The organism is Kitasatospora sp. NPDC059747 (genome assembly GCF_042732955.1).
In the GTDB taxonomy this organism is placed as follows: Bacteria; Actinomycetota; Actinomycetes; order Streptomycetales; family Streptomycetaceae; genus Kitasatospora.
Window position 1 is genome coordinate 118,188 of the sequence record NZ_JBHWGV010000003.1, and the last position, 49,342, is coordinate 167,529.

The following is a 49,342-nucleotide window of genomic DNA, read 5'->3' on the forward strand; positions in this document are numbered from 1 at the left end:
CCAGTGCGCGAGCTCGATTTTGGGTGGTGAGCGTGCCCCCCCCCCCCCCCCAATACCCGGGTGGGGTGCGCCCCTACCCCCACCCCAACCCGCAATTCGAGCGGAACCCCCGAGTGGAGCGCGGGGTCCGCGGAGCTACTCGTCGTCGAGCCCGCCGACGTCCTCGCTGCCGTCCGGGGTGCCGCTGATCGCGTACCCCTGCCGGCGCGCCTCGTAGCAGGCGACCGTCGCGGCGGCCGAGACGTTCAGCGAGCCGACCCGGCCCAGCTGCGGCACGAACACGACCTGGTCGCAGATCGCCAGCGCCTCCGGCGTGATCCCGCGGTCCTCGTGGCCGAGGACGAAGGCCACCGCCGGCGTCAGCTCGGCCGCGAACATCGGCACCGCGTCGTCCGCCAGCTCCAGGCCGACCACCTTGAAGCCGTCCGCCTTCGCCGCCGCGACCGCCTCGGCGACGGTCGGGAAGTGCTCGACCTTCAGGTACTTGTCGGTCCCCATCGCGGCCTTCTGCGCGCCGGACGAGCGCACCGACGGGGTGTCCCCGGTCAGGTACAGCTTCTCGGCGCCCATCGCCGCGCCGGTCCGCACGACCGAGCCGACGTTGAACGGGGACTGCAGGTTCTCCAGGATCAGCGCGAGCCGGAACTCGTTGCTGCGCCGCCACGAGCGGTGCAGGCGCTTCAGTTCGGTCCCGCGGAGCTGCTTCACGACGTCGTACCTCGTCCACTCTCGGAGCCCTCGCCCGTCTCCGGGCGGGGCCGCGCTTCCAGAATCCGGAACCCGTTGACCGACGCGATCCGGGAGGTCGGGTAACCCTGCTCGGTCAGCCACTTCTGCAGCGAGTCCGAGCCCAGGTGCTTCTGCACGACCAGGAACGCGGAACCGTCGGGGGTCAGCCGGCCGAGCCAGTGCGTCAGCAGCCGGCGCAGCGCGGCCTTGCCGATCCGGATCGGCGGGTTCGAGTAGATGGTGGCGAACCGGAGGTCCTCCGGGACGTCGTCCGGCAGCGCGGCCTGGACGTTGCCCAGCCCCAGCGCTCCGGCGTTCAGCCGGACCAGCTCCAGCGCGCGCTCGTTGACGTCCACCGCCCAGACCGGGAGGCGCTTGCGCCGGGTCGCCCAGGTGAGCGCGATCGGGCCGTAGCCGCAGCCGACGTCCAGGATCGGGCCGCGCACGCGCGGCTGCGGGGCGTGCTCCAGCAGGATCCGGGTGCCGGGGTCGAGCCGGCCGCGCGAGAACACCCCGGCGTCGGTGGTCAGTTCGAGGGTGAGGTCCGGCAGGGAGACCGTGATCGGCCGGCGCTCGCTGGCGACCTCGGGCGCACCCGTGAAGTAGTGCGAGCCGGACATGTGCTTCCCCGTCGTTCGTGTGGGCCTCGGGGCCACCGGGTGGGTGCGGGTAAGCCCTGGTACGGCACCGATCGTACCCCCGGCGGCCCCGGCCGCGTTCTGTCCGGCCGGGGCGCGGGCCGGGGCGCGGGCGCAGGCGCGGGCCGGGGCCGGTGCCGTGGCCCTAGAGGGTGCCGGGGGTCTTGCGGGTGGTCACGTTGATCCGGTTCCAGGTGTTGATCGTGAAGCAGACCGACATCAGGTGGGCCAGCTCCTCCTCCTCGAAGAGCGCGGCGGCCCGCGCGTACACGGCGTCCGAGACGCCGCCGCCGATCGCGGTGACCTCCTCGGCCAGCGCGAGGGCGGCGCGCTCGCGCTCGGTGTAGACGCCGGCCGGGGCGTCGTGCCACACCGGGAGGAGGTAGATCCGCTCGTCGGTCTCGCCGGCCTTGCGGGCGTCCTTGACGTGCATGTCCAGGCAGTAGGCGCAGCCGTTCAGCTGCGAGGTGCGCAGCTGCACCAGCTCGACCAGGGTCGGGTCCAGGCCCTCGCGGGCGGCGGCGTCCAGGGCGATCATCGCGCGGAACACCTTGGGGACGGTGCGGGCGTAGTCGAGGCGGGCCGGGGCTGCGGTGATCTCGTTCGTCGTCATGACTACGACTCTAGGGATGGAATGCACCACGGGAATGGGTCATTCGATCACTGGATTCGTGGGTCAATCGCGGGTTGCGGGCCGGTCCGGGCAACACGCCGGAACCGGGCCGGCACTTCGCGTCCGGGGGCCCGGCGGCGGATACTGCCAGTACTGCCCAGCACCGCCCGCGCACCGCCACCCGGCGCTCGTGGGAGCCTCCGAACAGCGAGGACGGACGCCATGCCGCAGAACCACGAGGACTACCTCATCGACGAGGCCGTCGAGACCGTCGAACCCGACGACGAGGCGCCCGAGGGCGACGAGTACGACGAGGTCGCCGAACGCCGGGCCCTCGGCGCCGACCCCGCCACCGACCTCGCGGACGCCGCCGAGCAGAGCCGAGTGGTCCAGCTCGACGAGGACGAGTACCGGGAGTAGCGGCCGTGGCACGCCGGCCGCCGTGGGCTCACAGGGCGCGGCGCCGCTGCAGCCAGGCGAACGCCGCCCAGCCCGGCAGGACGGGCAGGATCAGCGTCAGGCACCGGTAGAGCACGACGGCCGCCACCGCGCCGCCCTGCTCCATCGACGCCGCCGACTGCAGCAGGGCCCCCAGGGCCCCGTCCATCACACCCGCCCCGCCCGGGGTCGGCGCCGCGTTGCCGATCGGGCTGCCGATGAGGAACACCACCGCGACCGCCGCGAACGACGGCTCCTGGCCCACCGCACGGGCCGAGCAGTACAGGCAGGCGGTCAGGCACATCGAGACCATCAGCTGCCCGGTCACCCCGACCGCCAGCCGTCCCGGGTTGCGCAGCAGCTCCAGCAGCCGCGGCAGCACCTCCGCCGTCAGCGGCCGCAGCCGCGCCGCCAGCCACCGCCGGGCCGGCGGCACCGCCGACACCGCGGCCAGCAGCACCGCCGCCCCCGCGAGGCCGCCGGCGACGGCGGGCAGCGCGTCCAGCTCCGAGCCGCCGGGCTCCTGGCCGAGCAGGTAGACGAACGCGCCCAGCTGGAGCAGGTGCAGCACCAGCCCGATCAACTGACCGACGCCGACGCTGGACAGCGCCTGCGCGGTCGGGATCCCGGCCTGCTGCAGCAGCCGGGTGTTCAGTGCGACGCCGCCGACGCCGCCCGGCGACACCAGCTTCGCGAAGGACCCGGCCACCTGCGCGAGCACGGCGTTGCGGAAGTCCAGCCGCTCCGGCACGAAGCCGACGAACCCCATCGCCGCGGTGACGTGGCTCGTCGCGGCGGCGAGGACGGCCAGCAGCAGCCAGAGCGGATCGGCGTCGGCCACGGCGGCGATCGGGTTCCGCTCCGCCGAGAACAGCTGCGGGATCAGCAGCCACCCGGCCACCACCCCGCCCGCCACCGCGAGCAGCGTCCGAGGCCGCAACCGCTCCAGCTTCACCGGCCGCACGGCCGCCTGCGGCCGCAACCGCAGGACCTCGGCCCGGATCCCGTCCAGGAGGTCCGGCGCCTTGGCCTCGGCGGCCGGCCCGTCGGCGGGCCCGCTGGAGGCCGGCTGGGCGGTCCCGGGGTGGCTCCCGGCGGCAGCCTCGGTGGAGGAGGCGGCCGTCTGGGAGGTGGTCGGCCCGTCGGTGTCGGGGCGGGTGGTGGTGTGGGGCGTGCCGGTGGCGGCAGGGGGCGCGGCCGCTTGTAGGGCGGCAGGGCCGTCGGCGTCGGGGCGGGCGGTGACCAGGGGGGTGCCGGTGGTGGCTTCCCCGCCGTTGCTGGAGGACGCGGTTGCCTGAGAGGCGGTTGGCCCGTCGGCGTCCGGGCGGGTGGTGACCAGGGGCGTGCCGGTGGTGGCTCCGGGCGTTCCCGTGGCCGCAGGCCGGCGCTTCAGGGAGTGGCGGGTCGTGGGGGCCAGGGCTATCGGCTGGAGCAGGGGGAGGGCGGCGGCGACGGGGTCGGGGCCCAGGGCGGCGATGGCGGTGCGGACGGAGCGGGCCGGGCCGGCGCGCAGCGCGAGGGTGGTGAGGAGCTGGGCGATGTCGCTGCGCAGGACGAGTTCGCTGGCGGCGATGTCGCCGTCCGCGAAGTCGACGAGGTGCACCGCGCCCGCCGGGTCGACCAGGAGGGCGGACGGGGCGAGGGCCCGGTGGGCGATCTCGCGGCGCTGGAGGAGGGCGAGCTGGTGCCAGGCGTCGGTGAGGAGGTCGTCGGTGATCTCGTCGTCGGCGAGTTCGTCGAGGGTGCGGCCGGCGAGGTGCTCGTACGCGATGAGGGCGGTGTCCTGGCCGAGTCCGGCGGTGGCGGCGATGCGGCGGGTGCGGACGCCGGCGGCGACGGCCGCGTACGAGACCAGGGCCTCGTGCTCCAGGCCGGTGCGGGGGGAGCGCAGGGCGCGCGGGTGGGGCGCGGTGCGCAGCCGCAGGCGGCGCCAGGCGCGGTGCAGGGCGGCGGCGGTGACGGCCTGGCGGTCGAGGACCTGGACGTCGAGGTCGGGGCGGCCGTCGGCCTGCCGGACGAGGTGGCGGTAGGGCCCGGCGGGCTGGACGGCGGTGGGCCGCAGGCCGCTCTCGCGCAGGCCGCGGAGGATCTCGGCGGGCCGGGGCCGCGGGTCCGGGGTGCCGACGGCGTAGAGGACGCCGTGGGCGGCGGTCCAGCCGATGAGCAGCCCGAGGAGGAGCGCGGTGGGGGTGGCGTAGCCGGCGGCGAGTCCGGCGAGGCCGGAGAGGGCGAGGACGGTCCAGGGCAGGCGCCGTTCGCGGCTGCCGGAGGCGGTCAGGAAGGCGAGGGCGGGCGCGAGGTACCCGTACACGGGCTCGGTGTGCCCGGTGGGCCCGCCGGGCAGGGCCTTGGTGAGGGAGGCGAGCAGGGAGGCCGGGGCGAGCCCGTCGGCCCACATGCCGACGGCGAGGGTGAGGCCGTACGCGAGGACGGCCGCGAGCAGGCCGTCCGAGACCTGCTGGAGGGCGCGCCGCCGGTCGGGGCCGAGGAGGCGGCGGACGGCGAGGCCGACGGGCAGGAGCAGGACGGCGGCGGTGGTGAGGCCGCCGGCGAGGCCCGCCAGGGGGCGGGGCACCAGTTCGGTGGCCCCGGAGATGTCGGCGGCCAGGCCGCTGGTGGTGGCGCGGGCGTAGTCGGCGAGCAGGAGCGTGAGGGCGGTTCCGAGGAGGCCGGTGAGCAGCCGGACGAGGGCGACCGGCTGCCGTATTCGGCCGGTGTCGAGCACCCGGGCAGGGACGCCCCCGCCCGCCCCGGACGCGGGAGCGCGCTCCGCCTGCCGGGGCCGTTGCCCCGGCAGGTGCCCGGGCGCAGCGCCCGTCCCGGCACCGTCGGCCCCCGCGCCGCCGGTGCCGCCGTCCGTTCTCCCCGTCACGATTGCCACGGGGGGCATGCTCCCATGCCCCCCTGAGGGCGCGCCGTGAGCCGAGAGGCCAGCAGCGGCCCCTCACGCCTGCCGGGTGGGCAGCGCGACGACGTGGCGCAGGTTGACGTGCCGGGGGCGGGTGACGGTGTAGGCGATGAGGTCGGCGATGTCGTCCGCGCCCAGGGCCGGGATCGCCTCGAACATGCCGCCGAGCTGCTCGCGCAGGGCCGGGTTGTCGATGTGCCCGCCGAGTTCGGTGTCGGTGAGGCCGGGCTCGACGGCGCTGACCCGGACGTCGCGGGGGCCGAGCTCGGTGCGAAGCGCCGCGGACAGCTGGGTGAGGCCGGCCTTGGTGGCGCCGTAGACCGCGTAGTTGGGGAAGACGACGTGCGAGGCGATGGACGAGACGTTGACGAGGTCGGCGGCGCGGCCCTCGGCGGCGGCCTCGACGAGGTCGGGGGTGAAGGCGCGGACGATCCGCAGCGCGCCGGTCAGGTTGGTGTCGATCATGCGGGCCCACTCGTCGATGCGGCCGTCGTCGAGCGGGTTGGGCAGCATCACGCCGGCGTTGTTGACCACCAGGTCGACCGGTCCGAAGGCGGCGTGGACGGCCTCGGCGGCGGCGTCGACGGAGGCCTGGTCGGTGATGTCCGCGGTGACGGCGACGGCCTGGCCGCCGGCCCCGGCGATCTCGGCGGCCAGGTCCGCCAGCCGGTCGGCGCGGCGGGCGAGCAGGGCGACGCGGGCACCGCCGGCGGCGAGCAGCCGGGCGGTGGCGGCGCCCATGCCGCTGGCGGCTCCGGTGACGACGGCGGTGCGGGTGGCGAGGGCGGGGTAGCTCATCGGGAGGCTCCGGGGCTGGGGCGGTCGGGCTGACGACGACCACTCTGCTGCGGCGGCGGACGGCTACCCAGGGCCGAGCTCTTCCCGGGAACCACGGACCCGGGAACTGCCTTCCTGGGAACTGCCTTCCTGGGAACGGCAGTACCACCCTCCCGCGCCGTCCCCCGGACTACGCTGCCGGGCATGGAGAACAGCCTGGGGGACTTCCTCCGTTCGCGCCGGTCCCGGATCCAGCCCGAGGAGGTGGGCCTGCCCTCGCACGGCCGCCGCCGGGTGCCGGGGCTGCGCCGGGAGGAGGTGGCGCAGCTCGCGGGCGTGAGCGTGGACTACTACGTCCGGCTGGAGCAGGGCCGGGGCGGCAGCGCCTCGGACACGGTGCTGGACGCGGTGGCGCGGGTGCTGCGCCTGGACGACGTGGAGGCGGAGCACCTGCGGTCGCTGGCCCGCCCGCCGAAGCCCTCCGCCGTCTCCGCCGCGCGCGGGAGGCAGCAGGTGCGCGAGGGCACCAGGCTGCTGCTGGACATGATGGCGGGGGTCCCGGCGTTCGTGCTGGGGCGCCGGATGGACGTTCTCGCGTGGAACGGGCTGGCGGACGCGGTGCACGGCTACTCGTCCCGTCCGGGGAGCGACACCAACGCCGCCCGGCAGGTGTTCCTCGACCCGGCGGCCCGCGAGTTCTACGTGCAGTGGGAGGCGGTGGCGGCGGAGACGGTCGCGTACCTGCGGCGGGACGCCGGGCTGCACCCGGAGGACGCCAAGCTGGGTGCGCTGGTGGGCGAACTGTCCGTGCGCAGCGAGGAGTTCCGCCGCCTGTGGGCCGATCACCAGGTCCGCGAGAAGACCCACGGGGTGAAGCTGGTCCGGCACCCGCTGGTCGGCGAACTCGACTTCGGCTACGAGACCCTGGGCGTGCACGGATCGCCGGAGCAGCTGCTGGTCGCGTTCACGGCGCCGGCCGGCTCGCCGACCGCGCAGAAGCTCGCGCTGCTGGCGAGCTGGACGGCGGACGGGAGCCCGGCCCGGGTGGAGTGAGCCGCTGCTCCGCGGCCCTTCTCGGGCGTGTCTTCGCGCCCCGCCCCGGGCGGGCGTCACTACCCTGCGGGCATGACCGCCGCCTGCGAAGACCTCGCCATGGCCCCCGAGACCATCCGGCCCGCCCCGCCCGGCGACGGCTGCGCCGACTGCCTGGCCGAGGGCCGGCGGGACTGGGTGCACCTGCGGATCTGCCTGGACTGCGGCCACGTCGGCTGCTGCGACTTCTCACCGGGGCGGCACGCCACCGCGCACTTCCACGCCTCCTCGCACCCGGTGATCCGCTCGTACGAGCCGGGGGAGGACTGGCGCTGGTGCTTCGTCCACGAGGCCATGGGCTGAGCGGCGCCGCCGTCGGGTGCGGATTCCCGGTGGCACCCGGCTCCAAGCCGGATAAAATCCGGACATAGCGCTCGTCCGATTTTCGAAGCGCAGCGCCCGAGCGGCCACCGGCCGACGTCCGTCGCCGTCGGTGACCGCCGAAGGGAGGCCGACGATGACCAAGCGAACACCCGCCAGCACCGCCAAGCTCCGCCAGGGCACCCAGGACCTGCTGGAGCGACGCGGCATGGCCAGCAGCCCCAAGCAGCTCGCTCCACGCGTCCGCACCGGCGGCACCTCCGGCGCGGCGGCCGGGTACGCCGCGGGCGACGCGTTCCGCCACGGCGGGCGCGACACCGGGACGGCGGTGGCGCACGCCGCTCCGGCGATGCACGCCGAGCTCAAGGGCCACCGGCACCGCGGCGCCGAGAAGCACTCCGCGCACTGAGCGGCGCCACTGCCGCCGGGGGTGGGCGTCCGCGCCGGGCGCCCACCCCTGACGCGTGCTCAGGTCCGGTCGGGGCGACCGCCGGAACGCGCCGGGTCGACGTGTCGGACCCCTGCGGTACGGTCGTCGCGTCGGCCGAAGGGCGGCCAGGGCGACGGGGGCGCACGATGACGGACGTGATCACCGAGGAGCCGGTCGAGGTCCAGCTGGAGCGGTACCGGACGGAACTCACCGGCTACTGCTACCGGATGCTCGGTTCGGTCTTCGAGGCCGAGGACGCGGTGCAGGAGACGATGGTCCGCGCCTGGCGCGGCCACAAGAACTTCGAGGGCCGGGCCGCCCTGCGCTCCTGGCTGTACCGGATCGCCACCAACGTCTGCCTGGACGCGCTGAACGGCCGCAACAACCGGGCCCGCCCGATGGACCTGGCCGGCCCGGTGACGGTCGCCACCGCGAGCGACGCGCAGCTGCCCGAGATGACGTGGATCGGCCCCGCGCCGGACGGCCGGGTGCTGCCCGAGACGGGCGACCCGGCCGACGTGGCGGCGCAGCGCGAGTCGGTGAAACTGGCCTTCGTGGCGGTGCTCCAGCGCCTCGCACCGCGCCAGCGCGCGGTGCTGATCCTGCGTGAGGTGCTCGGCTGGCGGGCCGCCGAGGTGGCCGAGCTGCTCGGCGTCACGGTGGCCTCGGTCAACAGCGCGCTCCAGCGCGCCCGCGCGGTGCTCGCCGGCGACGGCGCGGCCGCCCGCCCGGCGCCCGCCCTGGACGACGACCACCGCGCGCTGCTGGACCGCTACGTCAGCGCCTTCGAGGCCTACGACATGGCGGGCCTGGCCGCGCTGCTGCACGAGGACGTCACGCTCAACATGCCGCCGTTCGCGATGTGGCTGCGCGGCAAGGACGAGATCCGGGCCTGGATGCTCGGCCCCGGCTGCGGTTGCCGCGGCTCGCGCCTGCTCCCGGTGACGGCCAACGGCGGTCCGGCCTTCGCGCAGTACCGGCCGAGTCCGGCGGGCGGGCACGAGCCGTGGGCGCTGATCGTGCCCGAGGTGTCAGACGGCCGGATCACCGGGCTCACCAACTTCCTCGACACCGACGTGCTCTTCCCGCTGTTCGGCCTCCCGGCCCGGTTGGAGGCCGAGTAGCGGCGGGGGAGCCACGGGCAGGACGTCGGCCAGCCCGCTGAACGCGAGCAACTCCCGCAGCGGGCCGCTCGCGTTCAGCAGCAGCACGCCCACGCCGTGCCGGGCGGCGGCGAGCCGCAGCCGGGCGAGGGCGTCGACGACCGCCAGGTCGGGGGCGGTGAGCGCGCCGAGGTCGCAGGTGAGCGTCCGGCCGGTGGTGGTTCGCTTGGTCTCCATGCGGGTTGGACCGCTCCGGCGGTCGCGAATCATCGGTCCGGTGCAGGTTCGCAGGTCCGGTTCGGGTACGCGGGTCCGGGTGGTCCGCCCGGGGGTCCGCCGCGTCCGTCCGCCCGGCGGCCGCGGTGGCAGAGTAGGGGCCGCAGGGACCACCGTTGCCGCAGCCACCGGCTGTGGGCACCGCGCCGAGGAGGAACGCCGTGTCTGCTGAGCCTTTGAAGTCCCGTGAGGAGTGGCTGGCGTCCCTGCCGCGGATCTACGCGGCGGCCGGCTGCCTGCTGCGGGACGAGTCCGGGCGGATGCTGATCGTGAAGGCCGGGTACCGCGAGCACTGGCAGTTCCCGGGCGGCACGATCGACCTCGGCGAGGGGCCCGCCGAGTGCGCCGCGCGGGAGCTGGAGGAGGAGACCGGGATCGTCAAGGCCGCCGGTGACCTGCTGGCGATCTCCTGGACCCACCCCTCGAACGAACTCGACCACCCGGCCGAGCACTTGCTCTTCGACTTCGGCACCGTCCCGGACGGCACCCCCGTGACCGTCCCGGCCGGTGAGCTCGACGACTACCGCTGGGTCCCCGACGAGGAGGCGCTCGTCCTGCTCGGCCCGTCCCGTTCGGCGCGGCTGCGGGCCGCGCTGGAGGCGGCCGTCGACGGCCGGGTGCGGATCGTCACCACGAGCGTGTCGGGATTCTGACGGGGTGTCGGGAGAGCGGCGCGGGCCCCGGGGCGGTCGACCGTCGCGGGGCCCGTCCGTGGTTCAGGGCTGCCTCGGGTCCTCGCTTCGGGCGGCGACGATGGCGGTGAGGGCCTCCGAGACGAACGTCTCCGTCTCGGCCTTGTCGACGTTCAGGTCGGCGAGCACGCCGGTGCCGTTCGCCTGCTCCAGCAGGGCGAGCAGGATGTGCTCGGTGCCGACGTAGTTGTGGCCCAGCTTGAGGGCCTCGCGGAAGGTCAGCTCCAGCACCTTCTTGGCCTGCGCGTCGAACGGGATCAGCGCGGGCAGTTCGGCGGCGGGGGCCGGCAGGGCGGCGCCGGCGGCGGCGCGGACCGCCTCCGCGTCGACGCCCTGGGCGGCGAGCGCCTTGGCGCCGATGCCCTCGGGTTCGGCGATCAGGCCGAGCAGCAGGTGCTCGGCGGTGATCTCGGCGTTGCCGGCGTTCCTGGCCTCCTCCTGCGAGACCACGACGACGTGCCGGGCACGGTCGGTGAAGCGGGCGAAGCCCTGGCTGGGGTCGAGGTCGTCGGGGGTGGCGGGGTCCTTGGGGACGAAGCGCTTCTGGGCGGCCTGCTTGCTCACGCCCATGCTCCGGCCGATGTCGGTCCAGGACGCGCCGGAGCGGCGGGCCTGGTCCACGAAGTGGCCGATCAGGTGATCGGCGAGTTCGCCCAGGTGGTCGGCGGCGATCACCGCGTCGGACAGCTGGTCGAGCGCGTCGGTGTGGACCTTCTTGATCGCGGTGATCAGGTCGTCGAGGCGCAGCGGAGTCGTGCTGGGAACAACGGGATTCTCCATGCGTCAACCGTAGGTTGTCGATCCTGCATCGTCAACCGATAGTTGACGATACTGCCGGGTAGGCTTCGGGCGGTCGGGTGACGGAGTGGAGCGAAGGTGTCGGACATGGCGGCTGACCTGCGGATCATCACCCTGCCCGAGGCCGAGGTGCCCGCCGGACTCAAGCTGCGGGTGGCCGAGTTGCAGGATCTGGCGTGGCCGGGCCCGCCCGGTCCGTCCGCCGCGCCCGTGCACGATCCGGCCCTGCGCCCGCTCTCCATGCTGCTGCTGGACGGCGCCCGCGTGGTGGCCGCGCTGGACGTGCTCTCCAAGGAGATCGTCCACGCCGGGCGGACGTACGCGGCGAGCGGCCTGTCCACCGTCGTCACCGACCCGGCCTGCCGGGGCCTGGGGCACGGCCGGCGGCTGGTGGCGGCGGCCCGCGCCACCGCCCGGGAGCGTGGCGCGGACCTCGGGCTGTTCACCTGCGACCGCGAGTTGCGGGGCTTCTACGAGAGCGCGGGCTGGGAGTGCCTGCCGGGCGCGGTCCTGGTCGGGGGCACGGCGGAGGATCCGTTCCCCAGCGACCGGGAGGGCTTCGACAAGGTGACGATGGCGGCCTTCTTCACCGCGCGCGCCGAGCGCCACCGGGCGGACTTCCCGCACCGCCGGATCGCCCTCCACCCCGGGACGGTCGACCGGCTCTGGTGAACGACCGGCTCCGGCGGCGGTCCGGCGGCGGTCGGGCAGCGGTCAGGCCGCGGCCGGACGGCGGTCAGGCCGCGGGCACCAGCCGGGCCCGGACGGCGGCGACGTCGGCCGGCGTGACCCCGGCGGCGAGCAGGTAGCCGGCCGGGTCGAAGCCGTCGAGCGTGTCGGCCAGGGCGGCCTCGGCGGTGGTGCCGGCCTCGGCGAGCACCGCATCGATCCGGCGGTACTGGTCCGGCAGGCCCAGCATTCCGTACAGCGGACGGACGTTGGGGCCGCTGAGCAGGTAGTCCTCGGCTATCGCGGCCGGGCGGACCCCGGCCAGGGCGAGCAGGAGGAGGGCGGCGAGGCCGGTGCGGTCGCGGCCGGCACCGCAGTGGACGACCACGCCGCCGGGCCGGGCGCCGGCCACCGTGGTGACCAGTTCGGCGGCGGCGTGCGGGCAGTGGTCCAGGTAGGGGCGGAGCGCGAGCGGGGTGCCGTCCAGCCGTCCGTACGTCTCCCACCAGGCGGGGCCGGCGAGTTCGTCCAGCGGGACGCGGACCAGTTCGACGCCCTCGGGGCGGGGGAGGAGCGGCTTGTGCTCCTCGGCGTTGCGCAGGTCGACGACGGTGCGGACGCCGTGGTCGAGGAGGGCGTCCCAGCCCTCGGCGGTGAGGCGGTCGAGGTTGTCGGCCCGGACGATCGCGCCGCGGGCGGTCGGGCGGCCGGAGACGGTGGGCAGTCCGCCCAGCTCGCGGACGTTCAGGCAGCCGTCCCAGACGAGGGTGCGGTCCTCGGTGGTGGTCTGCGCGTGCGTCCGGTTCATGCTCCCACCTCGCTGCGCTCGGCAGGGGCATTCACCCACGTGCACCTCTTCATGGCTCGCTCGCTCCGCTCGCTCACAGGGTTCCCCGTTTCGTCGTCCGGGGGCCCGTTACCCCCTCGTTATGAAGGACTATCGGGAGATCCGGATGGTTCCTCGCCGTTCGACCGGCGGAAACCCGCTGTTCGGACGTTCGGAAGGAAGAGGCGCAGGTCAGGCGGCGGTCGGGGCGTCGGTCTCGGCGGTGAGCAGCTTCTCCATCGGCTCGGCGGCGATCTGGCCGAGCATCGAGCCGGCCACGATGGCGCCGATCAGGAAGACGGTGGACAGCCAGGCCATGGTCGAGACGGGCAGGGTGAAGGCGCCGACCACGCGGGCGGTGCACTCGGCCAGCAGCGCGGTGCCCCAGATGCCCGAGAAGACGCGCTCGTGGCGGTGGAAGGAGCGCGAGGCGGTCGCCCGGCCCTCGGCCAGCCGCTGCCAGGCGGCGGCGCGGGCGTGGTTGCCCTTGGTCAGGAAGGGCATCAGCACCGGGGTCATCACCGGCTTGCCGACGAGGGCGGAGACCAGGACGGCCACCGCGACGCTGCCGCTGAGCAGGCCGTCCTTGGCGAGCATCATCCGGGCGTCGCCGGTGAGGAAGGTGAGCGCCAGGCCGGCCAGGTTGACCGCCAGCATCAGCGCGGCCCACAGGTTGAGGGTGCGCTCGCGCAGCAGGCCGAAGACCGTCCGGCCGGCCGGGACGGCGCTGCTCCAGGCGAGGGCGGCGAACTCGCTCATCCCGAAGGCCGAGTGGAGCAGGTAGTAGCCGGCCAGCGGGGCGGCGACGTCCAGGAGGAGCGGGCGGAACGCGGAGCCCACCGGGTTCGACTGCTTCTCCGCGCCGGCCGGGGTGGTGGCGGCCTCGGTGGCGACGGCGCTCAGGGTCTGGCTCATGGTGGGTTCCTCCCCGCTGGTGGCCGCGGGGCCGGTGCCCGCGTCGTGCCTCCAGTCTTCCGGCGCGACCCTCCGTCAGATCAGTGCCGTCCGTTGCCTGATCCGCATGACAGACGTCATGGTGCCCGTCATGACACCGCCTTCGCCGGGGTGCAGAGAAGGGCCGGTGACCTGTGCTTTCACGCCTCGGCCGCGGTGAACGTCCACAGCGCGCGGCCCAGCGTGTCCGCACAGCGCACGCCGTGGAAGCGCTCGTCCCCGGCCGAGAGGAAGCCGAGCGCGGTGCCCTCCAGCACGGCCCGGGCGGTGGCGTCGGCCCTCGTCCAGGCGCCGGTCAGGACGAGCACCCCGGCGACGAGCTCGGCGCGCCGGATCCGCGGCACCGCGGCGGTCAGCAGCGCGGCGTTGACGTCGTCCAGGTCGGCGGGGGAGAGGTACGCCTCGCCCGCGCCGGTGCGGTCCCGCTCGGCCCGGCGGCGCAGCTCGGGCAGGGCGTAGTGGCGGACGGCGGCCGCCGCGTCGTCCAGCGCCACCTGCCAGCGCGGTCCGGGCAGCACCTCCCACCACACGTCGTCGCCGACCGGCAGCACCTCGCCGATCCGGGCCCGCCAGGTCTCGATGCCGTGGACGGTCCGCGGGTCGGGCCGGTGCCCGGGCAGGCCGGCGGCGGCCCAGTCGGCGCGGCGGACGACGCTGAGGCCGAAGGTGAAGCGGACCCGGTCGGCGGCGGGCCGCTCGACCAGGCCGAGCAGCAGCCAGTGCGTCTCGTCCGGGAGGCTGAAGGTGCGGCGCCACCCGGTGAGGCCCAGGGCGCGCAGGGCGGGCGCGAGGTGGTCGCGCAGCCCCGCCGCGTGGAACTCGCGGGCGGCGGTCATGGAGGTCCTTCCGGGCGGCTGCGGGTGGCTGCGGGCGGGCCGGGCGCGGGGTCGGCGCAGGCCGGTGGGGCGGGGGCGCACGGAGGCGCGAGCGTGACGGACGGCACGCCCCGGACGGGGGCTGCGGTCACGAGGTGGCGGCGGGCCCGGTCGATTCGCCCACGGACAACGTAGGCCTGGCGGCCCCGCCGCGGCCGTGGGCGAAGGGCGGTCGTCCGCGGGACCTTGGGCCCCGGGCGGGCCGGTCCAAGGTCAGGCCCGCCCGCGCCGCGCGGATGGCGCATGATGTGGCGGGTGCAGAGTGCAGAGCGCCCCGGAGCGGGCACCGGCAGCCCCGAAGGCCGGTCCGGACCAGTACCACCCGCCGCCCCGCCACCGGGCCCGGCCCCCGCTCCCGCGGACCTGACCGAGGCGGTGCGGGCCGCGCAGGACGGTGACGAGGAGGCGTTCCGGCTCCTCTTCCGGACCGTCCAGCCCGGCCTGCTGCGCTACCTGCGGGTCCTCGTCGGGGGCCGGCCCGAGGACGCGCAGGACGCCGAGGACATCGCCTCCGAGACCTGGCTGCAGGTCGCCCGCGACCTGCGGGGCTTCTCCGGCGACGGCGACGGCTTCCGCGGCTGGGCGGCCACCATCGCCCGCAACCGCGCCCTGGACCACCTGCGGGCCCGGCGCCGCCGCCCGGTGGCCGACCTGCCGTTCGAGTACCTCGCCGAACTGTCCGCCGGGGACGACACCGCGGGCGCCGCGCTCGCCCGGGTCGGCACCGGCGACGCGCTCGCGCTGATCTCCCGGCTGCCGCGCGACCAGGCCGAGGCGGTGCTGCTGCGCGTGGTGATGGAGCTGGACGCGGAGAGCGCCGCGCAGGTGCTCGGCAAGCGGGCCGGCACCGTCCGGATGGCCGCCCACCGGGGGCTGCGGCGGCTCGCCAAGCTGCTGGAGCAGTCGTTCGGGCCCGGTGAGGGGCCGGGCGAGGGGCCGGGATCCGACCGCGGGATCCCGGCCGCGCGGGCGGCCGGACAGGAGCCGGGGGCACCCTCCGGGAGGGCCGCCCGGAAGGCCGCGAAAAAAGTTTCTCCGCAGGGTGTGACAGAACGCCGGGCCGCGACGCTGAAGGACATGAGATGAGCACCAACCGATCCCGTCGGATCGACCGTGATGCCGCCGAGCAGCTGCTCGGCGGTGCCGTGGGCGGCCCGTCGGCCGGGCAGGACGCCTCGCTCACCGGACCGGACGGCGACGCCGCCGGGCAGGTCGCCCGGGTACTCGCCGCGGCAGCCGCCCCGGCGACGGCCGCCGAGCTGACCGGGGAGCAGGCCGCCCTGACCGCGTTCCGGGAGGCCCGTCTCGCGCCCGACCCCGTAGCAACGACCGCAACGACCGCACCCGTCCGGAGACGACCGATGGCAACCGCCGCCCTCGCCAGGGCCTTCAGCACGAAGGCCGTTGCCGCCGTGCTGAGCGCCACGGCGCTGTGCGGGGTCGCGGTCGCCGCCGGCACCGGGAACCTGTCGATCGGCAGCGGCAGCGGCACCGAGCCCGAGCGCACCCTCGCGAGCGGCGGCGCCACGGGCGCGCTGCCCACGTCCGGGCACGGGCCGGGCACCACCACGCCGGGCGGCCAGTCCGCCCGGCCGTACAACGGCCCCTCCGCCGGCGGCTCCGGCGGAGGCGCTCAGGGTCTCGGGCCGTCGGCCTCGCCGACGCCCGGGACCCCCTCCGCGACGGGGCGGGCCACACCGCCCGCGTCCGCCGCGATGGTCGCCCTCTGCCACACGTTCACCGACCGGAAGGGCAAGGGCGAGCACCCGCGCCAGCTGGTCCTGGACCCGGTGTTCACCCTGCTGGTCGAGGAGGCGGGCGGCCCGGACAAGGTGGAGGACTACTGCGGGGAGGCGCTCGGCCGGGCGGGCGACGACGCCCACCGCAGCGCCACCCCGCAGCCGACGCACGACGACCGCCAGGGCTCCGGCTCCGGTGGCGCGGCAGGCTCCGGTGGCGCGGCCGGCTCCGGCGGTGGCAACGCGAACGGCTCCGGAGCCGCGGGCGGCAGCGGCGTCGACGGCGGCAAGGGCAACGGCGGTTCCGGCGGCAACGGCGGCGGGAACACCACCAACGGTGGCGGGCCCAAACCCGGCCGGACCACGCCGACGCTCCCGGCGTCGCCCGCACTGCCCGACGTCCGCCCCAGCGGGCAGGACCGGCAGGCCGCCCAGGGGTGACCCACAGGACTCCGGGTGGGCGGTGGGCGAATCCCCCCGGGCCCGCCGCCCACCCGGATAGCAGGACCGCAGGACCGCAGTACCCGGCACCACCGCAGTAACCAGCACCACCGCAGTAGCCAGCACCACCGCAGGACCTGCGGCACCGCGACACCCGCGGCGCCGCGGCGACCACCCGAGACCCCGGGTGGCCGGTCGGCTCCCCCGTGCCCACCGTCCACCCGGCCGGCCCCCGGCCGGACCGGCAGGCGCTCACCCCGGACGCGCCGCCGGCCCGGCCGGCCCGGAACGTGTGGCCCGCCCGCCCGCAGTCCGGGCGGGCCACACACACCCCGAACGGGCGGTCGGGGATCCGCTGCCCGGTTCCCCGGCCGCCTCCCCCTCCCGGGAGACGGGCCTCCCGGCAGGCGGGCTTCCCGGCAGGCGGGCTTCGTGGCAGGCAGGCGGAACCGCCGCCACCACGGCGCGCGTGGAGTCCTCCGGCGGCCTCGGCCGGGACCGGCCCGGACACCGCGCCGGGCGGCACGGACGCCGGCGGCTATCGTGCACGGGTGCACGAGGCGGTCCGGGACCCCGGGCCCGGCGTGAGGGGAGTTCCAGGTGATCGGACGGGCGCTCAACGGGCGTTACGAACTCGTCGAGATACTCGGCGTCGGCGGCATGGCCACCGTCTGGCGCGGGGTGGACCGCGTGCTGGGACGCCAGGTGGCCGTCAAGGTCCTCAACGGGGGCCTCGCCGACGACCCGCGCTTCGCCGAGCGGTTCTCCCGGGAGGCGCAGCACGCCGCGATGCTGGTGCACCCGAAGGTCGTCATGGTCTTCGACTCGGGCATGGACCAGGGTTCGCCGTACATCGTCATGGAGCTGGTGAACGGGCGCTCGCTGGCGGCCGTCCTCGCCCAGCAGCCGCAGCTGCCGGTGGAGCGCGCCGTGGGCATCGCGGCGGCGGTGTGCGAGGCGCTCGCGGTCGCGCACGCGGCCGGGCTGGTGCACCGGGACATCAAGCCGGGCAACATCATGATCACCGACGACGGCGGGGTGAAGGTCGTCGACTTCGGCATCGCCCGGGCCGGCTCCTCCAACAACCTGACCCAGACCGCCACGGTGCTCGGGACGGCCGCGTACCTGTCGCCCGAGCAGGCCACCGCCTCCGCGCTGGACGGCCGCACCGACCTCTACGCGGTCGGCTGCGTGCTGACCGAGATGCTGACCGGCGGGACGCCGTTCACCGCCGAGACCCCGGTGGCGATCGCGTTCAAGCACGTCAGCGAGCAGCCGCTGCCGCCGTCCGCGCGCCGTCCCGGGCTGCCGCCCGCGCTGGACGCCGTGGTGCTGCGGCTGCTCGCCAAGAACCCGGCCGACCGTCCGGCGGACGCCACCGCGGCGCGGGCCGAGCTCCTCGCCACCGTCCCCGGGCTGGCCGTGGGCGACCCGACGGCGGAGCTGCTCGCCACCGCCGCGCCCACCCAGATGCTGCCGCCGCTCCCGTCGAACCAGCAGCACACCACCGTGCTCCCGCCCCAGGCCCCCGCTGCCACCTCCCTGATGGCGCCGGTCCCGATGGCGCCCCCGGCGCCCGCCAGGCCCGCGCGCAGCCGCAAACCGCTCGTCCTGGGCGCCCTCGGCGTGGCCGGCCTGGCCGGGGTCACCGCCATCGCCCTCACAGCCTTCGACACGCCGCCGGGCAACGCGGCCGCCAAGAAGCCGGCCGCCGCCGCACCCGCGACCCAGGCGCCCGCGCCGGCCACGACCGCCCCGGGCCCGAGCGCCGCGCCCACCACCGTGCCCGGTCTGCCCGCCCCCACCCCGACCGTCCCGCGCAACCAGCCGCCGGCCGTGCAGTTGAACGCGCTGCGCCAGGCCGTCGCCCAGACCCAGGTGGGTGGGAAGGACCGCGGCGGTCAGGTGGAGCTCCTGCGCATCCTGGACGATGCCTCGGCGCGCCTCAACGAGGGCAGCCCCGACGACGCGGCCCAGGACCTGAAGGACGCCCAGAAGGTGGTCCGCGACATGAGCAAGCGGCACGCCATCGACGGCCCGACCACCAAGGACTGGAACGCCCGCCTCGGCGCGCTCTTCACCGCCCTCCACACGCAGGCGGACAACCAGAACGACTGAGGCGACGGCTCTGCGGGCGGTGGTGCTGCTCGGCCTGGTGGTTTTGTTCGTTGGTCCTGCCGGTCCTGCCGGTCAGGAGAGGTCCAGGCGGTCGCCGAGCCCCGCCGCAGCGAAAGCGGCCTCCAGCGCCTCGCGTCCCTCGGTGAAGTGCCCCCAGCTGTCGAAGTGCGCCGGCACGACGCGCCGTGCGCCGAGCAGGACGGCGGCCTCGGCGGCCTGCGCGCTGTCCAGGGTGAGCAGTGCGCCGTCGAAGCGCCGGGTGCGGGCGGCGCCGGCGAACAGGACCGCCGTGTCGACCGGGCCGAAGCGCTCGGCGATCTCCTTGACCAGCGGCAGCGAGGCGTTGTCGCCGCTGATGTAGACGGTCGGCAGGTCGGGGGCGGTCAGCACGAAGCCGATCACCTGGCCGATCACCGGTTCGCAGCCCTCGGGCCCGTGCAGGGCGGGCGCGGCGGTGACGGTGACGGTGCCGCCGTCCGGGCGGGTCAACTCCACCGAGTCCCAGGGGGCGAGGCCGCGCGCGGTGCCGCCGAGCCGCCCGGCGCCGCTGGTGGTGGTGAGCACGAGCGGGACGGTCGGCAGCAGGGCGCGGCCGGAGGCGTCCAGGTTGTCCGGGTGCTCGTCGTGGGAGAGCAGGACGGCGTCGACCGGGCCGAGGTCGGCGGGGGTGGTGGCGGAGGGCGCGGTCTTGGTGAGCGCGTAGCCGCTGCCGGTCGGGTAGTCGCCGGGCCCGTCGAAGGTCGGGTCGGTGAGGAAGCGCAGGCCGCCGAACTCGATGAGCGTGGTCGGGCCGCCGAAGACGCGGATGGTCGCCATGCTGGGTTCACCTCACGGGTAACTGCGGAATTTGACGTGATGAAACCTAACTGGCCATCACGGAAGAGCGCAAGGTTTAGCATGAGAACCGTGAGCGTCATGAAAGCCCCGGGCGAGACCGCCACCGCCCCTCCATCACCTGCGGCGGGCGCGGACCGGTACGTCGTCCTCGACTTCGCCAACAGCGAGCTCGTGCTGCCCGCCGGCCGCCTCGACCTGCTGGCCACCCCGGCCGCCGCCACTCGGTGGCTGGTCGAACGGGGGCTGGCCGGCGCTGACGCGGTGCTCCACGAGCCCTGCGCAGGACGGCTGCGCGAACTGCGCACCCACCTGCGGACCCTCCTCGCGGCGCGCAGCGGGGGGACGGTGCCGGCGCCCGAGGCCGTCGACGCGGTCAACGCGGCGCTGACCGCCACCCCCGTGGCCGCACTGCTGCACTGGGACGGAGAGGGCGGGCCATACCGTGCCGCGGTCCATCCGGCCGACCGGATCGCCGACCACGCCATGGCCGCGATCGCCGCCGACGCGGCGGACCTGCTCACCGGCCCGGACGCCGAACGCCTCGCCCCCTGCGGAGCGAGCCCGTGCACCCGCTTCCTGGTGCGTACCCACGCCGCCCGGCACTGGTGCTCGGTGCGCTGCGGCGACCGGGTGCGCGCGGCCCGGGCCTACGCCCGCCGCAGCCAGGCGAAGCAACCCGGATGACTGGAGCGCCAGTAAACGACCAGGGCCACAATGGGCGCATGCTGACCATCGGATCCCTCGTCCTCGGCGTCTCCGACATGGCCCGCGCCGTCGCGTTCTGGACGGCCGCCCTTGACTACGTGCCGCGCGGCGGCCTGGTCGAGGACGACTGGACGGTCCTCGAACCCGCAGCGGGCACGGGTGTCCAACTCGCCCTCGGGCTCAGCGAATCGCCCGTGCAGCGGCACCCGCGCGTGCACCTGGACCTTTATGCGCGCGACGCCGCCGACCAGGCCGCCGAGGTCGAGCGGCTGCTGGCACTGGGCGCCCGGGACGTCGACTGGGACCTGTACCCGGAGGACCCGGACTTCGTGGTGCTCGCCGACACCGAGGGCAACGTCTTCTGCGTCATCGACACCAGCCACGGCTGATGTGCGGAGTAGGAAGTCGGACGGGCCGACTTCCTACTCCCGGCTGCGTACGGTTACTTGAGGGGCGTGCCGCCCGAGTTGCGGTACGCGGTCGTCTTGTTGATCAGGTTCCCGCCGTCGGACTCGACCGTGGTCTGTTCCTGCTGCCCCGGGCCGAACAGGAGGGCGGCGACGTGCGCGTTCGCCACCTGGTCCATGTGCGAGAGGAACCAGTCGACCTTGTCGTCCTTGTAGTGGCCGAAGGTGTTGTTCTGCGCCATGTTGCCCAGGGGGATCTGCCACAGGACGACCGGCTTGCCCACCGACTCGGCCATCGTCTTGTACCACCCCAGTGCGGCGGCGGCCTTCTGGTCGTTCCAGAAGGTGTCACGGCCGCCGTTCGCCGGCAGCGCGTACCAGCCCGCGTCGCGGTCCACCACGTCGGCGACCAGGAAGTCGGCGCTCTTCGCCCCGAGGTCCGTGTAGTCGTTGACGCACTTCTGCATGTTGCTGGTCCAGTCCCAGCAGGTGAGGTGGAACCCGGCGCCGGTGTTCGGCGCGTACTTGTGCGCCATCGCTATCAGGCACTGGGCCAGGCCGACGGCGCTGTTCTCCTGCGATCCGCAGTCCGTCGGGTTCGCGGCCTTGACCTGCGCGGCGATCTGGTGCGGGTTGCCGAGCGACCGGACGTAGCCCCAGAAGTCGGGCTCGATGTCGATCGCGTCCTGCGAGTTGCCGATCTTCTGGAGGAAGAAGCGGTAGTCGTTCATGTAGCGGGTGAGCAGGTCGGCCCTGTTGATGGCGACGACCTCGCCCGGGCCGTCGCCCTGGCCCGCCAGGTCTCCGAGGTCGCGCAGCGAGTACCAGGTCCAGAAGTTCTTCTGCGGGCGCGGCTTGCCCTGGTACGTCGCCTTGGTCACGTGGTCGTCGTTCCAGGTCACGTAGAAGCCGGGCGCGGTGGTCTCGCCGCTCCAGCAGCCCCACCAGCTCGACCACGCGGCCTTGCAGAGCGCTGCCGAGTAGTAGTCCGACGAGGGCGCGGGCTGGCTGTGCACGTAGGCGTAGCGCATGTCGAACGGCGCGGCGCTCGTCGAGGCCTCGTTCATCATGCCGCCGACGAGCACCGTGTTGCTGCCCATGAAGGTCTTCGTCGAGCTCCCGCCGGCGGGGGCGGCCGCAGACGTCGGAGCGGGGGCCGGCGGCGCCGACGCCGGGCGGGTGCCGCTCGGAGCCTGGCTCGCGGGAACGCCGGCGCCGGGCTTGGCAGGCGCGGAAGGCTTGGCGGCTGTGGTGGGCGCAGCAGGCGTGGTGGGCGTGGCGCCGCTGCCGGAGCTCCCCGCGTTCCCGGTGCCGCTGACGCTGCCGGCCGGGACGAGCTGCCACTGCTGCTGGGGGCCGTTCCAGTCGTGGTACTGGGCGATGTGGCTCCCCTCTGTCTTGGACCCGCCCGGGACCTCGACGGCCTTGCCGCTGAAGCGGTTGATCAGACGCACGTAGCCGTCCGACGAGTTCTCCATGTGGAACTGCTGGTTGGCGCCGTTCAGGTCGCTCCACTGCACCAGCTCGGAGCCCTCGGTCCTCGACCAGTCGTAGTCGTCCAGCACCTTGCCGGAGTTCCGGTTCTGCAGCCGGTAGTTCCCGTCACCCGAGTCGATGAACTTCCACTGCTGGTTGGTCCCGCCGTTGCGGCTCCACTGCGCCAGCGGAGCACCGTCGTTCGTGGCGTAGGCGGGGGCGTCCAACGCCTCGCCGGTGCTGCGGTTGACCAGGACGTACCAGGCGTTCGTGTCCACGGTTCCCGCCGAGGCCGTGTTGACCACGACCACCGAGCCGCCCACGACCGCCAGACCGACGGCCGCCCAGAGACTCCGACGCTGGTACAACCGACGGCTGCGGTGCTTCTGCCTCCGGCCTGGCTCGGCAGAGCGGGACGACGCCTCCGGTGAGGTGGATGAGTGAGGGAACATGGCGATGCTCTCTTTCAGCCGGTGCCTTTGACCAGACCGCCTGTCCGGACACCACCCAGTTGTCACCGCCCTCGGAAAGGTTGCCGCGGCCCGCGAAGATTCTTTTCGGGCACCGCGCGCCGGCCGGGAGCCCCGCTGCGGGCCGGGCCGCTACCGGGTGTGTTCGCCCGCCTTGATGGCGCGGAGGAGCGCGGCGAGGCGAGGAGGGGTGGTGCGGAGGATGGTTTCGCCGTCGTCGGACTCGCGGAGCTCGATCGCCCCACCGGCCGTACGGATCTCGACGCAGGTGTCATTTGCGCCGGAGTAGCTGGACTTCTGCCACTCGGACCTAGCCATGTTTACGTTCCGTCTCTTCCTTGACTCTTTCGATGAATCCGCGCGACTCATCCTGTGACAGGGCTACTGATCCCATGTGGGTGAGAATCTCGCGGAAGAACCCAAGCTTGGGCGGGGAGTTGTAGATCTGACTCCCGTGGCCGGTATCCATCTGAACAGTGTCCAGCTCGGGTAGCGGGCCGTGAGCGTACGTGAAGTTCTCGCTGGGGCCGGGCAGCGTTTCGATATCGAACGGGACGACGCGAACGGAGATTCCCGGCTTCTGCGAGTCCTCGACGAGTGCGCCGAGTTGCTCGACGAGAACCTTCGGGCCACTGAACTGCATCCGCAGGGCAGCCTCGTGGACGAATGCGGTGAGGGGAGTCGCCCCGGACCTTACCGTCAGCTGGCGCTGCATCCGGAAGGCAGTCCTGAGATCGATCTCATGGCGAGCAGGGGTGGGGAAGGCCCGGCTGAAGACAGCCGAGGCGTACGCGCCCGTCTGAAGTAGGCCTGGGATGAAGGTGATTGTGAAGAGATCGAGCCTCTGTGCGTGGCCTTCGAGCTCGGCCACGTCAAGGAAGTCGTCCGACAGCGTTCCGCGGTACTCCTCCCACCACCCTCGCCCGCGCTCGGTGATGATGGTGGCAAGGGCGTCGATGAACGCTTCATTCGTGCAACTGCATGCGGCGGCAATCACGCGCAGACGATCCGCACTGATGCCGATCCTTCCCGACTCCATCTGTGTCACCTGGGCAGGGCTCATGCCGACAGCTCGCCCGAGCTGCGTGCCACCGAGTCCCGCCAGCTCGCGCATTCTCCGCAGTTCGATTCCGAGCCTGCGTTGGCGGAGCGTTGGGTTCGAGCGTGGCGGCATGACGTCCTTCCGGGTGTGGTCCGGCCAAGTGTGCCGCGCGGCCTGAGCGCCGGTCCACCACGTACCACCGTAGAGGGAACTTCCCAAGAGGGTGGAAATTTGGATACTCATGTGCGCTATGGTCGGTGTCACATCAATCCGACGGGTCGTCAGTAATGCACCGCTGTCGCACCGCAGAGCAGCCATGCCCGTTGCCTGGCCTGGCTCACGGTGACGTATCCGTCCACGTTCACTCACGCCTCGGGAGTTCTCCCATGCGTCACCTCAACACGCCCTCCCTCACCATCTGCCGCCAGTCCCTCCGCGACGCGATGACCCGCGCCGGCTGGCCGCCCTCCGCCATCGCCGATGCCGAACTCGCCCTCGCCGAGCTCCTCGTGAACGCCTGGCGGCACGGCGAGACCCCCGCGCCGGTCGTCGAGATCATCGCGATCAACAACACCCTCCGGGTCTCCGTCGCCGACGAGAGCCCCACCCTCCCCCAGCAGCGCTCCCTCCCCGAACTGGCCGAGTCCGGCCGGGGCCTCCAGCTCGTCGCCGGGCTCTCCCGCCGCTGGGGCGTCGACCCGCAGCAGCGTGGCAAGTCCGTGTGGTTCGAGTGCGAGCTGGACGCCGCCTGATGGCCGCCCGCCGCCGGCGCCCGATGCTGCCGACCGACCCCCGGATCCGGGGCTACACCGACGATCACATCCGCACCCTGCTCGCCGAAGTCCAGGAGCGCGGCCGGGAGTTCGGCCTGATCTTCCCCTCCGCCTGCACCGACAAGACCATCGACGGCCGCGTCCTCGTCCGCTTCAACACGGCCCCCGCCTCGACCCTCCTCAACCTCCTCTCCCTCCTCCTCGACGTCGGCCGGGAGCGGGGCACCCCGTGCGGTTCCTGATCGCGGCGGCCTTCGCCGTCCTCCTCGCCCTCGCGATCGCCACCGTCGTCCTCGGCGTCGTCACCGCCCTGCGCGCGACCCCTCCCCACGAGGACGACTGACCCGACCGGACGCCCGGCGGGTCGCGTGCACAGGCCCGCCGCGCCCGATCAGCCCTGCCGTCGGATCCGGTTCTCGACGTTCGACCGGATCGCCCGCGACAGCGTGCCGGCCGCCGTCGCGAGGAACACGAAGTTGTACCCGATCTGCAGGACCACCACGAGCCGCGCCGCCTGCCCCGACGGCGTGATGTCGCCGTACCCGACCGTCGCCATCGTCACGACCGTGAAGTACAGCGCGTCCAGCCGGGTCTCCAGCCCGTTGAACTCCGCCTTGCGCGCGCCCAGCACGTAGTACGTCGCCGCGTAGATCGTCATCGTCAGGCAGATCAGGAAGATCAGCCAGACCACCGGACGCTTCGCCGTCCCGCGCATCACACCGACGATCTTGGCCACCAGCGTGCCCGTCAGCCCGGCCAGCGCCCCCACGAAGACCCCCCAGCTCACCACCGGCCGACGGTCGCCGAACCACTCCAGCGGCAGCGTGAAGTACCCGACCATCAGCAGCGTGAACGAGCCCAGCAGCCAGTACCAGGCCCGTACGTCGGCAGGTGGCGGCGGGTTCTCGGACATCCCGTTCAGCCTCCCCCGGCCGCCCCCTGGGCGCCCGTCCGTCTGCTCCGTCCGGGCTCGTCCAGCAGCTCCAGCACCGAGAGAACGCCCATCAGCCCGAGCGCCAGGCAGAGCGTCACCAGCGCCGTCGGACGGTCCCACAGCACGAAGGCCAGTGCCGCCCCCGCGACCGCCGCCCAGCCCAGCCACGCCTTCCAGCGGTGCACGAAGCGCCCGACCGGCCCGAGCCGCAGTCCGGCCCGCTCGGCCACCCGCCGCACCGCGCCCAGTCCGGCCCGCCACATCCCGCGCACTGTCCCGGCCCGGCGCCCGGAGCCGCTGATCCAGGCGCCCAGCGCCACCAGCAGCCCGAGCGCGACCACCACCCGGACGGCGGAGCGCAGGTAGCGCACGAGGGTGTCGTAGACGGCGTGCGCGGCGGCCTGGTCCACGCCGGCCGGGAGCGCGTCCAGGTAGACGGCCCGGAAGACGCTCAGCCCGATGCCCAGCAGCAGGGCCCCGCCGGCCATGCCGAGCGCCGCCGTGACCACGGCCCGGCGGCGCCGGACGGCCAGCAGCACTCCGCCCGTCGCGCAGGCCACGGCCAGGACCGGCACCCAGAAGCCGGCCACGTCGAGCAGCCGCAGGCCGGTGCGCACCTTCGGGACGGCGTCGGACTGCACCAGCGTGTACGAGGTGTGGATCTCCGGGATCTTCGAGGCGATGGACAGCCCGTTGTCGACGAGCGCCGTCTTCACCCGGGCGATCAGCGGGGCGAGGTCGAGCACCACGGTGTTGCCCTTGAGCTCGACGGCGCCGCCGCCCTGCCCGGTCAGCATCCGGCCGATCGCGGCGTGCGCCTCCCGGTTGGCGTCCGTCCAGACGGTGGCGAAGGCGTCGCTGTCCACGACGCGCTGGACCTGGGTGTGGACGAAGCCGGCGATCCCGTCGCCGAGGGCCTGGCCGATGCTGCCCAGCAGCGCGCCGAGCACGGGCCGGTCGTCCGGCGCGACGTCGTCGAGCAGCGAGTCGACGGGGAGCTGCTTCACGATCTCGTCGGTCACCCGGTTCGTCACGGCGGCGCGGATCGCGGGGTCCCGGGCGAGCGGGGCGATCGTGGCCACGTAGCGGTCGGTGTCGGAGACCTCGGACTTCGCCCACACGGCGACGGCGCCGAGCGGCGTCAGCAGGCAGGCCAGCAGGACCAGCAGGACGGCGAACGCGGACCGCACCCGGTGGCGCGGCGGGCGGGCCCGCAACTCCTCGGCGAGCCGTGCCTCGTGGGCCTCGACGGCGCTCAGCCGGGCCCGCAGGTCGGCCAGTTCGTCGGGTGGTTCGCCGGGCGGTTCGTCAGGGGAGGCGCCCGGCCCGTCGGTCGGCATGCCACGACTCCGTTCGTCCGGTCGGTGCCTCCCAGGAGACAACGGATCACGGTGACCGGCCAGTCGGGGGCGTCCGGGAACGACGGAGGCCCCCGGCGCCGTCGCGGTGACGGTGCCGGGGGCCTCCGGAAGGTCCGACGGGACTCAGGCGGTCGTCTCGGGCCGCGGGGTCTCGGTCGCCTTGGTGACGTTCGTCGGGGTGACGGCCGGGCGGTCGGCCGGCTGCTGGGCGGTGCTCTGCGCGGTGCCCGCGGCCTCGGCCGGGGTGTCGTCCTCGCGCATCGCCTTCGTCTCCGCCTTCAGGATGCGCATCGACTTGCCGAGGCCACGGGCCATCTCCGGCAGCTTCTTCGATCCGAACAGCAGGACTACGACCGCCAGCACCACCAAGATGTGCCAGGGCTCAAGACCGTTCCGCAGCATCCCTGGCCACCGGTCCCTTCTTGTCTAGAGTCACGGGAGGGCAAAGTACCCGTCCGGCCAGTATGCCTGGCCCCGGTGCGGAACGGATACACCGGCCGGGAAACGCTGGCCGAAAAGCGGGTGCCGCTCAAGCGGACCGCGAGTGCCGTGGTCCCGGCCGGTGCGTCCCGACCGGGGTGTCGAACGTCACAGCCGAAGGTCGCGGTCGCGGGCCACGGTCGAAGGTCGCGGGGGCTCAGTAGACGAAGGGGACGAGCCGCTTCGACTCCCGCCGGTACTGCGCGTACGCGGGGCCGAGGGCGGCCACCAGCAGGCGCTCCTCGGCGGCGATCCGCCAGCCGTAGGCGGCCAGCAGCAGCGCGAACACGACCACGGTGGCCGGCCAGCTGCCCAGGCCGAGCGCGTAGCCCGTCCACACCAGCAGGCTGCCGCAGTAGCCGGGGTGGCGGATCAGCCGGTACGGGCCGGTGCGGACGACCTCCTGGGTGTCGACGGTGCGCAGGGTGTGGGTGTAGAAGCGGCCCAGGGTGCGCATGCCCCAGGCCCGCAGGGCCAGCCCGGCGGCGATCAGGGCGACGCCGAACCAGCGCGCCCACACGGGCAGTTCGCCGACCGACGCGCGGCCGAGGAGGACGATCACCAGGACGGAGGCGGCGTAGCAGGCGAGCAGCAGCCGGGTCGAGCCGCGGTCGCGGTCGTCCGCGCGCCAGGTGCCGGCGGCGGAGTCGTCGCGGCGGCGCAGCAGCAGCTCGTACCCGGCCCAGGCGAGGACACCGAGGACGGAGAGCAGGCTCGGCAGGGACATGGTGGGGCTCCTGACGCTCGTGGACCAGGGCACGGGCCTCGCAACGGGGGCCGCGTACCCACCACGGTCCTCTTGCCCGCCCGGCCCCGCACGGACCCGGGGGTGGACGCGCGGGCTTCCACCCCCGGGTGGAGCGTCAGTCCGTCCGCCGGGCCAGCAGGTAGCCGCGCCGGGTCGGGGCCTCCTCGGGCAGGCCCTCGCGCTCCAGCCGGGCCTCGACGGCGAACCCGGCGGCGGTGAGGTGCGCGACGACGGCGTCCGTCTGCAGGAAGTGGAAGTCCACGTCGACCTGGTGGCCCCACCACTCGTCCAGCCGCCGCACCTCGGTGCCCAGGTGGAACGAGACCAGCAGGAAGCCGCCGGGCCGCAGCACCCGCCGCATCTCGGCGAACGCGGGCGCCAGCTCGCCGGGTTCGAGGTGGATCACCGAGTAGAGCGCCACCGCCGCCGCGAACTCGCCGTCCCGGGCGGGCAGGTCGAGCAGGTCGCCGGTGCGGAACTCGGCCTTCGGGTGCTCGCGGCGGGCCAGCTCCACCATGCGGGGGGAGAGGTCGATCCCGACGACCTCGGCGCCGTGTCCGGCGAGCCACCCCGCCACGTGCCCCGGCCCGCACCCGAGGTCCGCGACGACCCCGCCGGCGGCCTCCGCCACGACCACCCAGAGCAGGGCCCGGTCGACCGGCTTGTGCGCCAGCTCGTCCCCGATCCGTTCGAGGTACTCCTCCGCCACCGTGTCGTAACTCCCGCGCACGCGCGTGTGATCAGCAACCATGGCCCCACCTTGGCACCCGGGACGGCGCCCGCGGGGCGCTTTTCCGCAACCAGGGGAACGGCTGACGACCCCCGCCCCGGCCCGGCTCGAACACGGCTGGTCCCCTCCACAACGGGCCGGCGCTTAGGGGTATGGGCACCGGCCGACGCGGGGCAGTGGTCAGCCTAATCGGTTCCCTGGAACGGCGAAGAGCCCCCGCCCGGGTGGGCAGGGGCTCCTGATGACGCGCGTTGGCACCGGCCGGTGGGGGGGCTCAGGCGTTGACGGCCTCGGAGGCGGTCTCCGGGGCGGCGGCGGCCGGGGCAGCGGCCGGGGCGGCGGCCGGGAGGTGGCGCATCAGGCGGTAGGCCAGGGCGGCGGCGCCGAGGGTGAAGACCAGGCCGACGACGGCCGCCACGTGCAGCCCGTCCGTGAAGGCGCCCCGGGCGGTGTCCAGCAGGTCGGTGCCGAGCCGGCCCGGGAGGTGCGCGGCCACGGTGACCGCGCCGCCGAGGGTGTCCTGGGCCGCGCGGGCGGCCTCGCCGTCCACGCCCGCCGGGAGGGCGCCGTCCAGCTGGTGGCGGTAGACCGCGGCGCCCGCCGCGCCGAGCAGCGCGATGCCCAGCGAGCTGCCGAGCTCGACGGCGGTCTCGGAGGTGGCCGAGGCGGCGCCGGCCCGCTCGGCGGGGGCCGCGGAGACGACCATCTCGGCGGTCATCGTCATGGTGCCGACGGTGCCGGCGGCCAGCACGCCCGCCGCGGTGAGGATGAGGGCGAGCGGCGAGTCCGCGCCGACCTGCGTCATCATCGCGAAGCCCGCCGAGCCGATCACGAACCCGCCGCTCATCAGCACCGCCGGGCGGACCTTCCCGGCAAGCGCCGCGCCGAGGCCGACCGCCGCGCCGACGCCGACGCTCGGCACCAGCGACCAGAGCGAGGCGGTGAGCGGGCTCATGCCCTTGACGAGCTGCAGGTACTGCGAGGTGAAGAGGGCGAAGCCCATCATCGCGAACATCGCGACGGTGTTGACGCTGATCGCCCCGCTGAAGGTGCGGATCCTGAACAGGCCGAGGTCGAGCAGCGGCTCGGCGGCGGTGCGCTGGCGCCACACGAACGCGGCGGCGAGCAGCAGTCCGGCCGGGACGGCGAGCGCGGGCAGCAGGCTCCAGCCGTCCACCGCGAGGGTCTTCACGCCGTAGACGAGCGGCAGGACCGCGGCCGTCGAGAGCGCGGCGCCGGGCAGGTCGAAGCGGCCGGTGCGGGCGGTGGCGCGGTACTCGGGGAGCAGCGCGGGGGCGGCGACCAGCACGAGGGCCATCACCGGGACGGCGAGCAGGAACGCGGAGCCCCACCAGAAGTGGTCGAGCAGCAGGCCGCCGGCGACCGGGCCGAGGGTGGCGCCGGCGGTGAGGACGCCGCCCCAGGCGCCGAGCGCGGCCTGCCGCTGCTTGGGGTCGTGGAACATGTTGCGGATCAGCGCGAGCGTCGAGGGCATCACGGTGGCCCCGGCCGTGCCGAGCAGGGCCCGGGCGGCGATCAGCTGCCACGCGCTGTCGGCCCAGGCGGCCAGCAGCGAGGCGCCGATGAACCCGGCGGCGCCGATCATCAGCAGCCGGCGGCGACCGATCCGGTCGCCGAGCGCGCCCATCGTGATGAGCAGGCCGGCCAGCAGGAACGAGTACATGTCCATGATCCACAGCTGCTGGGTGCCGCTGGGGGCGAGCGTCGTGGAGATGTAGGGGACGGCGAAGAAGAGGACGCCCATGTCCATGGCGAGGACGAGGGTCGGCAGCAGGAGGACGGCCAGGCCGAGCCATTCGCGACGGCCTGCGCGGCCGGTGGTTGCGGTCATGGGAAGTACCGTACGAGCGTTTCAGACACTTGTCTAGTACGGGTGTGTAAATCGATCGTGCGAGACGAAAGTGTCAGACGCCAGTGCAAGACAACTGTGCAGTCCTTCCGTAGGATCGGGGCCATGGGAAACCGCGAAGACCTCATGGCGGGCGCCAAGCGCTGCCTGTACGAGAAGGGCTACGGGCGCACCACCGCCCGGGACGTCGCCACCGCCTCCGGCGTCAGCCTGGCCGCCATCGGCTACCACTTCGGCTCGAAGGACGCGCTGCTCAACGCGGCGATGATCGAGGCGATCGGCGAGATGGGCATGGCCCTGGGCGCCGTGGTCAACGCCGCGAACGAGGCCACGGGCGACCCCGAGGAGCGCTTCGTCGCGGTGTGGGAGGGCCTCAAGGCCGTCTTCGAGGAGCACCGCGGCCTCTGGGCGTCCCAGTTCGAGGCGCTCGCGCAGGCCGGGCACGCGCCCGAGCTGGCGCAAGCGCTCTCGGAGGCGCAGAAGGAGGGCCGGCTCGGCCTGGCCGCGCTGTTCCAGGGGCTGCCCGAGGTGCCGGAGACCGAGGACGAACTCGCCCGCGGCGCCTTCTACCAGGCCCTCCTGGCCGGATCCGTCGCCCAGTGGCTGGCCGCGCCCGAACTCGCCCCGTCCGGGCGGGACTTCCTGCGCGGGCTGCGGCTGGTCGCGGCGAGCGTGCCGGAGTCCGCCGCGCACTGACCCGCACTGACCGCACGACGACCGCACGATGACCACACGCTGACCGCACGCGTGGTGGCCGTCAGGTCGTGACGACCGTCAGCAGCACCACCGAGTCCACGTGCGCCAGCAGCCCGTGCCGCTCCTGCGGAACGGGCGCCAACTGGCCCGCCGACAGCTCCTGGTGCTGCCCGGCCACCGTCAGCGCGACCCGGCCGCGCAGCACCTGCACGCTGCCGGCCGTCGGCGGGGTGTGCTCGTCCAGCGCGGTGCCGCCGGCCAGGGCGATCACGGTCTGCCGCAGCACCCCGTCGTGCAGCACGAGGTGGGCGCTGCGCCCGTGCGGGCTCTCGGCGGCCTTCGCGGCGTGCTCCACGGCGAGCTGTTCGAGATCGGGCATCGCGGCGTCCTCCTGCCTGTCAGCCCAGGTTGGCGGACGTGGCGGGCTCGCGCACCCGGAACCGCTCGGCGTGCGGGCCCCGTGCACCCGGGGCTGCTCGGCGTGCGGGCCCGCGCACCCGGAGCCGCTCGGCGTGCGGGCCCCGCGCGGTGCCCGCATCGTGGAGGCATGGCGACCAACGAGAGTTACCTCAGCGGGTTCCGGGTCAACCGCTCGCTGCTGACCGGCGGCGCGATGCTCACGGGCATCGGCGCGGCGCTCGGCGCGGCCGGGGTGGCAATGGTGTGCGTGGCGCTGGCCACCGCGGGCCGTGACTGGGTGCGCAGCCGGGAGACCCCGCCCACCGCCCTGGCCCAACGGGCGATGCACGAGGCCCGGGTGGCCTCCGCCGCCGGCTGGCAGGCCTGGCGCACCGAGCACGGCTCGCCGAACTGACGTTCACCCGTCCGGCGCAGCCGCCGCACCGGCGCCGGACGGGGTACGGCGGGCCGCCATGGGGGTGCGGCCCGCCGCAGTCGTGGATCCGCCGCCGGCCTACAGGCCGAGCGACTTGGCGATGATGCTGCGCATGACCTCGCTGGTGCCGCCGTAGATCCGGAAGACCCGGTTGTCGGTGTAGAGCCGGGCGATCGGGTACTCCAGGATGTAGCCGTAACCGCCGTGCAGCTGGAGGCACTTGTCGATGACGGTGGACGCCGACTCGGTGCAGAACAGCTTCGCGGCGGCCGCGTCGGCGACGGTCAGCTCGCCCTGCTGGTAGAGCTCCAGTGCGCGGTCCACCATCGACTGCTGCGCCACCACCTGGGCCTCGCAGTCCGCCAGGGTGAACTTGGTGTTCTGGAACTCGGCGACGGCCTTGCCGAACACCTTGCGGTCCTTGACGTACTGCACCGCGAACCGCACCGCCGCCGCGGCCGCCGCGTAGGCGCCGACCGCGATCGCGAGCCGCTCCTGCACGAGGTTGTGGGTCAGGTAGGCGAAGGCCCTGCCCTCCTCGCCGAGCAGGTTCTCCACCGGCACCTTGACGTCGCTGAACGCCAGCTCGGCGGTGTCCGACGTGCGCAGGCCGATCTTCTGCAGCTTGCGGCCGACGGTGTAGCCCTCGGAGTCCGTGTTCACGCAGAGGATGGAGAGCCCGGCCCGGCGGTTCTCCGGGTCGTACGGGGAGGTGCGGCAGATGACCAGGACGAGGTCGGCCAGCACGCCGCCGGTGATGAAGGTCTTGGCGCCGTTGAGGACGTAGTGGGTGCCGTCCTCGGACAGGCGCGCGTGGGTGGTGATGCCCGCGAGGTCGGAGCCGGCGCCGGGCTCGGTCATCGCGATCGCCGTCATGATGTCGCCCGAGACGAAGCCGGGCAGCCACCGCTGCTTCTGCTCCTCGGTGGCGTACTCCAGCAGGTACGGCAGCACGAGCCCGGTGTGCACCCCGGACGAGCCGAAGCTGACGCCCGCGCGGGCGACCTCCTCGGCGACCACCGCCTGGTACTTGAAACCGCTCTCGCCGGCGCCGCCGTACTCCTCCGGCACCTCGATGCCGTAGACGCCGAGCGCGCCGAGCTGCCGGTAGAAGTCGCGCGGGGGGTGGCCGTCGGCCTCCCAGCTCTCGTAGACCGGGACGACCTCGTTGGCGATGAAGTCCCGGATGGTCTCCCGGAAGGCCTCGTGGTCCTCGGTGAACACGGTGCGGCGCACGCGGGCGCTCCCTTCGGTGGTGCCGGTCGCGGCTGAAGGTGCAGCTGAAGGTGCCAGGTGTTGCCTGGTGATGGCCTCACAAGTTAATCCCCGGTAGCTTCGGCTGTCCAGGGTCGGCGCGGCGCCGGACGCCCGGTGGCCGTTGGGCGAGGGCCATGACAAGTGAATCCTTGCTAGCCTTCCCTCGGTGTTCCGGCCGGGCGCCGTGGCGACCGGGCAGGCAGCGGCGGGACTGCGGGAGGGGCGGCAGCATGGTGGTCCGACGGCCCCCGGGGCGGCGCGCCCAGATCCTCGCGGTGGCGGCCGACCGCTTCCACCGCAGCGGCTACCACCAGGTCTCGATGACCGAGGTCGCCGCCGGCGTCGGCATCACCGCGCCCGCCCTCTACCGGCACTTCCGCGGCAAGCCCGAACTCCTCGACCGCGCCGTCCGGCTCGGCCTGGACGCGCTCGCCGACGGGCTGCGCGCCGCCGGCTCCACCGCCGGTCTGGGCGCCGCACTGGCCGCCGTCGCCGTCGGGCACCGGCCGCTCGGCACCCTCGTGCAGCGCGACGCCCGGCTGCTGCCGCCGGCCCGGCGGGCGGCCCTGCGCCGCGAACTGCGGGCGGACGTGGCCGCCATGACCGCCGTCCTGCGCGCCGAGCGCCCGGAACTGCCGGAGCCGGACGTCGAGTTGCTCTGCTGGTCGGCACTCTCGGCCTGCGCCGGGCTCTCCTACCAGTCGGCGGCGCCGCAGCCCCGGCGGGCCGAGGCGGTGCTGCGCGAGGTGGTCGCGGCCGTCCTCGCGGTGACCTTCGACGGCGCCGGTTCCGGGAGCGGGGACGGCGCCGCGCCCGCCGCCGTCCCCGGGCGGCAGCCCCGGCGGGAGGAACTGCTCGCGGCGGCCGTCCGGCTGTTCCACGAGCGCGGCTTCGACAACGTCAGCACCGACCAGCTCGGCGCCGCCGTCGGCATCTCGGGCCCCAGCGTCTACCGGCACTTCGACAGCAAGGCGCAGCTGCTCGCCGCCTCGCTGGTCCGCAGCCGCGAGCGCCTGTGGCACGAGGTGGAGGGCGCGATCTCGGCCGCGGCCGGGCCGGAGGAGGCGCTGGCGGCCGGCCTGGCGGCGTACGTCGGCTTCGCGCGGTGCAACGGCGACTACCTGGGCGCGATGCTCAGCGAGACGGAACGGCTGGCCCCGCCGGACCGGCGCGTCGCGGTGGACTTCCGCCGGGACTTCCTGCGGACCTGGGTCGGCCTGCTGCGCCGGGTGCGGCCGGAGTACGACGCGGCTGAGGCCAGGATCCGCGTCCACGCGCTGTTCGCCCTGGTCAACGACGGGGTCCGGAACCGCCCGCACAGCGCCCGCCCGGACCTCGGCGACTGCCTCCTGCGGCTGGCCCGGGCCGTCCTCGGCGTGTCCTGAGCGCCGTCTCCCGAAGGGGCCGGACAAGGGGCCGGACAAGGGGCCGGGCCGGCCGCCCGCTCCGCGCTGGTGGGGCGGGCAGCCGGCCCGTGTGGGGCCAGGCTGCGCCGAGGGCAGTGGACGCGGCCTAGTAGAGGACGTGCGGGTAGTACACGCGGGTGTCGAGATTGCCGTTGCCCTGCAGGGCGCCGATGTTGCCGCCGTTGCCGGTCGCGGCGAGGCCGTTGTTCTGGTTGCTCGCACCCGAACCGGTGGCCGTCTGCTGGGTGCTGACCACGTTCCCGTGGACGTTGCCGATGATGTTGTTCGAGCCGGTGTTGCTCACGACGCTGCTGTTGGAGTGCTGGTCCGCGCCGGCGGCGTTGTCGGCGTGCGCGGTGGCGGCACCGACGCCGACGAGGAGGAAGGCACCGAGGGCGGTGACGGCGGCGGCTGCACGAATACGGGACACGCTGGTCTCCCTGAGCTGGACTTGCGAAATGTGGCGCGATCCGGAGTGGCCGCTCCGTGGCGCCGTTGCCTGACGTCGCGTGATCAGCATTCACCAGGGGAGCGGGCGAACTCCACCAAATGGGTGGCAATTCCCCCGATGGTGTCATCGTGCGGGCATTTCCGGTGGGTCGGCGGGCCCGTACATCTCCGGTCAAGTATTCCTGCGCGGTGGAGAGTTGGTGGAGGGGTCGAATGGGGTCGACAACACCCGCCGGTCAACACGGAGTTGACCAGGCACCGTCAGAGAGAAAGAAATGGTCGCCGGATAGTCGCACTGGCACACTGGGTTCCCATGTCTGAAGGTCTCCCGCCCGACCACGCCCCGGCCGAGGATCTGCGTACGACCGAGGTCGACCTCGGCGGCCTGGTGAACGTCCTCGCCACGCACCTCTACTCCACCCCGCTGGTCGCCCTGCGCGAACTCGTCCAGAACGCCCACGACTCGCACACCCGCCGCCTCCTGGAGGACCCGGACGGCGCCCACCGCCAGCTGATCCGGGTGCGCGGCGACGCCGTCCGCCGCACGGTCGCCGTCGAGGACACCGGAGCCGGCCTCACCGAGCCGGAGATCCACGCCTACCTCGCGACCGTCGGCACCGGCTACACCCGGATGCTGCGCGAACTCACCGGCGACCAGGACCTGATCGGCGCCTTCGGCCTCGGCTTCCTGTCCGCCTTCTCGGTGGCCGACGAGGTCGTCGTCACCACCACCTCCCACCGCGAACCCGGCCTCGGCCACCGCTACCGCAGCCGCGGCGGCCAGCAGTACCTCGTCGAACCGGTGCCCGCCCGGCCGCAGCCCGGCACGGTCGTCGAGCTGACGCTCAAGGCCGAACACGCCCACCTCGCCGACGAGGACGCCCTGCGCGAGGTGCTCTCCCGGTACTGCGTGCTGCTGCCGATCCCGGTCCTCGTCGGCGACGACGAGGAGCCCGTCAACGCCGTCGACGTGCCCTGGCGCCGCCCCTCCGCCGGGGATCCGCACGAGGCCCGGATGCGCTTCGCCGCCGCCTTCGGCCGCCGCTTCGAGCCGCTCACCGCCTTCCCGGTCGAGCCGGTCGACGGCGGCACCGACGCGATCGGCCTCCTGTGGGTCCAGGACGGCGGCACCTACGGCAGCAGCGACAACCGCGACCTCGCCGTCTACCTGCGCGGCATGCTGCTCGCCGACGACGCCCGCGACCTCCTGCCCGGCTGGGCCGGGTTCATCGGCGGCGTCGTCGAGTCCAGCCGCCTCACCCCCACCGCCAGCCGCGAGGACCTCCAGCGCGACGAGCACTACCGCGCGCTCCAGCGGACCCTCACCGACGCCATCGTCGACGGCCTGTACGAGACCGCCCGGCTGCGGCCCGCCGCCTGGCGCCGCATCCTCACCCGGCACGGCCAGGACCTCCTCGGCGCCGCGCTCTGCGACGACCGGCTGTTCACGCTGCTCGCCGACGACGTCCCGGTGCCCACCTCCCAGGGCGACCTGACCGCGGGCGCCCTGCGCGCCGCCGGAGGGGGCGCGGTGCACGTCGCGCTCGGCAGCGGCGGGGGCTTCGAGGAGATGCTCTACCGGGCGATGCGGGTGCCGATCGCCCGCGGCGAGCGGTACGCCGTCCTGCCGTTCCTGCGCCGCTACGCCCAGCTGCGCGGCTGCCGGCTGGTCGAGCTCGGCAGCGAGCAGGGCGACCGCTCGCTGTTCCGCGACCCGGAGCGCCCGCTGCCCGCCGAGGAGGCGGCCTGGCTGGCCGGCGCGCTGGCCGACCCGGGCGAGCAGCTGGTACCGGCCCGCTTCGACCCGCCCGGCCTGCCGCTGGTCCTGGTGCCGGACCGCGAGGCCGAGCTGAAGGCCCGGATCGAGGACGACCGGGCCGACGCCCGCATCCCGTCCGCCGCGCTGCGGCTCGCCCGGGCCTTCACCGCCCGCACCGACGGCGAGGTCCGGGCCCGGCTCTACCTCAACCTGTCCTGCCCGGCCGTGCGGGACCTGCTCGACGCGTACCGCTGCGGGCACACCGGCAGCGCCACCGCGGCCGCGCTGCTCCGCTCGCTCAAGGTGATCATGGCGGCGGCCGGGCCCACCGGCTCCTCCGGCGGCGACCTCACCGCCGCGCTCGCCGGCGTCGGCACCGCCGTCTCCGCCCTGACCGCCGCCGTCCCGGCCGGCCCGGCGGACATACCGGACAGCCCCGGAGCGCTGTCCGGCGACGCGTGACGGACCGGCCGGCCGACCGACCGCCGACCGGCCGGGTGTCAGTGGCGCCCGGCAGACTCTTCATCAGCACGACGCAGGGGGACGAGGCATGACGACCGACATCTGGGCCTGGGTGCACGAGACCCACCGGCAGCTGGCCGACGCGGGTCAGCACCGCCTGGCCGAGGCCATCTACGCGCTGCCCGGCCACGCCAACGAGGGCCGCAACGACGAGCTCGACGCCGTCTTCCCGGAGGCGCTGGCCGCCGCCCGGGCGCTCGGCCTGCCCTGGGTCGAGGTCTACCTGCGGCACTGGCGGATGCAGAACCTGCTGAACAAGCGCCACCACGGCGAGCGGGCCCTGCCCGAGGTGGTCGACCTGCTGGAGTTCGCCCACCGCGAGGAGACGGCCGGCTGCCCGCAGTCCGTCTGCGTGGTGCAGGACTTCGCGATCTGCCACGCCCGGGTGGACGGACCGGGCTACGCCTCCGAGCGGCTCGCCGTGCTCGGCGAGACGCTGGAGCGGATCGAGCCCGCCCGCTCCTGCTTCGACTGCCTCTCGCGCGAGTACTCCGACGCGCTGGAGGACGACGGCCGCGGCGAGGAGGCCCTGGCCCACCTCGACGCCGCCGGCGCCCGGATGCTGGCGGCCGGCCAGCGGCTCTCGCTGGAGTACCACCACTCCCGGGCCGGCACCCTGCTCCGGCTCGGCCGGTGCGAGGAGGTCCTCGGCCTGCTCGACACCGCCGAGCGCGCCGAGCGCACCGCCGGGCGCTCCCTGGGCGAGAACGACCGGCTCTGGGGCGCCCTGCTGCGGGCCCGCGCGCTCGCCACGCTCGGCCGCACCGACGAGGCCCTCGCGCTGCTGCCCGCCCGCGACGACGCCGAGCGCCACGCCGACCTGCGCGAGCACTGGACCAGGACGGTCGAGCTGCTGGCCGCCGCCGGCGCCTGGGAGAACGACGCCGAACTCGGGGCCGTCCTGGCCGGCTGGGTCGGCCACCTCGACGGCACCGGCGCCCACCGCCCGTGCGTCGACCTGCTCCTGGCGGCGGGTCGGCTCGCCGTCGCCCGCGGCGCCCGGACGGTGGCCCGCACGCTCGCCGCGACGGGCGAGCGCAAGCTCACCGATCTGCGCCGCACCGACGGCGTGGCCGCGCAGGTGGCCGGGCTGCGGGCCGCCGCCGAGGCGCTGCCGGAGCCCGAGCTGCCCGTCCCGCCGGGGGAGCTGACGGCACACCTCGCCGAGGCGGGCGTGCCCCACGAGACCGGCGCCGACCTGCTCTCCGTCGCCCTGGACCGGTACCGGGGTGAGCAGGCCGGCGCCACCGCCCTCGCGGCCGAACTGGCCGCCGTGCTCGGCCGGCTCGGCCACGCCCGGGCCGCCGCCGACCTGCTGTGGGAGCGGCTGGACGCCGACCCGGCCGACGCCGTCCTGCCCGGCCTGCTCGGCGCCGTACTGATCGACGCCGGGGACGGCGAGGGCGTGCGCCGCCTCGCCGACCGGCTGGCCGCGACCAGCCCGGCCGACGGGCACTGGGTGCGCGCCCGCTGGGCCGCCGCCGAGGCCCGCTGGGCCGAGGTGGTCGAGCACTGCGCGGCGATCCTGGCCGAGCACCCGGACCGGATCAACACCCGCCGCCTCGCCGCCGGCGCCGCCACCGAACTGGGCGACCACGCGACCGCGCAGCGGCTGTACGAGGAGCTCCTGGAGCACGCGCTGCCGGTCGAGGGCACTCCCGAGGAGGAGCTGCACCGCACGGTCCAGCAGCCCGACCTCTGGCACCTGATCACCGCGGCCACCGCCAACCGGGACTGGGCCGCCGTCCGCTCCACCGGCGCACTGCTCGGCATCGACTTCGACGAGCCCGAGGGCCCCGTGGAGGAGGAGTGGCAGCTGGTCACCGTCCGCACCACCCGGACCAACGGCTCCACCGCCGACCTCCCCGCCCTGCGCACCGGCCCGGCCACCGCCCGGGTCCTCCCGGTCCTCGGCGACGACCTGACGCTCAACCACGGCGACGTCGTCGTCTTCGCCCCGGCCCTGCTGGAGCCCCCGCCGGGGGACGAGGCCCCCGAGGCCGAGCGGGTGCGGTGGCGGCCGGCGTTCGAGATGCTGACGCTGCTCGACCCGGCCGGGTACACGACCTACTGGATCGACGGCGGCTGGCCCGGCGACGAGGCCTGGCACGCTCTGCGGGACGGCCTGGGCGAGGCCGGCTACGCGGTGTGGGCGTACAGCGGGGAGCAGTACAGCATCACCGACCCGGCCGAGGAGGACGGCATGCTGCCCGGCGTCTACGCGGCCCTCGGCGTGCCGCCGACGGCCTCCGCCGCCGAGGCCGACGCCCTGCTCCACCGCCTCACCGCCGCCTGGCCCCACCCCCTGGCCTGGCCCGCCCTGGCCGAGGCGGCGGGCGCCGACGTGGCCCACCACGAGGACATCGTCGAACGCTACGGCCTCTGACCGGCCCCCGAAGCCCCGGGGAACCTTCTCCGCCCGGATCGAGTCTTGGTCATTGCTTTACCATTTCATTGCCAAGACTCGATCCCCAGGAGAGCCCCCGTGACCAGCATCGCCCTCGGCCCGTCCTGGCTCGATCCGACCAGCCTGATCTCCGCCTTCGGCCTCATCGGCATCCTCGTCATCGTCTTCGCCGAGTCCGGCCTGCTGATCGGCTTCTTCCTGCCGGGCGACTCCCTGCTGTTCACCACCGGCCTGCTGGTGGCCGGCGGCACCTACCTGCACCAGCCGCTCTGGCTGGTCTGCGCCCTGATCGTGGCCGCCGCCGTCGCGGGGGACCAGGTCGGCTACCTGTTCGGCCGCAAGGTGGGGCCGGGCCTGTTCCGCCGCCCCGACTCCCGGCTGTTCAAGCAGGAGAACGTCGAGAAGGCCGCCGCCTTCTTCGACCGGCACGGCCCCAAGGCGATCGTGCTGGCCCGCTTCGTGCCCATCGTCCGCACCTTCACCCCGATCGTGGCCGGGGTGAGCAGGATGAACTACCGCACGTTCGTGGTCTTCAACGTGGTCGGCGGCGTGCTCTGGGGCGCCGGTGTCACCGTCCTCGGGTACTTCCTCGGCCGGATCCCCTTCGTCCGGGACAACATCGAGGCGATCCTGGTCGGGATCGTGCTGCTCTCGGTGATCCCGGTGGCGGTCGAACTGCTCCGGGCCCGCCGTTCCGGAGCGTCCGCCGGCACCGGCCACCGCGCCGGGTAGGAGCCTGCCGCGCAGGTCACCCGCCGCGACGTACATGTGCGTCCAGCTGTTCGATCAGGCAAGGTGTAACCGGAGATCGATCGGTGGCCCGGTGCCACCAGGGGTGGCGAGGAGCGGAAGTGCCGAAGCGGGGCCGACCGGGCGGGGGCAAGCGGGCGAGGGGAGGCCGGGCGGCCCGCCAGGCGCGGCGCACGCCGCCGGTCCAGCCGGTCCACCCCTCCGACGCGCCGCCCACCGAGGGCCTGCTCGGCCACCCGGCCCCGGTCGTCGAGCCGACCACCGTCGTGCCGCTCGTCCCGCCCGTCCCCGAGACCAGGGGCCTGCTGACCCCGGAGCCCGTGGCTCCGCAGCCGCAGCTCTCGCCGTCACTGGCCCTGCCCTCGCGGTCGTCCGCCGCCCGGCAGGAGGACGCGACCCCGGACGCCGGGTCGACCACCTCGACCACCTCGACCGCCTCGACCGCCTCGACCGCCTCCGCCCCGGCCGAAGCGCGCCCGCGCCGCCGCTCGGTCGCCGAGGACACCCTGACGCCCGAGGAGTGGCGGGCCGCCGGCTACACCCCGCCCACCGGCATCCCCGTCCCGGACCTGACCCCCGGCGCGCCCGGCGAGGCACCCTGGCCGGACCGGATGCGCACGCTCCTGCGCACCCCGATGTCCGAGCGCCCCGCCTTCGAGCGGACGGCCCGTGAGCTGCACCCTTCGGCGGCCCGGAACGTCCCCCGCATCCTCGACCTGACGCTGCGCATCGGCGAGCTGCTGCTGGCGAGCGGCGAGGCCGCCGAGGACGTCGAGGCGGCGATGCTCGGCATCGCGCACGCCTACCGGCTGGACCACTGCGAGCCGCAGGTGACCTTCACCCTGATCGGCATCTCGCACCAGCCCTCGCTGGTCGAGCCGCCGATCACCGCGGACCGCGTGGTGCGCCGCCGCACCTCCGACTACACCCGGCTGAACGCGGTGTACGAGCTGGTCGCGGACATCACGGCGGAGCAGGTGACGGTCAACGACGCCTACCGCCGGCTCGCCGAGATCCGGCGCAACCGGCACCCGTACCCGGCCTGGCTGCTCGCCCTGACCACCGGTCTGCTGGCCGGCGCGGCGACGTTCCTGGTCGGCGGGCGGGTCGACGACAAGGGGTGGCTGGTCTTCGCGAGCGCGTTCATCGCGGCCGTGCTCGGCGACCGGCTGGCCTCCGGGCTGGCCCGGCGCCGGCTGCCGGAGTTCTACCAGTTCGTCGCCGCGGCGATGCCGGCCGCCGCCTCCGGGATCATCCTGTCCTTCAACGACTGGGGCCTGCGCGGCTCGGTCGTGATCACCGGCGGCCTGTTCGCGCTGCTGCCCGGGCGGGCGCTGGTCGCCGCCGTCCAGGACGGCCTGACCGGCTTCTACATCACCGCCGCCGCCCGCCTCCTCGAAGTGATCTACCTGGTCGCGGGCATCGTGATCGGCGTGATGCTGATCCTCTACCTGGGCGTCGGCTTCGAGGCTCGGCTGCGGCCGGACGAGAGCCTGGTGGGGATCAGCTACCCGCCGGTCCAGATGGTGGCGGCGCTCGTGCTGACCCTCGCGTTCGCGATGCTGCTGCAGACCGACCGCCGCACCCTCGCCCTCGTGACGGTGAACAGCGGCATCGGCTGGGCGAGCTACGGCGTGCTGGTCTACAACGGCGGCGTCTCCCCGATAGTGGCCACCGGCGTCGCGGCCGGTCTGGTGGGCCTCTTCGGCCAGCTGATGGCGCGTTACCGCAGCGGCTCGGCGCTGCCGTACGTGACGGCGGCGATCGGCCCGCTGATGCCGGGTTCGGCGCTCTACCTCGGGATGCTGGCCTTCGCCCAGGGGCACTCCAGCGCCGGGCTGGTGTCGATCACCCGGGCCGCCGCGATCGCGATGGCGCTGGCCATCGGGGTCAACCTCGGTGGCGAGATCGCCCGGCTGTTCATGAAGTTGCCCGTCGGCGCCGAGCGTCCCTCGCTGTACCCGGTCGTGCCCCGCCGGGCCGCCAAGCGCACCCGGGGCTTCTGACCGGCCGTTGGACGGGGTGTTGGGCCGGAGTAGGGCTCCGGGCCACGTCACGGCGGGCAGGACGCAGGACCAGGAACGAAGGTAAGACCCATGACGACACTGCTGGACAGCTACCGCGAGCACATCGTCGCCGCGCACAAACAACCGCTGTTCCTGCTGCTGGTCGGGTTCATCACTTCCTTCGTGTTCATCCGGTTCAGCGTGCGGATGATCCGCGCCCAGGTCAGGTGGTGGCCCGGCAACGTCACGCCCGGCGGCCTGCACATCCACCACATGGTGTTCGGCCTGGGCTTCCTGCTGGTCGGAGGGATCGGGGTGTTCGCCACCTATGGCGGCCACCCGTGGATCGACGTGTTCGGGCTGCTCTTCGGCATCGGCTGCGGTCTGGTACTGGACGAGTTCGCGCTGATCCTGCACCTGGACGACGTGTACTGGGGGGAGCAGGGCCGCAAGTCGGTGGACGCGGTGATCTTCGGGATCCTGTTCACCGCCCTGCTGCTGGTCGGCTACGTGCCGCTCGGCGTGGTGCCCGGTCAGGAGACCAGGTGGGGGCTGATCACGGTGATCTCGGTCAACGCCCTGGCCTCGGTGATCACGCTGATCAAGGGCAAGCTGTGGACCGGCCTGCTCGGCATCATGGTCCCCGGCCTCTCCTGGATCGGCGCGATCCGGCTGGCCCGGCCGAGCAGCCCGTGGGCCCGCTGGCGGTACGCCACGCGCCCCCGCCGCCGGGCGCGGGCGCTCCGGCGCGAGCGACTCCTCCACCGGCGCGCGGACCGGGCCCGCACCTGGCTCTTCGACCTGATCGCCGGCGCGCCGGACAAGGTCCCCGCCAACCACCCCGCCGCCCACCGGGTGGCCGAGCGGATGGCCGCCCGGGCCACCGCCCACCTGGACGCCCACGCCGCCCGGGCGCTGGCCCGGCGGTCGGCGCGGCTCGCCGACCGCCGCTCGGCCGCCGCCCACGCCGGGGGCACCGGCGCCGCCGGGTCCGCCGCAGGCGCGCACGAGGGCCAGGCGTACGGCGCGTCCGGCGGCGGGGACGGGCGGGGCCGCGGCGCGCAGCAGCGCCGCCGGACGGTCCGGGCCGGGCGCAGCCGGACGTACGCGGTGCGGCCGACCGGGCTGGAGCCCCGGCCCGAGCGCCACTCCTACCTGCGGACACACACCCGCCGGATCCGCCGCTAGTCCGCGGCTGGAATCGGTCGCCGATCGGATCATCCGATGCTCACCCGGCCGGCGGTGCGTATTCCGTGTGTGAACGACGGCGGACTTGAGAACATGAGCAGTGAGTGACCGCTTCGTCACGCACTGGACACATCGCCGGGCCGTCCGCCCGGCCGCCTCCCGATCCTGCGCCGCCCGTCCGTCCGGCGGCGCGCCCGGCAGACGGTCCGTCCGACCGCGTGACCCGTCCGACCGCGACGCGTCCGACCCGGGACCCGTCCGGTCCGTGCGAAAGGGACGTCCCGTGGTGCGCAGGCTCCTGCCGACCCTCCTGCTCTCCCTCACCGCCGTGCTCGGGCTGCTGCCGGCCGCCCACGCCGCCCGGGCCGAGCCGGAGCCGTACCCCTCCGCCGAGGACGTCGACCGGGCCAGGGCCGAGGCCGACCGCACGGCCGCCTCGGCCGGGGCCATCGAGGCCGGGCTGGCCGCCGCCAGGGTCGAGCTCGACCGGGCCGGACGCGGCGCCGAGCAGGCCGTGGAGGCCTACAACGGCGCCCAGCTCGCGCTCACCCGGGCCCGCACCGAGGAGACCGCCGCCACGCAGCGGGCGGCCGCCGCCGAGACGGAGCGGGTCGCCGCCGTCGAGGACGCCGCCCAGCTCGCCGCCGAAACGTACCGGCAGGGCGCCGGCGCCGAACTGGCCGCGCTCAACGCCCTGCTCGGCGCGCGCGGCCCCCGCGAGCTCGGCGACCGCGCCACCGCGATCGGCGTCGCCAGCGAGCGCACCCGGCAGATCCTCGACGCCGCCACCGCCACGGCCGCCGCCGCGGGCCGCGCCTCCGACGCGGCCCGGACCGCCACCGAGGCCGCCGGGCGCGCCGCCGCCGAGGTCGGCGCCGCGCGCGGCCGGGCGGAGGAACGGCTGGCGGCGCAGCAGGGCGAGGTCCTCGCGATCGGCCGCCGCCGCGAGCAGCTGCTCGCCGACCTCGCCGCCGCCCGGCACACCACCGTCGAACTGGAACGGCAGCGGCACGAGGCCCTGGAGGCGATCGCCGCCCGCGAGGCCGAGGCCGCCGCCCGGGCCGCGGCCGAGAAGGCGGCGGCCGAACAGGCCGCAGCGGAGGCGGCTGCCGCTGCGGCTGCGGCCCAGGCGACCCCGGCGGCACCGCCCGCCCGGCCGTGGTCCGCCGAGGGCGCGGCGGCCGCCGTCGCCTTCGCCCGCTCCAAGATCGGCCTGCCGTACATCTGGGGCGGCGAGGGCCCGGCCGGCTACGACTGCTCGGGGCTGACGATGATGGCCTGGCGCGAGGGCGGCCGGGAGCTCAACCACTTCGCCGCCGACCAGTACGCCCAGAGCACCCCCGTCCGCTACCGCGACCTGCGACCCGGCGACCTCGTCTTCTGGACCGACACCGGCCGGGCCGCCGACATCCACCACGTCGGGCTCTACATCGGGGACGACCAGATGATCGAGGCCCCGCGCGTCGGCATGCCGGTCAAGCAGGCCAGCCTCTGGATCATGGGCACCCCCGACTTCTACGCCCGCCCGTAGGGGCTCAGGGAGCGGCAGGCCCAGGACGGAGCCGCCGACCGGCCGGTTCCGGCGGTCTTGTCGGTGGCCGCCGCTAGCGTGGGGTTCCGATCGTCGGCGAGGAGGCGTTGGTGCGGCTGCGGGATGTCGAAGAGGGCGATGCCGGGACGTACGTGCGGATGCGGTGCGACCCCGTGATGATGGCCGAGCTGGGCGGGCCGCTGCCGGAGGAGGCGGTGGCCGAGCGCCTGCGCAAGGACGTGCGGTTGGTCGCCGAGGACCGGTCGTGGATCAAGGCGATCGTCGTGCCGGACGGCGCCGGGGAGGTCATGGCCGGCGGGATCGCGCTCTGGTCGCACGAGGAGGACGGCGCCGCCCTCTCCGAGGTCGGCTGGATGGTGCTGCCCGAGTTCCAGGGCCGCGGGCTCGCCAAGGCGGCCGTCCGGGAGCTGCTGGACGCGGCGGCGCGGGACGGCCGCTGGGGCGAGGTGCACGCGTTCCCGGCCGTGACCAACGGGCCGTCCAACGGCATCTGCCGGGCGCTCGGGTTCCGGCTGCTCGGCGAGCGCGACGTCGACTTCGCGGACCGCGTGCTGCACTGCCGGCACTGGGCGGTGCGGCCGGGGGAGCACACCCGGTGAGCACGTCGGTGAGCACGGCGGGTCGTGTACGGATCGGGCACGAATAAATGAGATGCCGTCCATCCGGGCCCGGTCGTACCGTGGCCCCATGGGCAACACGACCGACGAAGGGGCCGTCGAGACGGTCAACGGGATTGAGATCCGCGCGATTTCCGAGGACGAGGTCGCCGCGTGGGACCGCGCGCTCGCCCTCGGCTTCCTGCGCTCGCACGTGGAGAGCGCCGCCGACTTCCGCCGCCTGCAGTGGCAGCCGGGGCGGGTGCTCGGCGGCTTCGACGAGGGCCGCTGCGTCGCCACCTTCCGCAGCTTCGACGTCGAGCTGACGGTCCCGGGCGGCGCGACCGTCCCGGCCGACGCCGTCACCGCCGTCACGGTCAGTGCCACCCACCGCCGGCGCGGCCTGCTCAGCGCCATGATGCGGCGGGACTTGACCGCCGCGCGCGGGCGCGGTTCCGCGGTCGCCGTGCTGATCGCCGCCGAGTACAACATCTACGGCCGCTACGGCTTCGGCCCGGCCACCCGGGGCCACGGCTGGAACGTCGACCTCAACCGCACCCGCGGCCTGCGCGAGGGCCTGCCCACCGTCCCGGGCGGGCGGATCGACTTCGTCACCATGGAGGAGATCCGCAAGACCGGGCCCGAGCTCCACGACCGCTGGCGGCTCACCCAGCCCGGCGCGCTCGCCCGCGACGAGCTGTGGTGGAAGCGCAACACCGGCGAGATCAAGGTGCCGGGCTTCGAGTTCAAGGAGCCGTTCGTCGCCGTCCACCGGGCGCCCGACGGCACCGTCACCGGTGCGGTGGCCTACCGGGTCGACGACACCTGGGACGGCAGCTACCCGAACTGCACGCTCACCGTGGTCGACTTCCTCGCCCTCGACCGGGCGACGGCGGCCGAGCTGTGGCGGTTCGTGCTCGCCGTCGACTGGGTGCGCAAGGTCGTCGTCGAGAACATCGGCCCGGACGACCCGCTGCCGCTGCTCCTCCAGGACCCGCGCGCCGCCACCCCGTACGTGGAGAACGCCGACTTCACCTGGCTGCGGGTGCTCGACGTCGAGGCGGCCTTCAACGCCCGCACGTACGGCGCACCCGGGCGCGTGGTGCTGGAGGTCGAGGACCGGCTCGGCTTCGCGGCCGGCCGCTGGGCGATCGAGGTCGCCGCCGACGGCACCGGACGCTGCACGCCGACCGACGACGCGGCCGATCTCGCCCTCGGCGCCTCCGAGTTGGGCGCGCTCTACCTGGGCGGCGAGACGCTCCCGCGGCTGGCCGCGGCCGGTCTCGTCACCGAGCTGCGCCCGGGCGCGGCCGCCGCGGCCGACCTGCTGCTGCGCACCCCGCTGCTGGCCTGGAACCCGGACAGCTTCTGAGCCCGGGCGATCCGGGTCCCGGCCCACCTGCGAGTGGGCCGGGTCCCGGCATTCCCAGGCGCCGTGTGCGGCGCCCTACTTGATGGCGGTCTTCCCGATGGTGGGCAGGATGAAGTCCTGGATGAGGCCCTTGGCATCGCGGACGATCGGCCGGAACACCCGGTAGCGCGAGAGGTTGATCACCCGGGCCGCCATGGGGGTGGAACGGCGGACGAACTCCCGGGTCCGCTCGGTCTCCTCGGTCCGGTCGAAGACCCAGTAGAGGACCACGACCATGAGGTGCAGCCAGAGCACGTCGGGCAGCAGCTCGACCAGCTCGGCGTCCAGCTTCGGCGCCAGGTCCGAGCCCTGCAGCACGTCGCGGAACAGTGCGACGGCGGTCGCCCGGGCCGGGTGCGACTCGTTGGAGAACGGGCTCAGCGAACTGGTCGGGTCGGCGGCCGTCCGGAAGAACTGCGCGGCGAACTCGTGGTACGGCGCGGCCGTGTCGAGCCAGGAGGCCAGCGCGATCTCCAGGCGCTCGGCGAAGTCGCGCGTATGGGCCATGCGGTTCCGGGCGTCGGCCGCATGGTCGTAGGTCATCCGGTCGTAGAACCCTTGAATCAGGAATTCCTTGGCCGCGAAGTAGTAATAAGCGTTTCCGACCGAGACTCCCGCCTCGGTGGCGATGGCCCGCATGGTGGTCTTCTCGTAGCCGCGCTCCTGGAAGAGGCGCATCGCGGTCTCCAGGATCAGCGCCCTGGTGGCCTCGCTCTTGTCCGTCTTCGGCTGGGCGCGGCTGCCCCGCGACTCGGCGGTTGGTGCGCCGGCCGCCGCGGGGGCCGCCGCCGTCTCCTCCGTGCCGTCGGGGACTCCTGCTCCGGTCGTCCCGTCCGGTTCGTTGCTCGCTTCCAGGTCTGCCACGCCACGAGCCTAGCCGGAGACCAGGTTCCAGCCGGTGTCGGTGCACGCGGCACCGGATGCCCCCTCCGCATCCGGTGCCGCCGCTCCGCCCCCGCTCATTTCGAACGCGTTCAAAAGCATGCTCGAACTGTAGCGGGCTGGATTGAACATGTTCAACTCCGCGAGTGTGGGAGGCTCGTCACATGATCGGTTCCGAGCAGACCACCATCCGGCGCGGTGGGGCGGACGACGCGGGTGCCGTCGCGGACCTCCACGCGCTCAGCTGGCGCACGGCGTACCGGGGGATCGTCCCCGCCGAGGCGCTCGGGGACGGGCTGGCCGCCCAGCGCCGCGAGCTGTGGGAACTGCGGCTGACCGTCGACTACGGCGGCCCGGACAACACGCCCGAGCTGCTGATCGCCGAACGGGCCGGTGAGGTCGTCGGGTTCGCCTACCTCGTGCCGCAGCCCGACGGCCGGGTGCTCCTGGACAACCTGCACGTCCGGCCCGGCAGTACCGGCGGCGGCATCGGCCGCGCCCTGCTGGCCGAGGCACGCGCACACGTCGCCGCACGGCACCCGGGGGCCGCGCTGTACCTGGAGGTGCTGCGGGACAACACCCGCGCGGTCGCCTTCTACGAGCGCGAGGGCGGCCGGCGGACGGCCGAGCAGGAGGGTGTGTTCCCGGGCGGCCACGTGCTGCCCGAGTACGAGTACACCTGGCCGGTCGAAGCGCACCGCGTGGACGGCTCCGAGGCCGCTCAGTAGTCGTACACCGTCACCGGCACCCCCCGCTCCGCGAGCCGGGCCCGCACCAGCGGCTCGACCCGCTCCCAGCGCCCGCCCGCCAGCCCGCAGCCGATCCTCGGCATGTGGACGGAGGCGCCCAGTCCGGCCGCCCGCTCGCCCAGGGCGGCCAGCGCGGTGTCGATGGCCTCGTAGCGCACCGGCACTCCGGTGGAGCGCCCGGTCCGGATGCCGCGCTGGCCGACCATGTTGGCCACCCAGACGTACGGCTCGACCTGCACCAACTGGAGTGCGCCCAGCCCGAAGTCGTTCTTCGCGCGCTCCCGGTGCCAGCGCCGGAACGCGGCCTCGGGCTCCGGCCAGCGTTTGGACAGGGCGAGGACGAACCCCTTCCCCCAGCCGCCGAGGTCGTTGCAGACGTGTGCGATCACCTTGACGCCCTTGGCCTGGGGCGCCGTGGCGTCGCCGCGGACGTACGTGATGGTCGACATGTCCGAACGCTAGGGCGTGTCTTTCGGCTCAGGCCAGGTGCCGCGACGCCAGGGCACGCGCCTCGCCGCGTTGTCGTCGGTCGCCGATGCTCCGCATGGACTCCCTCCTCCGCCTTGCGATGCACGCACCCTGACGCCGCGGCCCTCTGACCTGAGC

The 49,342-nt window shown here is 74.4% G+C and carries 51 protein-coding genes; 26 read left to right on the forward strand and 25 right to left on the reverse strand.

From position 1 onward, the window contains the following. Window positions 1–135: 135 nt before the first annotated feature. From ACFV4G_RS02460 to ACFV4G_RS02470, 3 genes are all read right to left on the reverse strand, one after another. Complete coding sequence (locus ACFV4G_RS02460) at window positions 136–708, reverse strand: TrmH family RNA methyltransferase (RefSeq protein WP_380435660.1); 573 nt, start codon at window positions 706–708, stop codon at window positions 136–138. After that, window positions 705–1,349 carry a class I SAM-dependent methyltransferase gene (locus tag ACFV4G_RS02465; RefSeq protein WP_380435662.1) on the reverse strand — a complete coding sequence of 215 codons (645 nt, stop codon included), beginning with the start codon at window positions 1,347–1,349 and terminating at the stop codon, window positions 705–707. The genes ACFV4G_RS02460 and ACFV4G_RS02465 overlap by 4 nt, the downstream gene beginning before the upstream one ends. Window positions 1,350–1,512: 163 nt before the next feature. After that, window positions 1,513–1,980: a carboxymuconolactone decarboxylase family protein gene (locus tag ACFV4G_RS02470; RefSeq protein WP_380435664.1), complete on the reverse strand. Its 468-nt coding sequence runs from the start codon at window positions 1,978–1,980 to the stop codon at window positions 1,513–1,515. 222 nt (window positions 1,981–2,202) lie between these two features. Here ACFV4G_RS02470 and ACFV4G_RS02475 point away from each other — a divergent pair, with 222 nt between their 5' ends. Then, window positions 2,203–2,400, forward strand: a complete 198-nt coding sequence (locus tag ACFV4G_RS02475; protein WP_363650026.1) for a hypothetical protein — start codon at window positions 2,203–2,205, stop codon at window positions 2,398–2,400. A 28-nt stretch (window positions 2,401–2,428) separates the two neighbouring features. On the opposite strand, the gene ACFV4G_RS02480 is transcribed toward ACFV4G_RS02475, so the two are convergent. Beyond that, window positions 2,429–5,299, reverse strand: coding sequence for a lysylphosphatidylglycerol synthase domain-containing protein (locus ACFV4G_RS02480; RefSeq protein WP_380435666.1), 2,871 nt, complete (start codon window positions 5,297–5,299; stop codon window positions 2,429–2,431). 63 nt (window positions 5,300–5,362) lie between these two features. Beyond that, window positions 5,363–6,124 (reverse strand): SDR family oxidoreductase, encoded by a 762-nt coding sequence (locus tag ACFV4G_RS02485; protein WP_380435668.1) that lies wholly within the window; start codon window positions 6,122–6,124, stop codon window positions 5,363–5,365. A gap of 183 nt (window positions 6,125–6,307) precedes the next feature. On the opposite strand from ACFV4G_RS02485, the gene ACFV4G_RS02490 reads away from it, so the two are divergent. The 4 genes from ACFV4G_RS02490 (at window position 6,308) to ACFV4G_RS02505 (ending at window position 9,070) form a co-directional block, all read left to right on the forward strand. Further along, on the forward strand, window positions 6,308–7,156 hold the full coding sequence (locus ACFV4G_RS02490; RefSeq protein ID WP_380435670.1) for a helix-turn-helix transcriptional regulator: 849 nt from the start codon (window positions 6,308–6,310) through the stop codon (window positions 7,154–7,156). Between the two features lie 72 nt (window positions 7,157–7,228). Then, the gene (locus tag ACFV4G_RS02495) at window positions 7,229–7,498 is read left to right on the forward strand and encodes a UBP-type zinc finger domain-containing protein (protein WP_380435672.1); all 270 of its coding nucleotides are present in this window, start codon (window positions 7,229–7,231) and stop codon (window positions 7,496–7,498) included. A gap of 154 nt (window positions 7,499–7,652) precedes the next feature. Next, window positions 7,653–7,925: a hypothetical protein gene (locus ACFV4G_RS02500; protein WP_380435674.1), complete on the forward strand. Its 273-nt coding sequence runs from the start codon at window positions 7,653–7,655 to the stop codon at window positions 7,923–7,925. Window positions 7,926–8,092: 167 nt separating this feature from the next. Beyond that, window positions 8,093–9,070 (forward strand): sigma-70 family RNA polymerase sigma factor, encoded by a 978-nt coding sequence (locus ACFV4G_RS02505; RefSeq protein WP_380435676.1) that lies wholly within the window; start codon window positions 8,093–8,095, stop codon window positions 9,068–9,070. On the opposite strand, the gene ACFV4G_RS02510 is transcribed toward ACFV4G_RS02505, so the two are convergent. Further along, window positions 8,978–9,286, reverse strand: coding sequence for an STAS domain-containing protein (locus tag ACFV4G_RS02510; RefSeq protein ID WP_380435678.1), 309 nt, complete (start codon window positions 9,284–9,286; stop codon window positions 8,978–8,980). The genes ACFV4G_RS02505 and ACFV4G_RS02510 overlap by 93 nt on opposite strands. A 200-nt stretch (window positions 9,287–9,486) precedes the next feature. Between ACFV4G_RS02510 and ACFV4G_RS02515 the strand changes: the two genes are divergently transcribed. Next, window positions 9,487–9,978 carry an NUDIX domain-containing protein gene (locus ACFV4G_RS02515; protein ID WP_380435680.1) on the forward strand — a complete coding sequence of 164 codons (492 nt, stop codon included), beginning with the start codon at window positions 9,487–9,489 and terminating at the stop codon, window positions 9,976–9,978. Window positions 9,979–10,041: 63 nt separating this feature from the next. On the opposite strand, the gene ACFV4G_RS02520 is transcribed toward ACFV4G_RS02515, so the two are convergent. Next, complete coding sequence (locus tag ACFV4G_RS02520; RefSeq protein ID WP_380435682.1) at window positions 10,042–10,797, reverse strand: Clp protease N-terminal domain-containing protein; 756 nt, start codon at window positions 10,795–10,797, stop codon at window positions 10,042–10,044. A gap of 105 nt (window positions 10,798–10,902) precedes the next feature. On the opposite strand from ACFV4G_RS02520, the gene ACFV4G_RS02525 reads away from it, so the two are divergent. Beyond that, window positions 10,903–11,487 carry a GNAT family N-acetyltransferase gene (locus tag ACFV4G_RS02525; RefSeq protein ID WP_380435684.1) on the forward strand — a complete coding sequence of 195 codons (585 nt, stop codon included), beginning with the start codon at window positions 10,903–10,905 and terminating at the stop codon, window positions 11,485–11,487. A 64-nt stretch (window positions 11,488–11,551) separates the two neighbouring features. Here the strand turns inward: ACFV4G_RS02525 and ACFV4G_RS02530 are convergent, their stop codons facing one another. From ACFV4G_RS02530 to ACFV4G_RS02540, 3 genes are all read right to left on the reverse strand, one after another. Next, window positions 11,552–12,292, reverse strand: coding sequence for a tyrosine-protein phosphatase (locus tag ACFV4G_RS02530; RefSeq protein WP_380435686.1), 741 nt, complete (start codon window positions 12,290–12,292; stop codon window positions 11,552–11,554). Between the two features lie 210 nt (window positions 12,293–12,502). Beyond that, window positions 12,503–13,225 carry a VC0807 family protein gene (locus ACFV4G_RS02535; RefSeq protein ID WP_380435688.1) on the reverse strand — a complete coding sequence of 241 codons (723 nt, stop codon included), beginning with the start codon at window positions 13,223–13,225 and terminating at the stop codon, window positions 12,503–12,505. Between the two features lie 179 nt (window positions 13,226–13,404). Beyond that, entirely contained in the window at window positions 13,405–14,100 is a 696-nt protein-coding gene (locus tag ACFV4G_RS02540) for a hypothetical protein (protein WP_380435690.1), read from the reverse strand. Window positions 14,101–14,385: 285 nt separating this feature from the next. On the opposite strand from ACFV4G_RS02540, the gene ACFV4G_RS02545 reads away from it, so the two are divergent. The 3 genes from ACFV4G_RS02545 (at window position 14,386) to ACFV4G_RS02555 (ending at window position 18,437) form a co-directional block, all read left to right on the forward strand. After that, entirely contained in the window at window positions 14,386–15,225 is an 840-nt protein-coding gene (locus ACFV4G_RS02545; RefSeq protein ID WP_380435766.1) for an RNA polymerase sigma factor, read from the forward strand. Continuing rightward, window positions 15,222–16,319: a hypothetical protein gene (locus ACFV4G_RS02550; RefSeq protein ID WP_380435692.1), complete on the forward strand. Its 1,098-nt coding sequence runs from the start codon at window positions 15,222–15,224 to the stop codon at window positions 16,317–16,319. The genes ACFV4G_RS02545 and ACFV4G_RS02550 overlap by 4 nt, the downstream gene beginning before the upstream one ends. Before the next feature lie 600 nt (window positions 16,320–16,919). Further along, entirely contained in the window at window positions 16,920–18,437 is a 1,518-nt protein-coding gene (locus ACFV4G_RS02555) for a protein kinase (RefSeq protein WP_380435694.1), read from the forward strand. A 72-nt stretch (window positions 18,438–18,509) separates the two neighbouring features. Here the strand turns inward: ACFV4G_RS02555 and ACFV4G_RS02560 are convergent, their stop codons facing one another. Continuing rightward, on the reverse strand, window positions 18,510–19,253 hold the full coding sequence (locus tag ACFV4G_RS02560; protein ID WP_380435696.1) for an MBL fold metallo-hydrolase: 744 nt from the start codon (window positions 19,251–19,253) through the stop codon (window positions 18,510–18,512). Between the two features lie 99 nt (window positions 19,254–19,352). Between ACFV4G_RS02560 and ACFV4G_RS02565 the strand changes: the two genes are divergently transcribed. Continuing rightward, window positions 19,353–19,958, forward strand: coding sequence for a CGNR zinc finger domain-containing protein (locus ACFV4G_RS02565; protein ID WP_380435768.1), 606 nt, complete (start codon window positions 19,353–19,355; stop codon window positions 19,956–19,958). Between the two features lie 38 nt (window positions 19,959–19,996). Then, on the forward strand, window positions 19,997–20,368 hold the full coding sequence (locus ACFV4G_RS02570) for a VOC family protein (RefSeq protein WP_380435698.1): 372 nt from the start codon (window positions 19,997–19,999) through the stop codon (window positions 20,366–20,368). A 53-nt stretch (window positions 20,369–20,421) separates the two neighbouring features. On the opposite strand, the gene ACFV4G_RS02575 is transcribed toward ACFV4G_RS02570, so the two are convergent. The 3 genes from ACFV4G_RS02575 to ACFV4G_RS02585 form a co-directional block, all read right to left on the reverse strand. Further along, window positions 20,422–22,230, reverse strand: coding sequence for an RICIN domain-containing protein (locus ACFV4G_RS02575; protein ID WP_380435700.1), 1,809 nt, complete (start codon window positions 22,228–22,230; stop codon window positions 20,422–20,424). Between the two features lie 234 nt (window positions 22,231–22,464). Next, entirely contained in the window at window positions 22,465–22,650 is a 186-nt protein-coding gene (locus ACFV4G_RS02580) for a DUF397 domain-containing protein (RefSeq protein ID WP_380435702.1), read from the reverse strand. Continuing rightward, complete coding sequence (locus ACFV4G_RS02585) at window positions 22,643–23,617, reverse strand: helix-turn-helix domain-containing protein (RefSeq protein WP_380435704.1); 975 nt, start codon at window positions 23,615–23,617, stop codon at window positions 22,643–22,645. Before ACFV4G_RS02585 ends, ACFV4G_RS02580 begins: the two co-directional genes overlap by 8 nt. A gap of 143 nt (window positions 23,618–23,760) precedes the next feature. Here ACFV4G_RS02585 and ACFV4G_RS02590 point away from each other — a divergent pair, with 143 nt between their 5' ends. Together ACFV4G_RS02590 and ACFV4G_RS02595 are read left to right on the forward strand one after the other, a co-directional pair. Further along, the gene (locus ACFV4G_RS02590) at window positions 23,761–24,126 is read left to right on the forward strand and encodes an ATP-binding protein (RefSeq protein WP_380435706.1); all 366 of its coding nucleotides are present in this window, start codon (window positions 23,761–23,763) and stop codon (window positions 24,124–24,126) included. Then, the gene (locus ACFV4G_RS02595; protein WP_380435708.1) at window positions 24,126–24,389 is read left to right on the forward strand and encodes a hypothetical protein; all 264 of its coding nucleotides are present in this window, start codon (window positions 24,126–24,128) and stop codon (window positions 24,387–24,389) included. Before ACFV4G_RS02590 ends, ACFV4G_RS02595 begins: the two co-directional genes overlap by 1 nt. A gap of 149 nt (window positions 24,390–24,538) precedes the next feature. Here ACFV4G_RS02595 and ACFV4G_RS02600 read toward each other — a convergent pair whose 3' ends face one another. The 6 genes from ACFV4G_RS02600 to ACFV4G_RS02625 form a co-directional block, all read right to left on the reverse strand. After that, window positions 24,539–25,060 carry a potassium channel family protein gene (locus ACFV4G_RS02600; RefSeq protein WP_380435710.1) on the reverse strand — a complete coding sequence of 174 codons (522 nt, stop codon included), beginning with the start codon at window positions 25,058–25,060 and terminating at the stop codon, window positions 24,539–24,541. Between the two features lie 5 nt (window positions 25,061–25,065). After that, complete coding sequence (locus ACFV4G_RS02605; RefSeq protein WP_380435712.1) at window positions 25,066–26,421, reverse strand: hypothetical protein; 1,356 nt, start codon at window positions 26,419–26,421, stop codon at window positions 25,066–25,068. Between the two features lie 144 nt (window positions 26,422–26,565). Further along, window positions 26,566–26,844 carry a Sec-independent protein translocase subunit TatA gene (gene tatA, locus ACFV4G_RS02610; RefSeq protein ID WP_380435714.1) on the reverse strand — a complete coding sequence of 93 codons (279 nt, stop codon included), beginning with the start codon at window positions 26,842–26,844 and terminating at the stop codon, window positions 26,566–26,568. A 235-nt stretch (window positions 26,845–27,079) separates the two neighbouring features. Continuing rightward, a complete protein-coding gene (locus tag ACFV4G_RS02615; RefSeq protein ID WP_380435716.1) occupies window positions 27,080–27,649 on the reverse strand; it encodes a methyltransferase family protein in 570 nt (189 codons plus the stop codon). Window positions 27,650–27,785: 136 nt separating this feature from the next. After that, window positions 27,786–28,421: a class I SAM-dependent methyltransferase gene (locus ACFV4G_RS02620; protein ID WP_380435718.1), complete on the reverse strand. Its 636-nt coding sequence runs from the start codon at window positions 28,419–28,421 to the stop codon at window positions 27,786–27,788. A gap of 253 nt (window positions 28,422–28,674) precedes the next feature. Then, a complete protein-coding gene (locus ACFV4G_RS02625; protein ID WP_380435720.1) occupies window positions 28,675–30,252 on the reverse strand; it encodes an MFS transporter in 1,578 nt (525 codons plus the stop codon). 123 nt (window positions 30,253–30,375) lie between these two features. Between ACFV4G_RS02625 and ACFV4G_RS02630 the strand changes: the two genes are divergently transcribed. Beyond that, entirely contained in the window at window positions 30,376–30,966 is a 591-nt protein-coding gene (locus tag ACFV4G_RS02630; protein ID WP_380435722.1) for a TetR/AcrR family transcriptional regulator, read from the forward strand. Window positions 30,967–31,027: 61 nt separating this feature from the next. Here the strand turns inward: ACFV4G_RS02630 and ACFV4G_RS02635 are convergent, their stop codons facing one another. Next, a complete protein-coding gene (locus ACFV4G_RS02635; protein WP_380435724.1) occupies window positions 31,028–31,345 on the reverse strand; it encodes a cupin in 318 nt (105 codons plus the stop codon). A gap of 168 nt (window positions 31,346–31,513) precedes the next feature. On the opposite strand from ACFV4G_RS02635, the gene ACFV4G_RS02640 reads away from it, so the two are divergent. Beyond that, window positions 31,514–31,780, forward strand: coding sequence for a hypothetical protein (locus tag ACFV4G_RS02640; protein ID WP_380435726.1), 267 nt, complete (start codon window positions 31,514–31,516; stop codon window positions 31,778–31,780). A gap of 99 nt (window positions 31,781–31,879) precedes the next feature. On the opposite strand, the gene ACFV4G_RS02645 is transcribed toward ACFV4G_RS02640, so the two are convergent. Then, entirely contained in the window at window positions 31,880–33,037 is a 1,158-nt protein-coding gene (locus ACFV4G_RS02645; protein WP_380435728.1) for an acyl-CoA dehydrogenase family protein, read from the reverse strand. A 251-nt stretch (window positions 33,038–33,288) separates the two neighbouring features. On the opposite strand from ACFV4G_RS02645, the gene ACFV4G_RS02650 reads away from it, so the two are divergent. Then, the gene (locus ACFV4G_RS02650; protein ID WP_380435730.1) at window positions 33,289–34,443 is read left to right on the forward strand and encodes a TetR/AcrR family transcriptional regulator; all 1,155 of its coding nucleotides are present in this window, start codon (window positions 33,289–33,291) and stop codon (window positions 34,441–34,443) included. A 127-nt stretch (window positions 34,444–34,570) separates the two neighbouring features. Here the strand turns inward: ACFV4G_RS02650 and ACFV4G_RS02655 are convergent, their stop codons facing one another. Further along, window positions 34,571–34,894: a hypothetical protein gene (locus tag ACFV4G_RS02655; RefSeq protein ID WP_380435732.1), complete on the reverse strand. Its 324-nt coding sequence runs from the start codon at window positions 34,892–34,894 to the stop codon at window positions 34,571–34,573. A 333-nt stretch (window positions 34,895–35,227) separates the two neighbouring features. Between ACFV4G_RS02655 and ACFV4G_RS02660 the strand changes: the two genes are divergently transcribed. The 8 genes from ACFV4G_RS02660 to ACFV4G_RS02695 all read left to right on the forward strand — a co-directional run bounded on the left by ACFV4G_RS02660 (window position 35,228) and on the right by ACFV4G_RS02695 (window position 47,066). After that, on the forward strand, window positions 35,228–37,135 hold the full coding sequence (locus ACFV4G_RS02660) for an ATP-binding protein (protein WP_380435734.1): 1,908 nt from the start codon (window positions 35,228–35,230) through the stop codon (window positions 37,133–37,135). Window positions 37,136–37,223: 88 nt separating this feature from the next. Further along, window positions 37,224–39,581 (forward strand): hypothetical protein, encoded by a 2,358-nt coding sequence (locus tag ACFV4G_RS02665; RefSeq protein WP_380435736.1) that lies wholly within the window; start codon window positions 37,224–37,226, stop codon window positions 39,579–39,581. Window positions 39,582–39,680: 99 nt separating this feature from the next. Further along, window positions 39,681–40,334 (forward strand): DedA family protein, encoded by a 654-nt coding sequence (locus ACFV4G_RS02670; protein ID WP_380435738.1) that lies wholly within the window; start codon window positions 39,681–39,683, stop codon window positions 40,332–40,334. A gap of 119 nt (window positions 40,335–40,453) precedes the next feature. Further along, window positions 40,454–42,358 (forward strand): threonine/serine exporter ThrE family protein, encoded by a 1,905-nt coding sequence (locus ACFV4G_RS02675; RefSeq protein ID WP_380435740.1) that lies wholly within the window; start codon window positions 40,454–40,456, stop codon window positions 42,356–42,358. A 90-nt stretch (window positions 42,359–42,448) separates the two neighbouring features. Continuing rightward, window positions 42,449–43,546 carry a hypothetical protein gene (locus ACFV4G_RS02680; RefSeq protein WP_380435742.1) on the forward strand — a complete coding sequence of 366 codons (1,098 nt, stop codon included), beginning with the start codon at window positions 42,449–42,451 and terminating at the stop codon, window positions 43,544–43,546. 283 nt (window positions 43,547–43,829) lie between these two features. Beyond that, the gene (locus ACFV4G_RS02685; protein WP_380435744.1) at window positions 43,830–45,077 is read left to right on the forward strand and encodes a C40 family peptidase; all 1,248 of its coding nucleotides are present in this window, start codon (window positions 43,830–43,832) and stop codon (window positions 45,075–45,077) included. Between the two features lie 110 nt (window positions 45,078–45,187). Continuing rightward, a complete protein-coding gene (locus tag ACFV4G_RS02690; protein WP_380435746.1) occupies window positions 45,188–45,697 on the forward strand; it encodes a GNAT family N-acetyltransferase in 510 nt (169 codons plus the stop codon). An 88-nt stretch (window positions 45,698–45,785) separates the two neighbouring features. After that, window positions 45,786–47,066, forward strand: coding sequence for a GNAT family N-acetyltransferase (locus ACFV4G_RS02695; protein ID WP_380435748.1), 1,281 nt, complete (start codon window positions 45,786–45,788; stop codon window positions 47,064–47,066). A 75-nt stretch (window positions 47,067–47,141) separates the two neighbouring features. On the opposite strand, the gene ACFV4G_RS02700 is transcribed toward ACFV4G_RS02695, so the two are convergent. Next, window positions 47,142–47,969 carry a TetR family transcriptional regulator gene (locus ACFV4G_RS02700; protein ID WP_380435750.1) on the reverse strand — a complete coding sequence of 276 codons (828 nt, stop codon included), beginning with the start codon at window positions 47,967–47,969 and terminating at the stop codon, window positions 47,142–47,144. A gap of 182 nt (window positions 47,970–48,151) precedes the next feature. Here ACFV4G_RS02700 and ACFV4G_RS02705 point away from each other — a divergent pair, with 182 nt between their 5' ends. After that, entirely contained in the window at window positions 48,152–48,715 is a 564-nt protein-coding gene (locus ACFV4G_RS02705; RefSeq protein WP_380435752.1) for a GNAT family N-acetyltransferase, read from the forward strand. Here the strand turns inward: ACFV4G_RS02705 and ACFV4G_RS02710 are convergent. Continuing rightward, window positions 48,709–49,185 (reverse strand): macro domain-containing protein, encoded by a 477-nt coding sequence (locus ACFV4G_RS02710; protein ID WP_380435754.1) that lies wholly within the window; start codon window positions 49,183–49,185, stop codon window positions 48,709–48,711. The genes ACFV4G_RS02705 and ACFV4G_RS02710 overlap by 7 nt on opposite strands. Window positions 49,186–49,342: the final 157 nt, after the last annotated feature.

What these genes read in the sequence shown, in the direction of transcription:
- ACFV4G_RS02485 (WP_380435668.1), bottom strand. Translation starts at nt 6,124, where the DNA reads ATGAGCTACCCCGCCCTCGCCACCCGCACCGCCGTCGTCACCGGAGCC.
- ACFV4G_RS02695 (WP_380435748.1), top strand. Translation starts at nt 45,786, where the DNA reads ATGGGCAACACGACCGACGAAGGGGCCGTCGAGACGGTCAACGGGATT.
- ACFV4G_RS02630 (WP_380435722.1), top strand. Translation starts at nt 30,376, where the DNA reads ATGGGAAACCGCGAAGACCTCATGGCGGGCGCCAAGCGCTGCCTGTAC.
- ACFV4G_RS02585 (WP_380435704.1), bottom strand. Translation starts at nt 23,617, where the DNA reads ATGAGTATCCAAATTTCCACCCTCTTGGGAAGTTCCCTCTACGGTGGT.
- ACFV4G_RS02570 (WP_380435698.1), top strand. Translation starts at nt 19,997, where the DNA reads ATGCTGACCATCGGATCCCTCGTCCTCGGCGTCTCCGACATGGCCCGC.
- ACFV4G_RS02640 (WP_380435726.1), top strand. Translation starts at nt 31,514, where the DNA reads ATGGCGACCAACGAGAGTTACCTCAGCGGGTTCCGGGTCAACCGCTCG.
- ACFV4G_RS02605 (WP_380435712.1), bottom strand. Translation starts at nt 26,421, where the DNA reads ATGCCGACCGACGGGCCGGGCGCCTCCCCTGACGAACCGCCCGGCGAA.
- ACFV4G_RS02520 (WP_380435682.1), bottom strand. Translation starts at nt 10,797, where the DNA reads ATGGAGAATCCCGTTGTTCCCAGCACGACTCCGCTGCGCCTCGACGAC.
- tatA (WP_380435714.1), bottom strand. Translation starts at nt 26,844, where the DNA reads ATGCTGCGGAACGGTCTTGAGCCCTGGCACATCTTGGTGGTGCTGGCG.
- ACFV4G_RS02475 (WP_363650026.1), top strand. Translation starts at nt 2,203, where the DNA reads ATGCCGCAGAACCACGAGGACTACCTCATCGACGAGGCCGTCGAGACC.
- ACFV4G_RS02620 (WP_380435718.1), bottom strand. Translation starts at nt 28,421, where the DNA reads ATGGTTGCTGATCACACGCGCGTGCGCGGGAGTTACGACACGGTGGCG.
- ACFV4G_RS02535 (WP_380435688.1), bottom strand. Translation starts at nt 13,225, where the DNA reads ATGAGCCAGACCCTGAGCGCCGTCGCCACCGAGGCCGCCACCACCCCG.
- ACFV4G_RS02710 (WP_380435754.1), bottom strand. Translation starts at nt 49,185, where the DNA reads ATGTCGACCATCACGTACGTCCGCGGCGACGCCACGGCGCCCCAGGCC.
- ACFV4G_RS02505 (WP_380435676.1), top strand. Translation starts at nt 8,093, where the DNA reads ATGACGGACGTGATCACCGAGGAGCCGGTCGAGGTCCAGCTGGAGCGG.
- ACFV4G_RS02680 (WP_380435742.1), top strand. Translation starts at nt 42,449, where the DNA reads ATGACGACACTGCTGGACAGCTACCGCGAGCACATCGTCGCCGCGCAC.
- ACFV4G_RS02545 (WP_380435766.1), top strand. Translation starts at nt 14,386, where the DNA reads ATGTGGCGGGTGCAGAGTGCAGAGCGCCCCGGAGCGGGCACCGGCAGC.
- ACFV4G_RS02495 (WP_380435672.1), top strand. Translation starts at nt 7,229, where the DNA reads ATGACCGCCGCCTGCGAAGACCTCGCCATGGCCCCCGAGACCATCCGG.
- ACFV4G_RS02490 (WP_380435670.1), top strand. Translation starts at nt 6,308, where the DNA reads ATGGAGAACAGCCTGGGGGACTTCCTCCGTTCGCGCCGGTCCCGGATC.
- ACFV4G_RS02590 (WP_380435706.1), top strand. Translation starts at nt 23,761, where the DNA reads ATGCGTCACCTCAACACGCCCTCCCTCACCATCTGCCGCCAGTCCCTC.
- ACFV4G_RS02500 (WP_380435674.1), top strand. Translation starts at nt 7,653, where the DNA reads ATGACCAAGCGAACACCCGCCAGCACCGCCAAGCTCCGCCAGGGCACC.
- ACFV4G_RS02635 (WP_380435724.1), bottom strand. Translation starts at nt 31,345, where the DNA reads ATGCCCGATCTCGAACAGCTCGCCGTGGAGCACGCCGCGAAGGCCGCC.
- ACFV4G_RS02580 (WP_380435702.1), bottom strand. Translation starts at nt 22,650, where the DNA reads ATGGCTAGGTCCGAGTGGCAGAAGTCCAGCTACTCCGGCGCAAATGAC.
- ACFV4G_RS02625 (WP_380435720.1), bottom strand. Translation starts at nt 30,252, where the DNA reads ATGACCGCAACCACCGGCCGCGCAGGCCGTCGCGAATGGCTCGGCCTG.
- ACFV4G_RS02540 (WP_380435690.1), bottom strand. Translation starts at nt 14,100, where the DNA reads ATGACCGCCGCCCGCGAGTTCCACGCGGCGGGGCTGCGCGACCACCTC.
- ACFV4G_RS02650 (WP_380435730.1), top strand. Translation starts at nt 33,289, where the DNA reads ATGGTGGTCCGACGGCCCCCGGGGCGGCGCGCCCAGATCCTCGCGGTG.
- ACFV4G_RS02530 (WP_380435686.1), bottom strand. Translation starts at nt 12,292, where the DNA reads ATGAACCGGACGCACGCGCAGACCACCACCGAGGACCGCACCCTCGTC.
- ACFV4G_RS02525 (WP_380435684.1), top strand. Translation starts at nt 10,903, where the DNA reads ATGGCGGCTGACCTGCGGATCATCACCCTGCCCGAGGCCGAGGTGCCC.
- ACFV4G_RS02470 (WP_380435664.1), bottom strand. Translation starts at nt 1,980, where the DNA reads ATGACGACGAACGAGATCACCGCAGCCCCGGCCCGCCTCGACTACGCC.
- ACFV4G_RS02465 (WP_380435662.1), bottom strand. Translation starts at nt 1,349, where the DNA reads ATGTCCGGCTCGCACTACTTCACGGGTGCGCCCGAGGTCGCCAGCGAG.
- ACFV4G_RS02565 (WP_380435768.1), top strand. Translation starts at nt 19,353, where the DNA reads ATGAAAGCCCCGGGCGAGACCGCCACCGCCCCTCCATCACCTGCGGCG.
- ACFV4G_RS02595 (WP_380435708.1), top strand. Translation starts at nt 24,126, where the DNA reads ATGGCCGCCCGCCGCCGGCGCCCGATGCTGCCGACCGACCCCCGGATC.
- ACFV4G_RS02560 (WP_380435696.1), bottom strand. Translation starts at nt 19,253, where the DNA reads ATGGCGACCATCCGCGTCTTCGGCGGCCCGACCACGCTCATCGAGTTC.
- ACFV4G_RS02510 (WP_380435678.1), bottom strand. Translation starts at nt 9,286, where the DNA reads ATGGAGACCAAGCGAACCACCACCGGCCGGACGCTCACCTGCGACCTC.
- ACFV4G_RS02550 (WP_380435692.1), top strand. Translation starts at nt 15,222, where the DNA reads ATGAGCACCAACCGATCCCGTCGGATCGACCGTGATGCCGCCGAGCAG.
- ACFV4G_RS02705 (WP_380435752.1), top strand. Translation starts at nt 48,152, where the DNA reads ATGATCGGTTCCGAGCAGACCACCATCCGGCGCGGTGGGGCGGACGAC.
- ACFV4G_RS02615 (WP_380435716.1), bottom strand. Translation starts at nt 27,649, where the DNA reads ATGTCCCTGCCGAGCCTGCTCTCCGTCCTCGGTGTCCTCGCCTGGGCC.
- ACFV4G_RS02600 (WP_380435710.1), bottom strand. Translation starts at nt 25,060, where the DNA reads ATGTCCGAGAACCCGCCGCCACCTGCCGACGTACGGGCCTGGTACTGG.
- ACFV4G_RS02665 (WP_380435736.1), top strand. Translation starts at nt 37,224, where the DNA reads ATGACGACCGACATCTGGGCCTGGGTGCACGAGACCCACCGGCAGCTG.
- ACFV4G_RS02660 (WP_380435734.1), top strand. Translation starts at nt 35,228, where the DNA reads ATGTCTGAAGGTCTCCCGCCCGACCACGCCCCGGCCGAGGATCTGCGT.